General features: G+C 66.0%; 63 protein-coding genes and 2 pseudogenes (1 of these 65 only partly in view). 34 read left to right on the top strand and 31 right to left on the bottom strand.

Annotated elements, in window-relative coordinates; translation table 11 throughout:
* Positions 1-163 (top strand): annotated as a pseudogene (locus ACFDS3_RS05975) (ATP-binding protein); its annotated part reaches 393 nt to the left of the window's first position; the annotation flags it as partial.
* 268 nt (positions 164-431) lie between these two features.
* Here the strand turns inward: ACFDS3_RS05975 and ACFDS3_RS05970 are convergent.
* From ACFDS3_RS05970 to ACFDS3_RS05950, 5 genes are all read right to left on the bottom strand, one after another.
* Entirely contained in the window at positions 432-989 is a 558-nt protein-coding gene (locus ACFDS3_RS05970; protein ID WP_375261431.1) for a F0F1 ATP synthase subunit B, read from the bottom strand.
* Positions 989-1534: a F0F1 ATP synthase subunit B' gene (locus ACFDS3_RS05965; protein ID WP_375261430.1), complete on the bottom strand. Its 546-nt coding sequence runs from the start codon at positions 1532-1534 to the stop codon at positions 989-991. Before ACFDS3_RS05965 ends, ACFDS3_RS05970 begins: the two co-directional genes overlap by 1 nt.
* A gap of 74 nt (positions 1535-1608) precedes the next feature.
* The gene (locus tag ACFDS3_RS05960) at positions 1609-1845 is read right to left on the bottom strand and encodes a F0F1 ATP synthase subunit C (RefSeq protein WP_085853053.1); all 237 of its coding nucleotides are present in this window, start codon (positions 1843-1845) and stop codon (positions 1609-1611) included.
* Positions 1846-1908: 63 nt separating this feature from the next.
* Entirely contained in the window at positions 1909-2619 is a 711-nt protein-coding gene (locus ACFDS3_RS05955) for a F0F1 ATP synthase subunit A (protein ID WP_375261434.1), read from the bottom strand.
* Positions 2620-2707: 88 nt separating this feature from the next.
* Positions 2708-3064: an AtpZ/AtpI family protein gene (locus ACFDS3_RS05950; protein WP_375261429.1), complete on the bottom strand. Its 357-nt coding sequence runs from the start codon at positions 3062-3064 to the stop codon at positions 2708-2710.
* Between the two features lie 184 nt (positions 3065-3248).
* Between ACFDS3_RS05950 and ACFDS3_RS05945 the strand changes: the two genes are divergently transcribed.
* Positions 3249-3596 carry an ArsR/SmtB family transcription factor gene (locus ACFDS3_RS05945; protein ID WP_375261428.1) on the top strand — a complete coding sequence of 116 codons (348 nt, stop codon included), beginning with the start codon at positions 3249-3251 and terminating at the stop codon, positions 3594-3596.
* Here ACFDS3_RS05945 and ACFDS3_RS05940 read toward each other — a convergent pair.
* Positions 3593-4471: a LysR family transcriptional regulator gene (locus ACFDS3_RS05940; protein WP_375261433.1), complete on the bottom strand. Its 879-nt coding sequence runs from the start codon at positions 4469-4471 to the stop codon at positions 3593-3595. The genes ACFDS3_RS05945 and ACFDS3_RS05940 overlap by 4 nt on opposite strands.
* 115 nt (positions 4472-4586) lie before the next feature.
* Here ACFDS3_RS05940 and ACFDS3_RS05935 point away from each other — a divergent pair, with 115 nt between their 5' ends.
* From ACFDS3_RS05935 to ACFDS3_RS05875, 13 genes are all read left to right on the top strand, one after another.
* The gene (locus tag ACFDS3_RS05935) at positions 4587-4811 is read left to right on the top strand and encodes a hypothetical protein (protein WP_375261427.1); all 225 of its coding nucleotides are present in this window, start codon (positions 4587-4589) and stop codon (positions 4809-4811) included.
* A 65-nt stretch (positions 4812-4876) separates the two neighbouring features.
* A complete protein-coding gene (locus ACFDS3_RS05930; protein ID WP_375261426.1) occupies positions 4877-5443 on the top strand; it encodes a hypothetical protein in 567 nt (188 codons plus the stop codon).
* A complete protein-coding gene (locus ACFDS3_RS05925; protein ID WP_375261425.1) occupies positions 5436-5768 on the top strand; it encodes a hypothetical protein in 333 nt (110 codons plus the stop codon). Before ACFDS3_RS05930 ends, ACFDS3_RS05925 begins: the two co-directional genes overlap by 8 nt.
* A gap of 144 nt (positions 5769-5912) precedes the next feature.
* Positions 5913-7403: a signal recognition particle protein gene (gene ffh, locus ACFDS3_RS05920; RefSeq protein WP_375261424.1), complete on the top strand. Its 1491-nt coding sequence runs from the start codon at positions 5913-5915 to the stop codon at positions 7401-7403.
* Positions 7400-7939: a GNAT family N-acetyltransferase gene (locus ACFDS3_RS05915; protein ID WP_375261423.1), complete on the top strand. Its 540-nt coding sequence runs from the start codon at positions 7400-7402 to the stop codon at positions 7937-7939. The genes ffh and ACFDS3_RS05915 overlap by 4 nt, the downstream gene beginning before the upstream one ends.
* Positions 7936-8220, top strand: coding sequence for a chorismate mutase (locus ACFDS3_RS05910; RefSeq protein ID WP_375261422.1), 285 nt, complete (start codon positions 7936-7938; stop codon positions 8218-8220). The genes ACFDS3_RS05915 and ACFDS3_RS05910 overlap by 4 nt, the downstream gene beginning before the upstream one ends.
* A gap of 1 nt (position 8221) precedes the next feature.
* Positions 8222-8596 (top strand): 30S ribosomal protein S16, encoded by a 375-nt coding sequence (gene rpsP, locus ACFDS3_RS05905; RefSeq protein WP_375261421.1) that lies wholly within the window; start codon positions 8222-8224, stop codon positions 8594-8596.
* A 97-nt stretch (positions 8597-8693) separates the two neighbouring features.
* The gene (gene rimM, locus ACFDS3_RS05900) at positions 8694-9197 is read left to right on the top strand and encodes a ribosome maturation factor RimM (protein ID WP_375261420.1); all 504 of its coding nucleotides are present in this window, start codon (positions 8694-8696) and stop codon (positions 9195-9197) included.
* A gap of 77 nt (positions 9198-9274) precedes the next feature.
* Entirely contained in the window at positions 9275-9436 is a 162-nt protein-coding gene (locus ACFDS3_RS05895) for a DUF1328 family protein (RefSeq protein WP_375261419.1), read from the top strand.
* Positions 9437-9505: 69 nt separating this feature from the next.
* Entirely contained in the window at positions 9506-10339 is an 834-nt protein-coding gene (gene trmD / locus ACFDS3_RS05890) for a tRNA (guanosine(37)-N1)-methyltransferase TrmD (RefSeq protein WP_375261418.1), read from the top strand.
* 53 nt (positions 10340-10392) lie between these two features.
* Positions 10393-10800 (top strand): 50S ribosomal protein L19, encoded by a 408-nt coding sequence (rplS, locus tag ACFDS3_RS05885; protein WP_375261417.1) that lies wholly within the window; start codon positions 10393-10395, stop codon positions 10798-10800.
* Between the two features lie 11 nt (positions 10801-10811).
* Positions 10812-11033: a 50S ribosomal protein L31 gene (gene rpmE, locus ACFDS3_RS05880; protein ID WP_375261416.1), complete on the top strand. Its 222-nt coding sequence runs from the start codon at positions 10812-10814 to the stop codon at positions 11031-11033.
* Between the two features lie 341 nt (positions 11034-11374).
* The gene (locus ACFDS3_RS05875; RefSeq protein ID WP_375261415.1) at positions 11375-12184 is read left to right on the top strand and encodes a division plane positioning ATPase MipZ; all 810 of its coding nucleotides are present in this window, start codon (positions 11375-11377) and stop codon (positions 12182-12184) included.
* Between the two features lie 3 nt (positions 12185-12187).
* Here the strand turns inward: ACFDS3_RS05875 and ACFDS3_RS05870 are convergent, their stop codons facing one another.
* The 7 genes from ACFDS3_RS05870 to ACFDS3_RS05840 form a co-directional block, all read right to left on the bottom strand.
* Positions 12188-12532, bottom strand: coding sequence for an H-type lectin domain-containing protein (locus ACFDS3_RS05870; protein ID WP_375261414.1), 345 nt, complete (start codon positions 12530-12532; stop codon positions 12188-12190).
* A gap of 39 nt (positions 12533-12571) precedes the next feature.
* Positions 12572-13009: a F0F1 ATP synthase subunit epsilon gene (locus ACFDS3_RS05865; protein ID WP_375261413.1), complete on the bottom strand. Its 438-nt coding sequence runs from the start codon at positions 13007-13009 to the stop codon at positions 12572-12574.
* Between the two features lie 52 nt (positions 13010-13061).
* Complete coding sequence (atpD, locus tag ACFDS3_RS05860; protein ID WP_375261412.1) at positions 13062-14483, bottom strand: F0F1 ATP synthase subunit beta; 1422 nt, start codon at positions 14481-14483, stop codon at positions 13062-13064.
* 19 nt (positions 14484-14502) lie between these two features.
* Complete coding sequence (locus tag ACFDS3_RS05855; protein WP_375261411.1) at positions 14503-15384, bottom strand: F0F1 ATP synthase subunit gamma; 882 nt, start codon at positions 15382-15384, stop codon at positions 14503-14505.
* Between the two features lie 31 nt (positions 15385-15415).
* Entirely contained in the window at positions 15416-16951 is a 1536-nt protein-coding gene (atpA, locus tag ACFDS3_RS05850; RefSeq protein WP_375261410.1) for a F0F1 ATP synthase subunit alpha, read from the bottom strand.
* Entirely contained in the window at positions 16952-17518 is a 567-nt protein-coding gene (locus ACFDS3_RS05845; RefSeq protein ID WP_375261409.1) for a F0F1 ATP synthase subunit delta, read from the bottom strand.
* A gap of 159 nt (positions 17519-17677) precedes the next feature.
* The gene (locus tag ACFDS3_RS05840; protein WP_375261408.1) at positions 17678-18454 is read right to left on the bottom strand and encodes a methyltransferase domain-containing protein; all 777 of its coding nucleotides are present in this window, start codon (positions 18452-18454) and stop codon (positions 17678-17680) included.
* 65 nt (positions 18455-18519) lie between these two features.
* Here ACFDS3_RS05840 and gloB point away from each other — a divergent pair, with 65 nt between their 5' ends.
* Together gloB and clpA are read left to right on the top strand one after the other, a co-directional pair.
* The gene (gloB, locus tag ACFDS3_RS05835; protein ID WP_375261407.1) at positions 18520-19284 is read left to right on the top strand and encodes a hydroxyacylglutathione hydrolase; all 765 of its coding nucleotides are present in this window, start codon (positions 18520-18522) and stop codon (positions 19282-19284) included.
* 189 nt (positions 19285-19473) lie between these two features.
* Positions 19474-21798 (top strand): ATP-dependent Clp protease ATP-binding subunit ClpA, encoded by a 2325-nt coding sequence (clpA, locus tag ACFDS3_RS05830; RefSeq protein WP_375261406.1) that lies wholly within the window; start codon positions 19474-19476, stop codon positions 21796-21798.
* Between the two features lie 69 nt (positions 21799-21867).
* Here the strand turns inward: clpA and ACFDS3_RS05825 are convergent, their stop codons facing one another.
* From ACFDS3_RS05825 to ACFDS3_RS05815, 3 genes are all read right to left on the bottom strand, one after another.
* Positions 21868-24024 carry a peptidoglycan -binding protein gene (locus ACFDS3_RS05825; RefSeq protein ID WP_375261405.1) on the bottom strand — a complete coding sequence of 719 codons (2157 nt, stop codon included), beginning with the start codon at positions 24022-24024 and terminating at the stop codon, positions 21868-21870.
* Positions 24025-24027: 3 nt separating this feature from the next.
* On the bottom strand, positions 24028-25182 hold the full coding sequence (locus tag ACFDS3_RS05820) for a biopolymer transporter ExbB (protein WP_375261404.1): 1155 nt from the start codon (positions 25180-25182) through the stop codon (positions 24028-24030).
* Between the two features lie 64 nt (positions 25183-25246).
* Positions 25247-25807 carry a gamma-glutamylcyclotransferase gene (locus tag ACFDS3_RS05815; RefSeq protein ID WP_375261403.1) on the bottom strand — a complete coding sequence of 187 codons (561 nt, stop codon included), beginning with the start codon at positions 25805-25807 and terminating at the stop codon, positions 25247-25249.
* A 44-nt stretch (positions 25808-25851) separates the two neighbouring features.
* Here ACFDS3_RS05815 and ACFDS3_RS05810 point away from each other — a divergent pair, with 44 nt between their 5' ends.
* Complete coding sequence (locus ACFDS3_RS05810; RefSeq protein ID WP_375261402.1) at positions 25852-26829, top strand: DUF2125 domain-containing protein; 978 nt, start codon at positions 25852-25854, stop codon at positions 26827-26829.
* Here ACFDS3_RS05810 and ACFDS3_RS05805 read toward each other — a convergent pair.
* Positions 26826-27587, bottom strand: coding sequence for an NAD kinase (locus tag ACFDS3_RS05805; protein WP_375261401.1), 762 nt, complete (start codon positions 27585-27587; stop codon positions 26826-26828). The genes ACFDS3_RS05810 and ACFDS3_RS05805 overlap by 4 nt on opposite strands.
* Positions 27588-27721: 134 nt before the next feature.
* Between ACFDS3_RS05805 and glyA the strand changes: the two genes are divergently transcribed.
* The 4 genes from glyA (at position 27722) to ACFDS3_RS05785 (ending at position 30387) form a co-directional block, all read left to right on the top strand.
* Positions 27722-29017: a serine hydroxymethyltransferase gene (gene glyA, locus ACFDS3_RS05800; RefSeq protein ID WP_375261400.1), complete on the top strand. Its 1296-nt coding sequence runs from the start codon at positions 27722-27724 to the stop codon at positions 29015-29017.
* Positions 29018-29048: 31 nt separating this feature from the next.
* A complete protein-coding gene (locus ACFDS3_RS05795) occupies positions 29049-29801 on the top strand; it encodes an alpha/beta fold hydrolase (RefSeq protein ID WP_375261399.1) in 753 nt (250 codons plus the stop codon).
* A 60-nt stretch (positions 29802-29861) separates the two neighbouring features.
* Positions 29862-29999 (top strand): entericidin EcnAB, encoded by a 138-nt coding sequence (locus ACFDS3_RS05790; RefSeq protein ID WP_375261398.1) that lies wholly within the window; start codon positions 29862-29864, stop codon positions 29997-29999.
* A gap of 145 nt (positions 30000-30144) precedes the next feature.
* A complete protein-coding gene (locus ACFDS3_RS05785) occupies positions 30145-30387 on the top strand; it encodes a hypothetical protein (protein WP_375261397.1) in 243 nt (80 codons plus the stop codon).
* Positions 30388-30443: 56 nt separating this feature from the next.
* On the opposite strand, the gene ACFDS3_RS05780 is transcribed toward ACFDS3_RS05785, so the two are convergent.
* From ACFDS3_RS05780 to ACFDS3_RS05765, 4 genes are all read right to left on the bottom strand, one after another.
* Entirely contained in the window at positions 30444-31673 is a 1230-nt protein-coding gene (locus ACFDS3_RS05780) for a hypothetical protein (protein WP_375261396.1), read from the bottom strand.
* Between the two features lie 2 nt (positions 31674-31675).
* Positions 31676-33478 (bottom strand): translation elongation factor 4, encoded by a 1803-nt coding sequence (gene lepA, locus ACFDS3_RS05775; RefSeq protein ID WP_375261395.1) that lies wholly within the window; start codon positions 33476-33478, stop codon positions 31676-31678.
* A 107-nt stretch (positions 33479-33585) separates the two neighbouring features.
* On the bottom strand, positions 33586-34683 hold the full coding sequence (ychF, locus tag ACFDS3_RS05770) for a redox-regulated ATPase YchF (RefSeq protein WP_375261394.1): 1098 nt from the start codon (positions 34681-34683) through the stop codon (positions 33586-33588).
* 67 nt (positions 34684-34750) lie between these two features.
* Positions 34751-34942, bottom strand: coding sequence for a hypothetical protein (locus tag ACFDS3_RS05765; RefSeq protein ID WP_375261393.1), 192 nt, complete (start codon positions 34940-34942; stop codon positions 34751-34753).
* Between the two features lie 131 nt (positions 34943-35073).
* Here ACFDS3_RS05765 and trpA point away from each other — a divergent pair, with 131 nt between their 5' ends.
* From trpA to ACFDS3_RS05750, 3 genes are all read left to right on the top strand, one after another.
* On the top strand, positions 35074-35868 hold the full coding sequence (gene trpA, locus ACFDS3_RS05760) for a tryptophan synthase subunit alpha (RefSeq protein WP_375261392.1): 795 nt from the start codon (positions 35074-35076) through the stop codon (positions 35866-35868).
* Positions 35869-35889: 21 nt separating this feature from the next.
* Positions 35890-36927, top strand: coding sequence for an AI-2E family transporter (locus ACFDS3_RS05755; RefSeq protein ID WP_375261391.1), 1038 nt, complete (start codon positions 35890-35892; stop codon positions 36925-36927).
* A gap of 64 nt (positions 36928-36991) precedes the next feature.
* Positions 36992-38302, top strand: coding sequence for an NAD(P)/FAD-dependent oxidoreductase (locus ACFDS3_RS05750; protein WP_375261390.1), 1311 nt, complete (start codon positions 36992-36994; stop codon positions 38300-38302).
* Positions 38303-38305: 3 nt separating this feature from the next.
* On the opposite strand, the pseudogene ACFDS3_RS05745 reads toward ACFDS3_RS05750, so the two are convergent.
* Positions 38306-39075 (bottom strand): annotated as a pseudogene (locus ACFDS3_RS05745) (ZIP family metal transporter).
* Between the two features lie 141 nt (positions 39076-39216).
* On the opposite strand from ACFDS3_RS05745, the gene ACFDS3_RS05740 reads away from it, so the two are divergent.
* From ACFDS3_RS05740 to ACFDS3_RS05715, 6 genes are all read left to right on the top strand, one after another.
* A complete protein-coding gene (locus ACFDS3_RS05740; RefSeq protein WP_375261389.1) occupies positions 39217-41115 on the top strand; it encodes an alpha-amylase family protein in 1899 nt (632 codons plus the stop codon).
* A complete protein-coding gene (locus ACFDS3_RS05735; RefSeq protein ID WP_375261388.1) occupies positions 41115-41972 on the top strand; it encodes a dihydrodipicolinate synthase family protein in 858 nt (285 codons plus the stop codon). The genes ACFDS3_RS05740 and ACFDS3_RS05735 overlap by 1 nt, the downstream gene beginning before the upstream one ends.
* A 123-nt stretch (positions 41973-42095) precedes the next feature.
* The gene (locus ACFDS3_RS05730; RefSeq protein ID WP_375261387.1) at positions 42096-42755 is read left to right on the top strand and encodes a 50S ribosomal protein L25/general stress protein Ctc; all 660 of its coding nucleotides are present in this window, start codon (positions 42096-42098) and stop codon (positions 42753-42755) included.
* A gap of 159 nt (positions 42756-42914) precedes the next feature.
* Positions 42915-43604 carry an aminoacyl-tRNA hydrolase gene (gene pth / locus ACFDS3_RS05725; RefSeq protein ID WP_375261386.1) on the top strand — a complete coding sequence of 230 codons (690 nt, stop codon included), beginning with the start codon at positions 42915-42917 and terminating at the stop codon, positions 43602-43604.
* Positions 43601-44623: a DUF2332 domain-containing protein gene (locus ACFDS3_RS05720; RefSeq protein WP_375261385.1), complete on the top strand. Its 1023-nt coding sequence runs from the start codon at positions 43601-43603 to the stop codon at positions 44621-44623. Before pth ends, ACFDS3_RS05720 begins: the two co-directional genes overlap by 4 nt.
* A gap of 40 nt (positions 44624-44663) precedes the next feature.
* Positions 44664-45035, top strand: a complete 372-nt coding sequence (locus ACFDS3_RS05715; protein WP_375261384.1) for a DUF2237 family protein — start codon at positions 44664-44666, stop codon at positions 45033-45035.
* A gap of 6 nt (positions 45036-45041) precedes the next feature.
* On the opposite strand, the gene ACFDS3_RS05710 is transcribed toward ACFDS3_RS05715, so the two are convergent.
* The 7 genes from ACFDS3_RS05710 to rpsA form a co-directional block, all read right to left on the bottom strand.
* Entirely contained in the window at positions 45042-45308 is a 267-nt protein-coding gene (locus ACFDS3_RS05710) for a hypothetical protein (protein WP_375261383.1), read from the bottom strand.
* Between the two features lie 14 nt (positions 45309-45322).
* Positions 45323-46546 (bottom strand): tryptophan synthase subunit beta, encoded by a 1224-nt coding sequence (trpB, locus tag ACFDS3_RS05705; RefSeq protein ID WP_375261382.1) that lies wholly within the window; start codon positions 46544-46546, stop codon positions 45323-45325.
* An 85-nt stretch (positions 46547-46631) separates the two neighbouring features.
* Complete coding sequence (locus ACFDS3_RS05700; protein ID WP_375261381.1) at positions 46632-46952, bottom strand: hypothetical protein; 321 nt, start codon at positions 46950-46952, stop codon at positions 46632-46634.
* A 63-nt stretch (positions 46953-47015) separates the two neighbouring features.
* On the bottom strand, positions 47016-47660 hold the full coding sequence (locus tag ACFDS3_RS05695) for a phosphoribosylanthranilate isomerase (RefSeq protein ID WP_375261380.1): 645 nt from the start codon (positions 47658-47660) through the stop codon (positions 47016-47018).
* The gene (locus ACFDS3_RS05690) at positions 47657-48058 is read right to left on the bottom strand and encodes a lipopolysaccharide assembly LapA domain-containing protein (RefSeq protein ID WP_375261379.1); all 402 of its coding nucleotides are present in this window, start codon (positions 48056-48058) and stop codon (positions 47657-47659) included. The genes ACFDS3_RS05695 and ACFDS3_RS05690 overlap by 4 nt, the downstream gene beginning before the upstream one ends.
* 3 nt (positions 48059-48061) lie before the next feature.
* A complete protein-coding gene (gene ihfB / locus ACFDS3_RS05685; protein ID WP_375261378.1) occupies positions 48062-48343 on the bottom strand; it encodes an integration host factor subunit beta in 282 nt (93 codons plus the stop codon).
* 170 nt (positions 48344-48513) lie between these two features.
* The gene (gene rpsA, locus ACFDS3_RS05680) at positions 48514-50268 is read right to left on the bottom strand and encodes a 30S ribosomal protein S1 (protein ID WP_375261377.1); all 1755 of its coding nucleotides are present in this window, start codon (positions 50266-50268) and stop codon (positions 48514-48516) included.
* Positions 50269-50634: 366 nt separating this feature from the next.
* On the opposite strand from rpsA, the gene hemP reads away from it, so the two are divergent.
* Both hemP and ACFDS3_RS05670 read left to right on the top strand, forming a co-directional pair.
* Positions 50635-50808: a hemin uptake protein HemP gene (hemP, locus tag ACFDS3_RS05675; RefSeq protein ID WP_375261376.1), complete on the top strand. Its 174-nt coding sequence runs from the start codon at positions 50635-50637 to the stop codon at positions 50806-50808.
* A 21-nt stretch (positions 50809-50829) separates the two neighbouring features.
* A complete protein-coding gene (locus tag ACFDS3_RS05670) occupies positions 50830-51105 on the top strand; it encodes a DUF1289 domain-containing protein (protein WP_375261375.1) in 276 nt (91 codons plus the stop codon).
* 4 nt (positions 51106-51109) lie between these two features.
* Here the strand turns inward: ACFDS3_RS05670 and ACFDS3_RS05665 are convergent, their stop codons facing one another.
* Both ACFDS3_RS05665 and ACFDS3_RS05660 read right to left on the bottom strand, forming a co-directional pair.
* Positions 51110-51580, bottom strand: coding sequence for a Dps family protein (locus ACFDS3_RS05665; protein ID WP_375261374.1), 471 nt, complete (start codon positions 51578-51580; stop codon positions 51110-51112).
* 72 nt (positions 51581-51652) lie between these two features.
* Complete coding sequence (locus ACFDS3_RS05660; RefSeq protein ID WP_375261373.1) at positions 51653-52060, bottom strand: hypothetical protein; 408 nt, start codon at positions 52058-52060, stop codon at positions 51653-51655.
* Positions 52061-52191: 131 nt separating this feature from the next.
* On the opposite strand from ACFDS3_RS05660, the gene ACFDS3_RS05655 reads away from it, so the two are divergent.
* Positions 52192-53592, top strand: coding sequence for a hypothetical protein (locus ACFDS3_RS05655; RefSeq protein ID WP_375261372.1), 1401 nt, complete (start codon positions 52192-52194; stop codon positions 53590-53592).
* Positions 53593-53628 lie beyond the last annotated feature (36 nt).

Here is a 53628-nt window from a genome sequence, read left to right as displayed (position 1 = left end):
CACCATCTTCGGCGACGCCAGGATGACCACCGCTCTGCTCGACCGCCTGACACATCGCTGCCACATCCTCGAGACCGGAAACGACAGCTTTCGCTTCAAGGCCAGTTCGACCGCGGCTGCGCGGAAAACGAAGGAGGATACTCATGCCTTGACCGAAGCCTGACCCCCGAAAGACAACCTGAAGGTGGCTCAGTTCTCGATGGAAAACCCAGTTCACTTCTGGGTGGAAATCAACAATGGGAGTGGAAGACGCCGCTTCCCGCCTATCGAAGATCTTTGCGAGCCAGACTGCACCTGCCATTCTTGGCTCGGTGAAGCCAGCCCCAGGGGGAAGGTTGGCTACTCTTTGGCCAATCCAAGGATTTCCTACAAAAGAAATCGCTAGGGGCCCCGGCTCACGCCGACGCCCCTTACATCATGTCCGGCGAAATTCAGTGGAGCTTGCGACCCACGGTATCGATCGACTGGTCGATCAGCGTGGCCGACCGCGCGGTGTCCATCTGCTCGCTCAGCACCTTGCGCGCGGCGGCAACGGCAACCTCGACGGCCTCGTTGCGGACGCTGCGCTTGGCGTCGTCCTCGGCCTGCGCGATCTGATCCTTCGCGGCGGCCAGACGACGCTCGACCGAGCGGTCGAGATCGCGCTTTGCCTGCTCGCCCTGGGCCCGCGCCTCTTCCCGCGCAGAGGCGACGATGCGGTCGGCCTGGTCCTGAACCTCTTTCTGCTTGCGCTCGTAGGAGGCCAGCAGCGTCTGCGCCTCTTCACGCAGCTCGCGCGCCTCGGCAAGGTCGGACCGGATCCCCTCGGCACGGTTGTCGAGCATCTTCACCAGCGTCGACGGCACGCGGTAGTAAAGCAGAATGCCGACGAAGACGAGGAAGCCCAGCCAGACAACGAAGTTCGTGTTGTTGAGCGAGAAGAACGGGCCGGTCGCGGCAAGGGCGGGGGCCGGTACGGCAAGCGCTGCGGCGGTCAGGATACGGCGCATCAGGCGGTGCCTCCCATCTTTTCGGTCACGGCGCGGCCGACCTGCTGGCTGTCCGCCTCTCCGCCAAGGGCGGCAACGAGGGCTTCGGCCGTTTCGCGGGCAATCTGCTCGACGTTGGCCGTGGCACTCTGCCGGATCTCGGCGATGCGCGTCTCGCTCTCGGCCTGCTGCTCGGCGATCTGGGCGTCGGCGCGTTGCATCGCCCGGTCCAGCTCGGCCTGCAATTCGGCACGGTTCTCTTCCGAGATGCGATGCGCCTCGGCGCGCGCAGTCGCGAGCGACTTCTCGTAGGCTTTCTCGGCCTCGGACGCCTTGAGCTTCAGCTCTTCGGCGGCGGCGATGTCGTTCGTGATCGTCCCTTGCCGCTCGGCCAGGACGGCCCCGATCCGCGGCAGTGCGATGCGGGACAGAATGAAATAGATCGCGACAAGCGCGACGATGAGCCAGAAGATCTGGTTCGGATAGGACGAGGGATCGAGCTGCGGCATACCGGAGGCAACGGCGTCGCCTTCGCCCAGCACGGACTCTCTCGGATCGGTAGCCATCGGCGTCTCCCTGGAAACAGTCGTCCGGAGGCCCGTCTGTGCAGGCCCCCGGTATCGGAGAGGTCAGACGTCGATCAGACGGCGAACATCAGCAGCAGAGCGACGAGGAACGAGAAGATCCCGAGCGCTTCCGCGAACGCGATGCCGATGAACAGCGTGGCGGTCTGCGACGCGGCAGCCGACGGATTGCGCAGGGCGCCGTTCAGGAAGTTAGCGGCCACGTTGCCGACGCCGAGCGCCGCAATGCCGGAACCCAGGCCCGCGAGGCCCGCACCGATGAACTGACCGAGGGTCGAAATATCGCCTTCCATTGAACTCTCTCCTTGGATTGGAAGTGGCGTGAGACACGCGGGATCAGCCCCGCGCGCCGCATCTCAGTGATGGGGGTGAAGCGCGTCCTTGAGGTAGACGCAGGTGAGGATGGTGAACACGTAGGCCTGGATGAACGCCACCAGCACTTCGAGCGCAAAGATCGCGGTGATCGCCAGGATCGGAACGACCGCGAAGATGCCAAGCGCGCCGGCAAAGCCCGCGAACACCTTGAGCACCGCGTGGCCGGCCATGATGTTGCCGGCAAGACGGATGGAGTGGCTGACCGGGCGCACGAAGTAGGACACGAGTTCGATGATCGCGAGGATCGGGCGCAGCGCCAGCGGCGCCGACGACACCCAGAACAGGCGCAGGAAGCTCGCGCCGTTCAGGACGAAGCCCAGGATCGTCACGCCGAGGAACACGATCAGCGCCAGCACCGCCGTCACGGCGATGTGGGCGGTCGGCGAGAAGCTCATCGGGATCAGCGCGAGGAAGTTCGCGAGCACGATGAACATGAACAGCGTCATCACATAGGGGAAGTACTTGACCGCATCGCGGCCCGTCACGTCCTCGACCATCTTGTAGATGAAACCGTAGGCAAGTTCGGCCACCGACTGGACACGGCCCGGGATCACCGCGCGGCCACGTGTGCCCAGGACCAGCAGCAGCGCCGTGCAGAGCACCGCGAGCAGCATCCACAGGGCGGCGTTGGTCAGGGTGAACATGCCGACCGCACCGTCCGAGAACAGCGGCTGGACGATGAACTGCTCCATCGGGTGGATGTTGAAGCCCGAGCCGCCCGCCGCGGCGGCATCCACCTCGTGCAGAACGACAACATCGCCCCCGAGGTTCGCGCCGTTTTCAACTATCGTCGCCGCTTCGTGCTGCGCCATCGTCGTCCCTCGTCTCATCGGGCGACGTCTCGCCCAGCTTCACATCTTTCGCGGTTCTTAGCATCACGTTGATGCCGGCCGCGAAGCCCACGAATACGAACAGCACCAGGAAGATCGGCATTGTGCCGAACAGGCTGTCCAGCCCGTACCCGATGCCGAAACCCATGACCAGGCCGGTCACAAGCTCGATGACCATCCGGTATGCCACTTCGGCCCCCGAATAGCCCTGCCCCGTCGTGCTGGGGGGAGGCGCGTCGCGGCGCCTGCGCTCGGCCAACCGCTTTTCGAGCGCCGTCATCCGGGCGCGCGTCTCCTCGTCCACCATTCGGGGGAACCCCTCGACAGTTGCGGCGGACCCTATGGCGGGGGGATCATCCCGTCAAGATAGGTAAAAGCGTTGCGAAACAGAGGCATACCAGCCGGGGAGCCGTCGCTTCATATTCAACGATCCGGTTGAATATGAAGCGAAACCGCTTGTCAGCGCGCCGCAGCCCGGCGATGACGGGTGCATGCCCGACCCGCTCGACCTTGCCTTCGCCGCGCTGGCCGATCCCACGCGGCGCCGCATCCTCGCGATTCTGCTCGAGGACGACATGGCCGTGACCGACGTGGCCGCACCCTTCCCGGTGTCGCTGGCCGCGATCTCCAAGCACCTCGCGATCCTCACCCGCGCGGGCCTCGTCAGTCAGGAACGGCGTGGGCGCGTCGTGTGGTGCAAGCTTGAACCGGATGCGCTGCGCGCCGCCTCGGTCTGGATGCAGGGCTTCGGCCAGTTCGATGCGGTCGAGCTCGACCAGTTCGAACGCTTTCTCGCCGCAGAACGCCTGCTGCCGCCCGAGAAGGACGAGGCGCCCTAGCGCGTCACGCCTTCCCAGGTCACGGCCGCCGCCTTCAGGTGGCGCAGGAAGCTCTGGACCTTGGCGCTGCGATGCAGGTCCACATGCGTCACGAGCCAGAGCGGCACGCACCACTCGTCCCGCGGCGGCATCACCTGGACCAGCCCGTGCGCATTCGATGACGTTGCGAAACCCAGTCCCGCCCCCGCCCGGACTGCGTCCAGCATCACCCGCGCGTCGGGCGTGCGCAGGACGATCCGCGCCTCGGGGACCGCGTCGGCCAGCCAGCGGAAGAATGCCGCGCGCGAGGCGAGATCCTCGGGGCCGACGAAGTCGTGGTTCGCCAGGTCCGCGTCGCTCTCGGGCCGGCCGCGCGCTTGCAGGTAGCTCTCGTGCGCATAAAGCGCGAAATCGAGCCGTCCCAGCGACTGCACCACGTTGTCGGGATCGTCCGGCGCGTTGCCGGCCCGGATCGCCACATGCGCCTCGCCGTATTCCAGCCGAAACACCCGCTCGCCGTGCAGCGCATGGACCGTCACGTCCGGATGCGCCTGCTGGAACCCGACCAGAACCGGGGTGAGCAGGGCGGACAGCGTCTCGAGCGACGTGATCACCAGGTCCCCGCCGACCCCCTCGCCCTTGCCCTTCAGCCGCCCGGCGAGCTGCGCGAACTGGTCATCCGTGGCCTGCGCCACGCGCAGCAGGTCGTGCCCGGCCTCGGTGGGGGTGTAGCCGCGGGCATGACGCTGGAACAACTTGACGCCCAACTGCCCCTCGAGCGCGTCAATATGACGAATGACCGTGGCGTGGTGCACCCCCAGGGCCTGCGCCGCGCCGCTGACCGTGCCCACACGCGCCACCTGATAGGCGGTGCGCACTTCGTCCCATGTGGAAATTGCCATCGCTTCGTCTGTGCTTTTGTGAACAGATGCCGGCTAAATACGATCCTTCTCTATGAATGTCCAGCAGCATAGGTCCTTCGTCATCAGCGAACACGAAAGGACATTCGCCATGAAACGCACCATTGCCGCGACCACGATCGCCCTCGCCGCCCTGACCGCGCCGGTCTTTGCGCAGACCGCACAGCAGGACGTCCAGTCGCCTGCTCCGCAGCAGGTAAGCCGCGACGTCAACGGCTTCCGCATCGCCGACGATGCGCAGGACGCCCACAGCCCCCGCGTCCAGCAGATCTTCGACGAACTGCGTGCCGAAAAGGGCACTGGCACCACCAACTGACGGGCCAGACGGAACTCATTGCGGAGCGACCGGTTTTCCCGCCAATCACTGACAGGAGCCGTGCCATGAATTCGACCGCCCGCAATGTTGCCCTCGCCACAGCGGCCACCGTTCTTCCGGCCGCTGCGGCAGCTCTGACCTATCCCGACCGGACGCGCCGGCTGGGGCACGTCATCGGCGACCGCATGACCGGTCTGCTCGAAGACACGCCCACGCATGGCCGGCGCGTCCAGCACGCGCTCACCGATCGCGCGCAAGAGATCTACGGCGCCGGCGCCGCCGAGTTCGAGGATCGCACCCGTCGCATCATGCACACGCTCGAAGAGCTGACGCACCGCCTCGATCGCAGGGTCCGCGGCGAGCCCGAAATCGAGCATCACACCCCAGTGGCCCTGATCTGCGGCGGGATTGCCGCGGCGCTGATCATCCCCACGGTCCTGACGGCAGTCTTCGCCCCGCAAAAGCTGCGGGACGCCCGCGATGCCGTGACCGGCTACTTCTCGGACGAGGAAGAGATCGGCAAGGAGCTGACCCGCATGTCCGAACGGCTCGAGTCGCTCTCGGCCGATATCGCGAGGCAGCGCGACAGCAACTTTGACGACGTGGTGAGCCAAGCCAAGAAGGATGGCTGACCACCGGGTGCGCCCGGTGCTGCGCGCCGGACTTGCCCTCGCCTTCCTCTACCTCGGCCTGACCAGGCTCTTCGGCCTTCCTGCAGGCCCCGATGCCGACCTCGGCTTCGGGGCCTGGCCGCGTTACCTGACAGGCACGATCGAGACGCTTGGCGCGCTTGCCCTCTGGACCCCTGCCGCACCGCTGGCCGCGCTGGCGCTGATGGTGACACTGGTGATTGACTTCGCGGCGCGGGTGCTTTTCGTCGGCCCGCCGGTCCTGCACCTTCTCGCGCTCTTCCTTGCGACCACGGCTCTGCTGGTGCTCGACCTGCGCCGCGGTTGACAGGGGCGCGCCCTTCCCATATCTCCACCGGCGATTCCGGAAGTGTATTGCTTCCGGTCCCGGCACGCCGCCGGGATCGCCCCCCGCCAGCGAGTTTCGCCCGCGGGGGCGTTCGTCGTATGCAACAACGGGGGCACCCGCGCCATGTTCGAGAACCTGTCCGAGCGCCTCTCCGGCGTCTTCGACCGCCTCACCAAGCAGGGCGCCCTGTCCGCAGAAGACGTCAAGACCGCCCTCCGCGAGGTCCGCGTCGCCCTTCTCGAGGCCGACGTCTCCCTTCCCGTGGCGCGCGACTTCGTCAAGCGGGTGCAGGACAAAGCCACCGGCCAGGCGGTCACGAAGTCGATCACTCCCGGCCAGCAGGTCGTCAAGATCGTCCATGACGAGCTGGTCCACACCCTCGCCGGCGACACCGAAGACCCCGGCAAGCTGCGCATCGACAGCCCCCCTGCCCCGATCCTGATGGTCGGCCTTCAGGGCTCGGGCAAGACGACAACCACTGCCAAGCTCGCCAAGCGCCTCAAGGATCGCGACGGCAAGCGGGTGCTGATGGCGTCGCTCGACACCAACCGCCCCGCCGCAATGGAGCAGTTGCAGATCCTCGGCGTCCAGATCGGCGTCGACACCCTGCCCATCGTCAAGGGCGAGACGCCCGTCCAGATCGCCCGCCGCGCCAAGACGCAGGCGTCCCTGGGCGGCTACGACGTCTACATGCTCGACACCGCCGGGCGCCTCCATATCGACCAGGAGCTGATCCAGCAGGCCGCCGAGGTGCGCGACGTCGCCAACCCGCGTGAGACCCTCCTTGTCGTGGACGGCCTGACTGGACAGGACGCCGTGAATGTCGCGACCGAGTTCGACGACAAGATCGGCGTCTCGGGCGTCGTGCTGACCCGGATGGACGGCGACGGCCGCGGCGGTGCTGCGCTGTCGATGCGCGCCGTCACCGGCAAGCCGATCCGCTTCGTGGGCTTGGGCGAAAAGATGGACGCCCTCGAAACCTTCGAGCCCGAGCGTATCGCCGGCCGCATCCTCGGCATGGGCGACATCGTGGCGCTGGTGGAAAAGGCGCAGCAGACGCTCGAGGCCGAACAGGCCGAGCGCATGATGCGGCGCTTCCAGAAGGGTCAGTTCAACATGAACGACCTGCGCCAGCAGCTTGAGCAGATGATCAAGATGGGCGGCATGGAAGGGCTGATGGGCATGATGCCCGGCATGGGCAAGATGCAGAAGCAGGTCGCCGAGGCCGGCATGGACGACAAGGTCCTGACCCGCCAGATCGCCCTGATCCAGTCCATGACCAAGAAGGAACGGGCCAACCCGCAGATCCTCCAGGCTTCCCGCAAGAAGCGGATCGCCCAGGGTGCGGGCATGGAAGTGTCGGACCTGAACAAGCTTCTCAAGATGCACCGGCAGATGGCGGACATGATGAAGAAGATGGGCAAGGGCGGCATGATGAAGAAGATGATGTCGCAAATGATGGGCAAGGGCGCCCCGTCCGAGGCCGACATGGCCGCGGCGCAGGCCCAGATGCAGAAGGGCATGGGTGGAATGGGCGGCATGGGCGGCCAAAACCCGTTCGGCGGCGCCGGTGGCCTGCCCTCCGGCCTTTCGGGCTTCGGAAAGAAGAAGTGAGCACGCCCCGTCCCTTCCCGCGCATCGGCCGTCCCGGCGCTGCGCCCACCGTCTCGACCGAGCGTCTGACGCTGCGGCCCATGACGCTGGACGACTGGCCGGCCTATCGCGACACGATGGGCAGCGACCGCAGCGTGCATATGGGCGGCCCCTTTGCGCTGAACGCGGCCTGGGCTATGTTCACCTCGGACATCGCCGGCTGGCACCTGACCGGCGCCGGCGCGCTGGCCATCGACGCCGGCCGCACCACGGTCGGCCAAGCTGTCCTGAACGACATCCCGGCCTTCCCCGACCTCGAACTGGGCTGGATGCTCTACGACGGCCACGAGGGGCAGGGCTACGCCACCGAAGCCGCCGCCGCCCTGCTGGACTGGGCGCGGGTCGAGCTGACGCCGCCGAGCCTCGTGTCCTACGTCGCGCCCGGCAATCAGCGCTCGGCCGAGGTGGCGCGCCGCATCGGCGGCATCGAGGACGCGGCCGCCCCGCGCCCCGAGCCCGAGACCCTCGTCTTCCGACATTTGGGAGAGGCCGCATGAGCGAGCCGACCCTCGACGAACTCCGCGACCGGATCGACCGCCTCGACGCGATCCTGATCCACACCCTCGCGGAACGCTTTCGCCAGACCGCCAAGGTCGGCGACCTCAAGGCCCGAGGCGGGATGCCCGCCCTCGACCCCGACCGCGAGGCGCGCCAGCGCGCCCGCATCGATGCGCTCGCGTCCGAAACGGGGCTCGACCCCGAGATCGCGCGCCAGATACACGGCCTGATCGTTGATCGGGTCAAGGAAAACCACCGGAAAATCTCAGGAGAACAATGACATGGCTATGAAAATCCGGCTCGCCCGTGGCGGCTCCAAGAAGCGCCCCCACTACTCGATCGTGGCCGCCGACAGCCGCTATGCCCGTGACGGTCGCTTTGCCGAAAAGCTGGGCACCTACAACCCGCTCCTCGCCAAGGACGACGAGCGCCGCGTCATCATGGACATGGAGCGCGTGCAGTACTGGCTGTCCCACGGCGCCCAGCCGACCGACCGCGTCTCGCGCTTCCTCGAAGCCGCCGGCGTGATCGAGAAGAAAGAGCGCGCCAACCTCGAGAAGGCGAAGCCCGGCAAGAAGGCGCAGGAGCGTGCGCAGCAAAAGGCCGACAAGGCCGCTGCCGCCGCCGAAGCCCCTGCCGAAGAAACCGCGGAGTAATCCGCGCCTTGGCCACCTATCGGCCACACGCGACCGGCCAGATCCGGGCGGACATCCGCCCGGGCCTGCCCGGTGCGCCAGCACCTGGAGACGAGGCATGAGCCGCACCTGCGTCGGCGCGATCACCGGCTCCTACGGCATCCGCGGAGAGGTCCGGCTCAAGAGCTTCTGCGGCCAGCCCGAGGCCATCGCCGCCTACTCCCCCGTCGAGACCGAGGACGGGCGCAAGTTCGACATCCGCCTCGGCGCGACCCTCAAGGCCGGCTTTGCCGCCCGCCTCAGCGGCATCACCACGCCCGAAGAGGCCGATGCGCTCAAGGGCGTGCGGCTCTACGTGCCCCGGGATCGCCTGCCCGAGACGGACGAGGACGAATTCTACCACATGGACCTCGTGGGGATGGAGGTCGTCGATACTGGCGGTGCGTCGCTCGGCCGGGTGCAGGGCGTGTTCGAACAGGGCGGCAACGACCTGCTCGAAATCGTCTCTCCCGGACGGTCCGACACGCTGCTGGTCCCCTTCACGAGGGCCATCGTGCCGACGGTGGACCTTGCCGCGAAGCGAATCGTGGTGGACCCGCCCGAAGGTCTGCTCGAAGACTGAGGAACCGCACGTGCCGGGCGGCGGTTGGCGTGGTGAACGGCGGTGTGACCGCTCCTAACCAAGCAAGGCTTTCGTCTATGCTCGAACTTATCCTCATCCTTCTGGCGGTGGCTGCCATCGCCGCACTTTTCGGCTTCGGCCGCGTTTCGGGTATCGCTCTGACCGGGGCAAAGGTCCTGATCTTCATCGCGTTGATCGCGTTCCTCCTGATCCTGTTCGGAATCATCGCGATCGCCTGAGGTCGGGGGGCGCTGCCCCCCGCCTTCCCGATCTTGACAAAACACCGCCCCGGGGCCACCCGAGCGGCCATGTCCGACACCCCTTCGCGGTCCCACGGCCGCCTCAGCATCTCAGCGTCCAACGCGCCGCGCGACCTCATGGACGGCCCCCCGCCCCTGCGCGGCGCGTGGGAAGCACGCGTCATCACCCTCTTCCCCGAGGCGTTTCCGGGCACGCTCGGCCTCAGCCTGACCGGTCGGGCGTTGCAGGAAGGGTTGTGGCGGCTGACGCCGATTGACCTGCGCCCCTTTGGCGAGGGCAAGCACCGCAACGTCGACGACACGCCCACCGGTGGCGGCGCCGGCATGGTCCTGCGCCCCGACGTGGTGGACCGCGCCCTGCGGATGGCCGCCAGCGGCACCCCCGCCGACCGCGCCGCTTGGCCGGTGATCTACCTGTCGCCGCGGGGCAAGCCGTTCGACCAGCGCACCGCCGAGCGCCTCAGCCGTGCCCAGGGAATGACCCTGCTCTGCGGGCGGTTCGAAGGGGTCGACCAGCGCGTGCTCGATTCGCATGAGATCGAAGAGGTCAGTCTTGGCGACTTCGTGATGACCGGCGGAGAGATCGCCGCGCAGGCCTTGATCGACGCGGCCGTGCGCCTTATACCGCGCGTGCTCGGGAATCAAGCCAGCACGGAGGAGGAGTCTTTCTCCGACAACCTGCTTGAGCACCCCCAGTACACGAAACCCAGCCTCTGGTCCGGCTTTGAGACACCCGAAGTTCTTCTTTCGGGCCATCACGGCAAGATCGCGGAATGGCGGCGGGTCCAGGCCGAAAGGCTGACGAAGGAACGGCGACCTGATCTCTGGCGGGCTTACTGTGCGGCGCATGGTAGGGACCCGGGCGAAGACCAAGAGCTCTGAGGCGCAAAGACACCTCCGGGGGCAAACCCTGGGCAGAGATAGGAGTGACAGGCATGGACCTGATTGCACAACTCGAAGCCGAGCAGATTCAAGAGCTCGGCAAGGAGATCCCGGACTTCAAGGCCGGCGACACGATCCGCGTGGGCTACAAGGTGACCGAGGGCACCCGCACCCGCGTTCAGAACTACGAAGGCGTCTGCATCAGCCGCAAGAACGGCCAGGGCATCGCCGGCTCGTTCACCGTGCGCAAGATCAGCTTCGGCGAGGGCGTGGAGCGCGTGTTCCCCCTCTACTCGACCAACATCGACTCGATCACGGTCGTCCGTCGCGGCAAGGTGCGCCGCTCGAAGCTGTATTACCTGCGGTCGCGCCGCGGCAAGTCGGCCCGTATCGCCGAGCAGACGAACTACCGCGCCCCCAAGGCGGGCTCGGGCGCCACTTCCTCGCAGACCGACAAGTAAGGACGCCGACGATGAAAAAGGACATTCACCCCGACTACCACGTGGTCGACATCAAGCTGGTCAGCGGCGACGTCGTCCAGATGCGCACCACCTGGGGCAAGGAAGGCGACCAGATGGCGCTCGACATCGACCCGTCGGTGCACCCCGCCTGGACCGGCGGCTCGACCCGCCTGATGGACACCGGCGGCCGCGTGTCGAAGTTCAAGAACAAGTACGCCGGCCTCGGCTTCTGATCGACGCCACGCTCTGGATATCGCCCGCGCCGCCATCGTGGCGCGGGCACGGCCGCGGGTCCGAAAACTCCGTGCGCCGGCTGACGGCGACACAACCTTCCCAAGAACCGAAGACACTCTCCCTCGACGTGGGACCCTGTGCGGCTCGATAGCGGCACAATTCTCTCACGCGAATCCTACAGAGGTCTCACGGTTCTCCCACGCGCTTCGCACCTCTTCCGCGGCCATCCGTGTGCGATGAATCGCGATTTGACCACACCTCTGCAGAGGCGCCCCCGAGCGCTTCCATTGGCGGTATTTCGCCCATATAGAGGGGCCGAAGGTAACGAATAGCGAGCGGCATGGCGCATATTATCGTCGTCGGCAACGAAAAGGGCGGGTCGGGGAAGTCCACGACCTCGATGCATGTGGCGACGGCGCTCGCCCGGATGGGGCACAAGGTGGGGGCGCTTGACCTCGACTTGCGCCAGCAGAGCTTCGGCCGTTACATCGAGAATCGCATGGCCTTCATGGAGTCCTCCGGCCTCGACCTTCCGACCCCAGAATGGCGCCTCCTGCCCGACCCCGACCCCGAAGCCGTCGCCCCCGGCGAGAACGTCCAGGATCACCGCCTGTCGAGCGCGGTGGCCGGGCTGGAAAGCACTGTCGACTTCATCCTGATCGACTGTCCCGGTTCGCACACGCGCCTCAGCCAGGTCGCCCACAGCCTTGCGGACACGCTCGTGACGCCTCTGAACGACAGCTTCGTGGACTTCGACCTTCTCGCGCGCGTGGACGGCCACACGAACAAGATCCTCGGGCCGTCGGTCTATTCCGAGATGGTCTGGAACGCGCGCCAGCTGCGCGCACGTGCGGGCCTGCCGCCGATCGACTGGATCGTGGTGCGCAACCGCCTTGGCTCGCAGCAGATGCGCAACAAGAAGCGGATGGGCGAAGCGGTCGATAATCTGGCCAAGCGCATCGGCTTCCGCGTTTGCCCCGGCTTTTCCGAGCGTGTCATCTTCCGTGAGCTCTTTCCGCGCGGACTGACTCTGCTCGACCTCAAGGATCTGGGTGTCGGCGGGCTGAACCTGTCGAACGTCGCAGCGAGGCAAGAGCTGCGCGATCTGCTGCGCACGCTGAATCTGCCCGGCGTGGACGTGGATTTCTAAGACCTAGCTCAGCCGCCACAGGTCGGGGTCCACCGCCCCTCCGATCGCCAGCCAGTCCGCCCGTAGCCGCGCTATCCGCGTGTCGTCCCAAGTACGGGCGACGATGTCGAATCCCTGCTCCGAGACCGCAGTGGCGAAGACATCCAGCCGAATGTTCGACGAGGTTTCCACGTCCCACAGGCTCGCCGAAAGGTGCACGTTGGGCACCGTCGCGAACGGAATGTCGAAAACCACCCGCTTCCGCTCTTCGCGCGGACCGTTTCCCGTCCACATGGGGCCGCCGGTATCGTAGTGGGAAAAGATCATCTCGGTTCCCTGTTCGACCGAGATATGCGTGAGCACCGTCATCGCACGGGATCAGGGGCCGGATGTCCGGCCCCCGTCATGTCACAGGTTGGGCTGCTTCGGCGACAGGCCGATGTGGCTCCCCATCGCCATCATGTCCGAAAGCAGCTTCGCTGCATCGTCGGTCGGGCCGGGCTGGTTGTGCGACGCTTCGATCGACTGACGCTGCTTCTCGGCCGCCTCGTCGATCATGCGGTCCAGAATCTCCTGGCTCATCTCGTCGCGGTGATAGCTTTCTTCCGCCAGCACCGACACGCCTTCCGGCGTGATCTGCGCGAAACCGCCGGTGACCACATATTCATCCGTGCCCTGCTCGCCCTCGACATGCAGCACACCAGGCCGCAGCGTCGTGATGAGCGGCACGTGGTTCGCCATTGCGGTGAGGTCGCCTTCAACGCCCGGGATCTTGACCGCGCTCGCCCGGTACGAGGCGACGCGGCGCTCGGGGCTGACGAGGTCGAACTGCATCATGTCGGCCATTCAGGTTCTCCTTCGGGACGGGTGCGCAGGTCGGCCCGCGCACCCTCTTGGATCAGGCGTTCTCGCTCATGCGCTCGGCCTTGGCCTTCACGTCTTCGATGCCGCCGACCATGTAGAACGCACCTTCGGGAAGGTGGTCGTACTCACCCGCGACAACAGCTTTGAAGGACGAGATCGTGTCCTCGATCGGAACCTGCACGCCGTCCGAACCGGTGAAGACCTTGGCCACGTCGAAGGGCTGCGACAGGAAACGCTGGATCTTCCGGGCCCGCGACACGGTCGCCTTGTCGTCTTCCGACAGTTCGTCCATGCCGAGGATCGCGATGATGTCCTGCAGCTCCTTGTAGCGCTGCAGGATGCCCTGCACGTCACGCGCAACCTGGTAGTGCTCTTCACCCAGGATGGACGGGTCCATCAGGCGCGAGGTCGAGTCGAGCGGGTCCACGGCCGGGTAGATGCCCTGCTCGGAGATCGAACGCGACAGAACCGTTGTGGCGTCGAGGTGGGCGAAGGTCGTGGCCGGCGCCGGGTCGGTGAGGTCGTCCGCGGGAACGTACACGGCTTGGATCGAGGTGATCGAGCCCGACTTGGTCGAGGTGATCCGCTCCTGCATCTGGCCCATGTCTGTGGCTAGCGTCGGCTGGTAGCCCACGGCCGAGGGGATGCGGCCCAGAAGCGCCGACACCTCGGAACCCGCCTGCGTAAAGCGGAAAATGTTGTCGACGAAGAACAGCACGTCCGAACCCGACTGATCGCGGAAGTGCTCGGCCAGCGTCAGGCCCGACAGGGCGACGCGCATCCGGGCTCCCGGAGGCTCGTTCATCTGGCCGTAGACCAGTGCCACCTGGGACTCCCGAAGGTTGTCCGGCTTGATGACGTTCGACTCGACCATCTCGTGGTAGAGGTCATTGCCCTCACGGGTCCGCTCACCCACGCCGGCGAACACGGAATAGCCCGAGTGCACCTTCGCGATGTTGTTGATGAGCTCCATGATGAGGACGGTCTTGCCCACGCCGGCACCGCCGAAGAGGCCGATCTTGCCGCCCTTGGAGTACGGGGCGAGCAGGTCAATCACCTTGATGCCGGTCACGAGGATCTCGGACGAGGTCGACTGCTGGGCGAATTCCGGCGCCTTCTGGTGAATCTCGCGGTACTCGGTGGTCTCGATCGGAGCGCCTTCGTCAACGGGCTGACCGATGACGTTCATGATCCGGCCGAGCGTCGCGTCGCCGACCGGCATCTTGATTGCGCCGCCGGTGTCATGGACTTCCTGACCGCGGACAAGGCCCTCGGTCGCGTCCATCGCGATGGTGCGAACGGTGTTCTCGCCGAGGTGCTGGGCGACCTCGAGCACGAGGCGGTTGCCGTGGTTGTCGGTTTCGAGCGCGTTGAGGATCTCGGGCAGGTGGTCGTCGAACTGAACGTCGACGACGGCGCCGATGACCTGGGTCACTCTGCCTTTAGCGTCAGCCATGGTGTTTCTCCGGTTCGTCTTAGAGCGCCTCGGCGCCCGAAATAATTTCGATCAGCTCGTTCGTGATGACGGCCTGGCGGGTCCGGTTGTATTCACGGTTCAGGTTCTCGACCATGTCATCCGCATTCCGCGTCGCGCTGTCCATCGCGGACATCCGCGCACCCTGCTCCGACGCGCCGTTCTCTAGAAGCGCCGCGAAGATCTGCGTCGCCACGCCGCGGGGCAGCAGGTCGGCCAGGATCGCTTCCTCGGACGGTTCGTAGTCGAACAGCGTGCTGCCTCCTGAGGCGTCGCCCTCGGGCTTGTCGAACGAGGCGGGGATGATCTGCTGCTCGGTCGGGACCTGCGTCATCACGTTCTCGAATGCGCCGTAGTAGATGTAGGCGACGTCGAATTCGCCCCTATCGAACCGGTCGAGCACGTTCTTCGCAATGCTCTGCGCGTCACCGTAGCCCACGCGCTTCACATCCGTCATGTCCACGTGGTCGATCAGCATGTCGCCGTAGTTGCGGCGAAGGACCGCGCGTCCCTTCTTGCCGACGGTGATGATCTTGACCGTCTTGCCCTCGGACACGAGCTGGCGGATCCGTGTCTGCGCCCGCTTCACGATGTTCGTGTTGAAGCCGCCGCAGAGCCCCTTCTCGGCCGTCATGACGACGAGAAGATGGGTCTCTTGCTGCCCAGTACCGCGCAGCAGAAGCGGCGCGGTCGGGCTGTCGCCGACGGATGCGGCGAGCTGGCCCATGACTTCATCGAACTGCTGCGCATAGGGGCGCGCATTTTCGGCGGCCTCCTGGGCACGGCGGAGCTTGGCCGCCGCGACCATCTGCATGGCCTTCGTGATCTTCCTCGTGTTCTTGACCGAGGAGATCCGGTTCTTGAGGTCCTTCAGGTTGGCCATTCAGCCCTCCTCTTTCGCCGTTCCGGCCGTGTCAGGAAAAGTCCGCGGCGTAGGCGTCGAGGACCTTCTTCAGCCGGTCGGCCGCGTCACCCTTGATCTTGGGATCTTCGTTCGTCAGCCAGTCCAGAACGTCACGATGCTGGTTGCGCAGGAAGGACAGAAGGCCTTCCTCGTAGCGACGGATGTCGCTGACCGCCACGTCATCGAGGTAGCCCTGCGTGCCGGCGAAGATCACGCAGACGATCTCGGCATTGGTCAGCGGCGCGTATTGCGGCTGCTTCATCAGCTCGGTCAGGCGCCGGCCGCGGTTCAGCTGCTTCTGCGTCGCTGCGTCCAGGTCGGAACCGAACTGCGCGAAGGCTGCCATCTCCCGGTACTGCGCGAGCTCCAGCTTCACGGGGCCGGCGACCGACTTCATCGCGTTGGTCTGGGCCGACGAGCCGACGCGCGACACCGACAGACCGGTGTTCACGGCCGGGCGGATGCCCTGGTAGAACAGGTCGGTTTCCAGGAAGATCTGGCCGTCGGTGATCGAGATCACGTTGGTCGGAATGAAGGCCGACACGTCGCCGCCCTGGGTCTCGATGAGCGGCAGAGCCGTCAGCGAGCCGTTGCCGTATTCGTCGCCCATTTTGGCCGACCGCTCGAGCAGGCGCGAATGGAGGTAGAACACGTCGCCCGGATAGGCTTCGCGGCCGGGCGGACGACGGAGCAGCAGCGACATCTGACGGTAAGCCACGGCCTGCTTCGACAGGTCATCGTAGATGATGAGCGCGTGGCGTCCGTTGTCACGGTAGTACTCGGCCATCGCCGTCGCGGTGTAGGGTGCGAGATACTGCATCGGCGCAGGTTCGGAGGCGGTGGCCGATACGACGGTCGTGTATTCGATCGCCCCGGTCTCTTCGAGCTTCTTCACCAGCTGCGCCACGGTCGAACGCTTCTGACCGATCGCGACATAGATGCAGTATAGCTTGTCGCCCTCGTTCGTGGCGGCGTCGTTGTAGCTCTTTTGGTTCAGGATCGCGTCCATCGCCACGGCGGTCTTGCCGGTCTGGCGGTCGCCGATGATCAGCTCGCGCTGGCCGCGGCCGATCGGGATCATCGCGTCGATGGCCTTGAGGCCGGTCGCCATAGGCTCGTGCACGGACTTCCGCGGCATGATGCCGGGCGCCTTCACGTCCGCCACGCGGCGCTCGGCGTAGGCGATCTCGCCCTTTCCGTCGATGGGCTGGCCAAGGCCGTCCACCACGCGGCCGAGCATCGCGTCACCCACACCCACGTCCACGATGGAATTGGTGCGCTTGACGGTGTCGCCTTCCTTGATGTCGCGGTCGGTGCCGAAGATCACGACGCCGACATTGTCGCTTTCCAGGTTCAGGGCCATGCCCTGGATACCGTTCGGGAACTCGACCATCTCGCCGGCCTGAACGCTGTCGAGGCCGTAGACGCGGGCGATCCCGTCGCCGACGGACAGCACGCGACCGACCTCCGCGACCTCGGCTTCTTGCCCGAAGTTCTTGATCTGATCCTTGAGGATCGAGGAAATCTCGGAAGCTTGGATGCCCATTTATCCGACCTCTTTCATGGTGTTCTGGAGGGTGTCGAGCTTCGAGCGGATCGACGTGTCGATCATCTTCGAGCCGACCTTGACGACGAGCCCGCCGATGAGGCGCTCGTCGACGGAAAGACTGATGTTCACGTCCCGGCCAACGGCCTGCTTCAGCGCCGCGGCAAGACGTGTGCGCTGGTCATCGGACAGCTCTTGCGCGGCCGTCACTTCGGCGGTGACCTCGCCCCGCTCGAGCGCGATCATCTGGCGCAGCTGCCGCGCCAGTTCACGCAGCACGAAGAGGCGCCGCTTCTGGGCCATCAGCTGCAGGGTATTCGACGTGATCCGGTGCAGACCCATCTTGTCGGCAAGCGCGACGATCGCCTTGCGCTGATCCTCGCGCGAGTAGATCGGCGAATGGATCAGGTCGCGAAACGCTTCGCTTTCGGCCAGGGCCGAGGCGAGCGTATCGGCGTCGTTCGCAACCTGGTCGATGGAACTTGATTCCTTCGCCAGCTCGAAAATGGCCGTGGCATAGCGCTTGGCAATGCCGGATGAGATCGAAGTCGGTTCGGACACGTCCACCCTTTCGATGTTTCTCGCACACCAAACCCGCGTCCGAAGGGCGCGAGGCTCGATGTGCCGGGTCTTTGGGCCGCTGGCCCGTCGTCGAAAATCGCGCTTGATCTAGCAGAGGGTGCGCGGGGCCGCAACCGCGCAAAGAGGGGCGCCGACGGTCCTCCGTCACCTGTTAGCGCACCATCCGTCATCTTTTTGCAACGCTCGCCCCGGCACCGGTCGCGACGCCCCTTCGAGGATGCGCAGGGGCGTCCGCGCAGCCGCGCCCGCGCCCCCTGCCCGGGCCGGCACGCGCTTGGTCGCCTCGACGATCAGGACGCCGCCGGCGAAGCGCCCGGTGATTGACCGGCCCCACCTTTCCATCAGCCCGGCCGAGCGCAGCCAGAATCGCTTTTCCGAAACCGGCTGATACAGCGCGGCCGCGTGGCCCTGCGGCTTGAAATCATAGCTGCGCAACAGCCCCTCGAGCTGCGACAGGCTGTACGGCCGGCCGTAGCCGAACGGAGTGCGGTCGTTTCGGGCCCACAGCCCGGCGCGGTTCGGCACGATGAACAGCGCCCGCCCGCCGGGCCCCAGGACCCGGTAACACTCCTGCAAGAGCCGCCCGGGCGTGTCCGACGTCTCGAGCCCGTGAAGCAGGATCAGCTTGTCGAGGAACCCGGTCTGCAGGGGCATCAGGGTCTCTTCGCAGAGGACCGAGATGTTGTCCTGCCCCGGCGGCCAGGGCATCACCCCCTGCCCCCCCGGCATCAGCGCGATGGTTCGCCGCGCTTCGACCATCAGCGGCCGCAGCAGCGGAATCGCAAAACCGTAGCCTGCCAGGGAATCGCCGTGCGCGTTCGGCCAGAAGGCGCGGACCTGCTCGCGGATCGCCTTCTGCGCCGCACGACCAAGCTTCGTGCGGTAGTAGAAGTTTCGCAGATCCTGCACATCCAGATGCATTGCCGCGCTGTCCCTCCGGCTTACCGTTCCCCGTCTAGATCATACTATTCGGGGGAGGCATTCCAATGAGCATCGAAATCGTCACCGTAGCGTGTCGTACGGACAACTACGCCTTCCTCATACACGAGAACGGACGCACGGCGCTCGTCGATGCCCCCGAGGCGCAGCCGATCCTCGACGCGCTGGCCGAACGGGGCTGGTCGCTCGACGAGGTCTGGTTCACCCACCACCATGCCGATCACGTCGACGGGCTGCCCCAGCTGAAAGAGGCGTATCCCGGCATCCAGGTTACTGGCGGGCGCGAGGACGCGCACCGCCTGCCCAAGCTCGACCGCACGGTCGGCGACGGCGATGCCTTCCAGTTCCAGGGGCTCGAGGTGCGCGTGATGGACGTCTCGGGCCACACGGTCGGCCACATCGCCTACCATATGCCGGGCGCCAACGCCGCCTTCACGGCCGACAGCCTGATGGCCCTCGGCTGCGGGCGTGTCTTCGAGGGAACGCCTGAGATGATGTGGAGAAGCTTGAGCAAGCTCGCCGCCCTGCCCGGGGACACCGTGATCTGCTCGGGCCACGAATACACCCTGGCCAACGGGCGCTTTGCCCTGACGATCGAACCCGACAACGAGGCGCTGAAGAAAAGGGTCGCCGAAGTCGAGGCGGCCCGTGACCGGGGGCAGTTCACTGTGCCCTCGACCTTGGCCGAGGAAAAGGCGACGAATCCGTTTCTGAGGGCCTCCTTGCAGGAGGTCAAAGAACTCATATCTATGCCCCAGGCGGACGACGCGGCCGCGTTCGCCGAAATCCGAGCCAGGAAGGATGCGTTCTGAACCCGGTCCGCGGGCGGCACATCCTTTCGCCATGCCGCGTCGTTGTTTCGCAACTCACGAATAATGTGACGACGCGCGATCAGAAATTGCTTGAAGCCGCGCCCGCAACAACCAAGCTTTAAGCTTACGGGGCCACGGTAGGGAGAAGACCCGCCGCGTCGCCCCGCCCGAACGATAAGGAGCACCCCAGTGCCGTCATTCTCCACCACGCTCGAGCAAGCCATCCACCAGGCTCTCGCCCTCGCGAACACGCGTCGGCACGAGCTCGCGACGCTGGAGCACCTCCTGCTCGCCCTCACGGACGAGCCGGACGCGGCCAAGGTCATGCGCGCCTGTTCCGTCGATCTCGAGGACCTCAAGCAGACGCTGGTGGACTTCATCGACGACGACCTTTCGACCCTCGTGACCGAGGTCGAGGGCAACGAGGCCGTCCCGACCGCCGCCTTCCAGCGCGTGATCCAGCGCGCGGCAATTCACGTCCAGTCCTCCGGCCGGTCCGAGGTCACTGGCGCCAACGTGCTCGTCGCCATCTTCGCCGAACGCGAGTCGAACGCCGCCTTCTTTCTGCAGGAGCAGGAGATGACCCGCTACGACGCGGTCAACTTCATCGCTCATGGCGTCGCCAAGGACCCGTCGCAGTCCGAAACGCGCTCCGTCTCGGGTGCGCCCGAAGAGGACGCCGAGGAGGACACCCATGTCGAGGACGTGGACAACAAGGACTCCGCGCTTGCCAAGTACTGCGTCGACCTCAACGCCAAGAGCCAGAAGGGCGACATCGATCCCCTGATCGGCCGCGAGCACGAAGTCGAGCGCTGCGTGCAGGTCCTCTGCCGTAGGCGCAAGAACAATCCGCTACTGGTGGGCGATCCCGGGGTCGGCAAGACCGCGATCGCCGAGGGCCTGGCGAAGAAGATCGTCGAGGGGCAGACCCCCGAGGTCCTCTCGAAGACGACGATATACTCGCTCGACATGGGCGCGCTGCTCGCCGGCACCCGCTACCGCGGGGACTTCGAAGAGCGCCTGAAGGCCGTCATGACAGAAATGGAAGAGCACGACGACGCCGTTCTCTTCATCGACGAGATCCACACCGTGATCGGCGCCGGCGCGACGTCCGGCGGCGCGATGGACGCGTCCAACCTGCTGAAGCCCGCGCTTCAGGGCGGCAAGCTGCGCTGCATGGGTTCCACCACCTACAAGGAGTTCCGCCAGCACTTCGAGAAGGACCGCGCCCTGTCTCGCCGGTTCCAGAAGATCGACGTGAACGAGCCGACCGTGGATGACAGCGTGAAGATCCTCGAGGGCCTGAAGCCCTACTTCGAGGACCACCACGACATCCGCTACACCCACGACGCGATCAAGAGCGCCGTGGAACTGTCTGCCCGCTACATCAACGACCGCAAGTTGCCGGACAAGGCAATAGACGTCATCGACGAGGCCGGCGCGGCACAGCACCTCGTGGCGCAGTCCAAGCGTCGCAAGACCATCGGCACGAAGGAGATCGAGGCCGTCGTCGCCAAGATCGCCCGCATTCCGCCCAAGAACGTCTCGAAGGACGATGCGGCGGTGCTGAAGGATCTCGAGGCCACACTCAAGCGCGTCGTGTTCGGTCAGGACAAGGCGATCGAGGCGCTGTCCGCCGCGATCAAGCTGGCCCGCGCCGGCCTGCGCGAGCCCGAGAAGCCCATCGGCAACTACCTCTTCGCCGGCCCCACAGGCGTCGGCAAGACCGAGGTGGCCAAGCAGCTGTCGGACACGCTAGGCGTCGAACTGCTGCGCTTCGACATGTCGGAATACATGGAGAAGCACGCGGTCTCGCGTCTGATCGGTGCGCCTCCGGGCTATGTCGGCTTCGAACAGGGCGGCATGCTGACCGACGGCGTGGACCAGCACCCGCACTGCGTGCTGCTGCTCGACGAGATCGAGAAGGCACACCCGGACGTGTTCAATATCCTCCTGCAGGTGATGGACCACGGCAAACTGACCGACCACAACGGCCGTTCGGTGGACTTCCGGAACGTGATCCTGATCATGACCTCGAATGCCGGCGCCTCGGACATGGCCAAGGAGGCCATCGGGTTCGGCCGCGACAAGCGCGAAGGCGAGGATACCGCCGCGATCGAGCGGACCTTCACGCCCGAGTTCCGCAACCGTCTGGACGCGGTGATCTCGTTCGGCGCGCTGCCGAAGGAGGTGATCATGCGGGTGGTCGAGAAGTTCGTGCTCCAGCTCGAAGCGCAGCTGATGGACCGTAACGTCTCGATCGAGCTGACGCAGGAAGCGGCCGAATGGCTGGCCGACAAGGGCTACGATGACAAGATGGGTGCACGCCCGCTGGGCCGCGTGATCCAGGAATACATCAAAAAGCCCTTGGCCGAAGAGCTGCTGTTCGGCGAGCTGGCGAAGGGCGGCGTGGTGCAGGTCGGCGTCAAGGACGGCGAGATCGACCTGAGGATCAACCCGCCCGAGACGAAGCGACTGTCGTCCAAACGACCTCCGCTTCTGACGGCCGAGTGAAACAGAATAACGCCCCGGTCTTAGGACCGGGGCGTTATTCGTTGGACGAGAAATCTGTTCAAGTCGGCTTCAGCGCTCGGTTAGCTTGAGCTCGATCCGGCGGTTGGCCGCGCGCGCAGCCGGGGTCTTCCGGGGATCCACGGGGCGATACTCGCCGAACCCCGTGGGCGCGAGCCGCCATTCCGGGAAGCCGAGCTCGTCCGCCATGAAGCGCACGACCGACAAGGCGCGAGCCTGGCTGAGTTCCCAGTTGTCGTCGAAATTCGCGTCGTCGGACAACGGCACGTCATCGGTGTGCCCGTCGACCCGGATGACCCAGTCGATGTTGTCAGGGATCTCGTCGGCAACCTCATTGAGCAGGTTCGCCACTCGCCGGACCTGCTCGCGGCCCGCACTCGACAGATCCGCCGAACCGGACGGGAACAGCACCTCGGAGGAGAAGACGAAGCGGTCGCCGACGATCTGCACCCCCTCCCGATCGCCAAGAACCTCGCGCAGCCGTCCGAAGAACTCGGACTGGTAGTTCTCCAGCCGCTCGCGTTCGGCAGCCTCAAGCTCGGCGCGCCGCCGTTGCTCCATCGCCTCGCGGGCAAGGGCGGCATTCAGTTCGGCGCCAAGGGACTCGATCTGCGCCGCGCTTTCGGCATCGGCTTCCTCGGCGGCATTCAGAAGGGCCTGTAAGGTGCCGAGTTGATCACGCAGCTCGGCCACCTGGGCGTTGAGCGCCGCAACCTCACGCTGCCGCTCGTCGCTGACCTGCTGTTCTTCGGCCAGACGCTCCCGCGCCGTGGCCAGAAGCGCATCCTGCCGTTCCGCCTCGCTCAACTGCTCCTGGGCGCGGTTCTCGGCCTCGAGTTTCAGCGCCAGGGCGTCTTCGAGCTGCGCCCGCAGATCCACCTGCGTCTCTCGCGCCGCGTCCAAGGCCTGCGCCTCGCTTTGTGCGGCCGCAAGCGCCGCAGCGAGGCGGTCTCGCTCGTCGGCTTCGCGGCCAACTTCGGCGCGCAGCCGGGCCGCTTCCGCTTCGGCGGCCTCCAACTCGGCTCGGGCGCTCTCCAGGTCGCCCTGGAACGCCTGTCGCGCCGCCCTTGCCGCGTCGAGCGCATCCGAGATGGAGGCAAGCTCCCGCGCTTGCGCGTCCTGCTGCGCCAGCGCCTCCTGCAACAGCGCCGCCGACCGCTCGGCCCGTTGGCGCGCCTCGGTCGCGGCCGTTCGAGCCTCTGAAAGTTCTTCCTCGGCCCCGGCCAGTTCGGCGGCCCGCTCTTCGGTCGCCTCTGCCAGCTCGGCGTTGCGGGCCTGCACGTCGGATAGCGAAGCCTCCAGGCTATCGCGCTCTTCGGCTGCCTCGTCGCGCGCAAGAAGCGCGGCAATCAGCTGGTCGTTCAAGTCTACTTGCGCCGCCTCGGCAGCGGCCAGCAGGGTCAGCGTCTCTTCGGCCTCGCGGCGCTGCTCTTCGAGCGCAAGGGACATGGCGGTCAGTTCGGCATCACTCTCCCGGAGCCGCTCGCGCAGGGCTTCTGCGGCGGCGGCCTCGGCAAGGCGCGCGGCCTCCTCATCGGACAGCTCGGATTCGAGCGATGCCACCTGCGCGTCCGACCCGGCGACGGTATCCTCAAGCGCGGCAATCCGCTGGTCGTCCTGCTCTGCCTCGGTTTCGAGCTGCGCGATCAGCGCCTGAAGCGCCTCGCGGCGAGCGGCGGCAAGGCGGACCTCTTCAGCGGCTGCATCAACTTCGTCCCGCGCCTGCGCAAGCGCGAGGTTCAGCGCCTCCTGCTCGGACATCAGCTCGGCCTCGCGGGCCTCAAGGCTCTCGCGCTCGTCCTGCAGCTCGGCAATCTGTGCGCGGTCTTCCTCCCGCGTGGTCAGAAGCGACGCGACCTGCTCTTCGAAGCTGGCGATCTGCGCGGACTGTTCGCTGAGGCGGCCGCGCAGCGTGGTAATGACGCCGCCCTGACGCTCGGCCTCGGCGCTCAGGGCGTCGCGTTCCGCGCTCAGGCGTTCGGCGCGGTCGGTTGCGGCGCCAAGCGCGCGGGCGAGGTTCGTCAGCTCGATGTTCAACTCGTCGAGCTGGCTCTCCTGCCCCGAGATCTCTTCGCGCAGAACGTATTGCACGACGATAAAGATCGTCAGCACGAAGGTCATGACCATCAGGAGCGACGTCACCGCATCGACGAAGCCGGGCCAAATATTCGCCGTGACCCGCTGTGTGGAGCGGCGCGACAGTCCCATACCTTACCCCGCTACGCGCCCCAGCGCCCGTGTGATCTGACGGAGCTCCTGGCGCAGCTCGGCCGTCGTTTCGTGCCGTCCGGCGGCCATCTCCTCGAGCAGCCGCAGCATCTGCACGTCGATCGACCGCAGGCGCATCTTGCTTTCCGCGTCGAGCGTCCCCGCCGAGGCATCCGTGAGCGCGTCGCCCAGCTTGTCCTGCCCCTCGGCCACCCGCGCGAGGGCGGCCGACAGATCGCCCTCGCCCTCCAGCCGGTCGTGCAGGAGCGCCAGCCCCTCGGCAAGCTGGCCCAGCCGGCGATCGGTATTGGCGCGCGCCGCCTCGCCCTGTGCGAACAGGTCCTGCAACCGATCGATCTGGCCCACCATGTGCTCGAGGATCTCGCTCGTGCCGACCTCTCCCGCGCCGTCAGCGTCCGAGCCCGCGAAGCCCAGCTTGGTGATCGTCGAGAGCCATTCCTCGAGTTCGCGGTAGAACCGATTCTGGCCGTGGCTCGCGAAGAGTTCGAGAAGTCCGACGACGAGCGATCCCGCGAGGCCCAGAAGAGACGAGCCGAACGCCACGCCCATGCCGCCCAGCTGCGCTTCGAGACCGTCCATCAGGCGGCCGAACAGCGCCATGCCATCCTCGCCCTCGGTCGGGGCGAGCGCGCGGATCGTATCCACGATCGCCGGAATGGTCGTGGCAAGGCCGTAAAAGGTTCCCAGAAGGCCGAGGAAGATCAGCAGGTTAACGAGGTAGCGCGTAATATCGCGCGCCTCGTCGATCCGGGTCGCCACGGAATCGAGGATTGAGCGTGACGAGGTCGCGGAAATCTGCATCTCGCGCCCGCGGGACCGCAAGAGCGATGCAAGCGGCGCCAGGAGGCGTGGCGCGGCCGAGAAGGTCAGATCCGGATCGTCGCGCACGAACCCTTCGAGCCAGCTGACCGACTGCATGAGCTGGAACACCTGCCAAAAGCACGCCAGCACGCCCACGAGAAAGACGAAGGCGATGAACCCGTTCAGATACGGGTTGTTCAGGAACACCGGCAGGACGTTTGGCAGGGCGACGAAGATGCCGATGCCCACGAGGACGAGAACCACAACCATCGAGACGATCTGCCGGATCGGCTGGGTGAAGATCGGGCGCTGGCCGCGCTCGGTGCCGCGCTGCATCGGCTTGTCCTGCTCTACTTTGTTCGCGCGACCTTAAATCAAGGGCTTCCGGGGGCCAAGGGCGTCATTCCTGCTGTTGGCGCAACTTCCGGACACGTGTGCTCAACCAGTCGAGATCGGGGTCAGCGATGCCCAGATGGGTCAGGTGTGCCGTCGTGTTGTGCAGGTACTCGTCATTCGGCCCCCGGCCGCCCGTGGCGGCGGCGATGATCCGCGCCTGCGCCTCAAGGTCCAGTTCCTGCATGTACTGCTCGTGCGCCTGGTCGATCACGTAGGCGACCGCCTCGATCCGCCGGCCATCGGCCAGGTCCAGCGGGAGCCGCCGTTCGAGGTAGGCCGACGACACCAACTCGCGCTCGCGCAGCATGGCGAGCGTGGGGTCTTCGTGCCCGGGCTCGACCCGCAGAGCGAGGCCGGTGCAGGTCGCACCGTCCCGTTCGTCCAGCGCCAGCACGAGGCCCGGCATCTCGGGCGTGCCCCGATGGTGGATGGACGACATGCAGAATGACCGCGCATACGCATCCAGCCGCGCGACGATCCGCTCGGCCACGGGAAACTCGGGATTCCACACGAGCGAGCCGTAGCCGAAGACCCACATCGCGCCGTCATGTTCTTGTTGCGCCATGCCGGGGCGTATATCGCTTGCGCACCTGACGTGAAAGGCCAGCGATGCGACTGCTCATTCTTGCGATCCTGCTCGCCGCGGGCGGTTGGTCGGCCTACTGGTTCGTCGGCGCGCGCGCACTGGAAGGTGCGCTGCGGGACGCGATCGAACGGGCGCGCGGAAACGGCGTCGAGGTAGAGGTGGCATCGCTCGACGTGACGGGTTTTCCCAACCGCTTCGACACGATCATCGAAGAGCCGCGTGTCCGCCTGGATTCGGGCATCGGGTGGAGCGCACCGTTCCTGCAGGTCTTTGCGCTGAGCTATCGCCCGAACCAGCTGATCGCCGCCTTCCCGCACGAGCAAAGCCTGTCGGGCCCGCTCGGCAGCGCCGAAATCACGACCGACGACGCGCGCGCGTCGATGACGCTGACACCGTCGGCGAACCTAGCCCTGGACCACGCGAACCTCGTCATCGAGGACCTGAGAATCGCGTCCGAAGGGCTGTCCCTGACGGCGGCGCGCGTGCTGGCGGCAAGCCGCATCCCGGAGGGCGCTGAGGACGGACGAGTGCAGAACATCGGCGTGACGCTTGACGACGTCACTCTGCCTCCGACACTGGCTGGACAGCTGGGCCTCGAAGGAATGGCGACGCTGGACGGCGCGACGCTCGACGCGACGGTGACGCTGGCCGAGCCGATCGACCGCGACACGATCGAGGGGGAGCCGGTCGACATCCGCCAGATCGACATCTCGCGCCTCGACATCGACTGGGGCGATTTCGGCCTCAACGCCGCCGGCAGCGTGGTCGTCGGGGCCGACGGCGCATTGACCGGCGAGGTCGAGGCAACCTTGACGAATTGGCAGCACGCTGTGGACATTGCCGTCGCGGCCGGCCTGATCCCGCGGAACCGGACTGAGCAGGTCCGGCAGGCGCTTCAGTTCGTGGCCGGCGACGCGGATCGTCTGGAACTCCCGCTGAACTTCCGCGACGGCCGGGTCTACCTCGGGCCGATCCCGCTGGGCGAGGCGCCGCGGCTCTAGACAAACTGCTCCTGGATGAGCCGCTCCTGCAGGCCGTGTCCGGGATCGAACAGGATCGAGTGGGTCACCCGCGGCTCGCTCATCACCTCGACCGACACGACGTCCCGCACCGAATGGCCGTCCGCGTCCGCCATCACCGGCCGCTTCTCGGCCTCGCGGACATCAAAGCGGACCCTCACGGTCTTGGGCAGCAGCGCGCCGCGCCAGCGGCGGGGCCGGAAGGCGGCTACGGCCGTAAGGGCCAGCACGTCGGCGCCGATGGGCAGGATCGGTCCATGGGCCGAATAATTGTAGGCAGTAGATCCCGCCGGCGTGGCAACCAGCGCGCCGTCGCAGACCAGTTCTTCGAGCCGCAGTCGACCGTCCACCTGGATCGACAGCTTTGCCGCCTGCGGACCTTGCCGCAAAAGCGATACCTCGTTGATCGCGAGATGCGTCTCGATTGTCCCGTCGGCACGGGTGGCCTGCATCGACAAGGGGTTGATGTCCTCCTGCTCGGCGGCGTCGAGCCTCTCCAGCAGGTCATCCTCACGATACGCGTTCATCAGGAAGCCGATGGTGCCGCAGTTCATGCCATAAACGGGCGCGCGCAGCTTCTGCGTCTTGTGCAGTGTATGCAGCATGTGTCCATCACCGCCCAAGGCGACGACCACGTCGGCCTCGTCGGGCGCCGCGTGCCCGTACCTGCGGCTGAGCATGGACAGGGCCTTCTGCGCGACCTCGCTGCGGCTGGCTATGAAGGCGATCTTTCGGCTCATCCAATTCCCCCTCGGTGCGCGAACCGTTGCCCGCGAGGTCGCGAAACGCAAGCGGTGCGTCGCGCGATCCCCTTTCCCAGAGGGAATGATCAGTTTAATGGAGCGGCGAACCGTCAGAGGAAAGGACCGGCCCGATGAACGCGCCCCACCGCGACGAAGGCTTCTTCACCAAGAGCCTCAGCGAAATCGACTCCGAACTGAGCGAAGCCATGGGCCAGGAACTCGGCCGGCAGCGCGACGAGATCGAACTGATCGCGTCCGAGAACATCGTCAGCCGCGCCGTGATGGAGGCGCAGGGTTCCGTCCTGACGAACAAGTATGCCGAAGGCTACCCGGGCAAGCGCTATTACGGCGGCTGCCAGTACGTCGACGTGGTCGAGACCCTCGCGATCGAGCGCGCCAAGCAGCTGTTCGGCTGCAAGTATGCGAACGTGCAGCCGAATTCGGGCAGCCAGGCGAACCAGGGCGTCTTCACCGCGCTGATCCAGCCCGGCGACACGATCCTGGGGATGAGCCTCGACGCCGGCGGGCACCTCACCCACGGCGCCAAGCCGAACCAGTCGGGCAAGTGGTTCAACGCGATCCAGTACGGCGTAAAGCGGCAGGACATGCTGCCAGACTACGACCAGGTCGCCGCCCTCGCGAAAGAGCATGAGCCGAAGCTCATCATCGCCGGCGGCTCGGCCATCCCGCGGGTCATCGACTTCGCGAAGATGCGCGAGATCGCAGATTCAGTCGGCGCTTACCTTCTGGTGGACATGGCCCATTTCGCGGGCCTCGTGGCCGCGGGCGAATACCCCTCACCCTTCCCGCACGCCCATGTCGTGACCACGACGACCCATAAGACGCTGCGCGGCCCGCGTGGCGGCATGATCCTGACGAATGACGAGACCATCGCCAAGAAGGTCAACTCGGCGATCTTCCCCGGCATCCAGGGCGGTCCGCTGATGCATGTGATCGCCGGCAAGGCCGTCGCCTTCAAGGAGGCGCTCGAACCCGGCTTCAAGACCTATCAGCGGCAGGTGATCGAGAACGCGCAGGCACTGGCGGATCAACTGATGAAGGGCGGCCTCGACATCGTGACGAACGGAACCGACAGCCATCTTCTGCTGGTCGACCTGCGCCCCAAGGGCGTGAAGGGCAACGCGACTGAGACCGCGCTTGGCCGGGCGCACATCACCTGCAACAAGAATGGCATTCCGTTCGACGACGAGAAGCCCACGATCACCAGCGGCGTCCGCCTCGGCACCCCCGCCGGCACCACCCGCGGCTTCGGCGAGCCGGAGTTCCGCCAGATCGGCGACTGGATCGTGCGGGTCGTGGACGGCCTCGCGGCCAACGGTGCTGACGGCAATTCCGAGGTCGAGACAGCCGTGCGCGGCGAAGTCGCCGAGCTTTGCGCGCGCTTCCCGATCTACCCGCAGCTGTGACCGGCGCGGCGCAGCTTTCGGCGAGGCAGGCATGAAGCTCGAGACGACGATTTCGGGACCCGAGGACGCGCCTGCCCTTCTGATCGTGCCCGGCCTCTTCGGCTCGGCGCGCAACTGGGGCGTAATCCAGAAGCGGCTGTCGGACCGCTTCCGGGTCACGGCCGTGGACATGCGAAACCACGGCGCGTCCGGATGGTCCGACGACCACTCCTATAAGGCGCTCGCCGGGGATCTGGCGGATACGCTCGAGGGGCCAAGCCACGTACTGGGCCACTCGATGGGCGGGAAGGCGTCGATGGTCCTCGCGCTCACCCGGCCCGAGCTTGTCGACCGCCTGATCGTCGCCGACATCGCCCCCGTGGCCTACGACCACACGCAGGCCCACCTGGTCGAGGCAATGAAGTCCTTCGACCTGGACAAGATCTCGACCCGTAGCGAAGCCGACGCCCTGCTTGCGGAGAAGATCGACACGAAGGGCGTGCGCGCGTTCCTGCTGCAAAGCCTCGACGTGCAGAACAAGTGCTGGAACCTCAACCTCGACGTGCTGGCCCGAGAGATGCCGAAGATCGTGGGCTGGCCGGACATCTCGGGCAGTTTTCCCAAGCCGGCCCTGTTCCTCAGCGGTGCCGACAGCGACTACGTCACCCCCGGAAGCCGCCCGCAGATCCGGGCCCTGTTTTCCAAGGCGCGTTTCGCCTCGATCCCCGATGCCGGGCACTGGCTGCACGCCGAGAAGCCGCGCGAGGTCGAGGCGACGATCCGCGCATTTCTCGTCCGCGCCTAGCCGAGGGAACGCGACGCGCTCTCGCGACTTGACTCCCTGAACACAATCGGGAGAGCAAACATGCGCATCTATTTGACCGCCTTCGTGGCCCTTCTTGGCCTCGCCGCCTGCGAAACCGTCGGAGGCCTCGGCCAGGACGTCGAGAATACGGGCGAGTTCGTCCAGGGCTCGGCTCAGGAAGTTCAGAACGACCTCTGATTCCTTGCCATTCCAGTGCCTCGGGCCGTGTCGATGGACGCGGCCCGCTTTCGTTCACGCCCCTGCAAAAAGTGGGGTCTCACGCGGAACAGACGGCGCGCTGCGGCGCTAGAACCAGTAAAGACGCCCAATACGGAGACGACCCATGTTCCGCTTGCTGACCTCAAAACCCGTGCTGATCCTTGGCGGCGTCCTGATCGCCCGCTGGCTGACCAAAACCGACGGTAACCGCGTCGCCTATGCGCGCGGCGAAGGCGGCCCAGAGGGCTCTCCCGCCCAGGTCCGGGATGCCGGCCCCAACGCGATGCGCGACCGCCAGGACAAGTGGGACCGCGTGGATGAGGCTATGGACGAGAGCTTCCCGGCAAGCGATCCTCCGGCGTATTAAGGGGGGACAGCGACCTTCGTTACCACCAACCGAATAAAGCTTCGTCTCGAATGAGATTAGCTAGGTTCATTTTCATCAACCCTTTCCGGCAATGACGGAAGGGCAGGAAACTTTTCACGCAATTTCTCGTACTGATCTCTAATGGTTCCTGGAGCAGCACCCTCAGTGACTGCCACAATAAGAGAGAGAGCTCCCATAATCTCGACTACGCCCGGCACAGATACCGACGCTAAGAGGGCACCAAAGAACACGAATCTCCCCACATAAACGCCGCCATTCTTGAATGCCTCCAACCTCCTCCGCCGAAAAATATTTGCTCGGCGGTCATCGCTAGTAAGAACAATTGCTTCGTTAAGATCGCGAATTTCCGTCGCTATGTCCCGAAGGAGCGTTGGAATAGAGGGATCCACAAACCGTGCATCACTCGCTGTAGTAGCGCCTTCCATAATACGTGCAATATCACGAAACTCTGCGTCTCCGACCTCCGCGTCATTCAGAACTTCCGATCCATCAATCTCTTGAGCCCTAGAAAGAGCCTCCTTGAAGTAAAGGCGCATAAGCTCTAGATGATCGCGCGTGAACCCATCAATGGATTCTAGGTCTATATCGTTAACTATACCTCTAAAATCATCGGAATTAGCAACACGGGATATTGTTGAACCGAATCTATTAAGTAACCGAGGGTTAGGCGCCTCTGCCTTCACCTCTCCAGCGTACTGCTCAAGTAGCCGGACAAGCCTTCGCTCGCTAAGATTGGAATCTTCGGTCAGACTTTCCTTAATAAATTCTGCTTGTCGTGCCAAGGATTCCAAGAGGTTTGTACGATCCTCAGCAATTTCCGCAGCGAGATCATCGTCGAAGTCGCCTTGGAACGGAACTGGGATGATACGCTGGTTAATTGAATCGTAGTCGAAATCCGTTAAAGCTGCGCGGAGTATGCTATGATCTAGATCTCGTGACGTCGCCACTGGATCTATTCTATGGCCGAGTTCATATTGAGGGTCGGAATACGCGCTTGCCAAGCGTGCCTCCATCTCCTCACAGGCGCGCACTATATGTCTACGATAGTAGCGATTGGGGACCGTATAACCACGCTCCCAGTTGCCAACGGTAGTTTGTGAGACACCAATTATCTGACCCCAATCAGCCTGCGTCCCAGTCAAACGCCTCAGGCGGCGGAACAGCAGGCGATTGAATCGCTTTGGAAGGACATCTTTGAACTGATCAAAATCAGCCAAAACTTCGCGCAGCTCATCAAAGCCTCGGGAGTCAGGAATAGTCGACATAGCTATCCATCCATCTTCAGCGCATTGATGAACGCCTCCTGCGGGATCTCGACCTTGCCGAACTGACGCATCTTCTTCTTGCCGGCCTTCTGCTTGTCCAGAAGCTTGCGCTTCCGGGTGGCGTCTCCGCCGTAGCATTTGGCCGTCACGTCTTTGCGCATCGCCGAGAGCGTCTCGCGCGCGATCACGCGGCCGCCGATCGCGGCCTGGATCGGGATCTTGAACATGTGGCGGGGGATCAGCTCTTTCAGCTTTTCGCACATGGCGCGGCCGCGCATCTCGGCCCGATCGCGGTGGACCATCATCGACAGCGCGTCCACAGGCTCGTCATTCACGAGAACCTGCATCTTCACGAGGTTGTCCTCGCGGTAGCCGATCATCTGGTAGTCGAAGCTGGCATAGCCTTTCGTCACCGATTTCAGGCGGTCGTAGAAGTCGAACACGACCTCGTTCAGCGGCAGGTCATAGACCACCATTGCCCGCGCGCCCGCATAGGTCAGGTCCAGCTGGATGCCCCGTCGGTCCTGGCAAAGCTTCAGCACGTCGCCCAGATACTCGTCGGGGACGAGGATGGTGGCCTTGATGCGCGGCTCTTCCACGTGATCCACGTAGGTCATGTCGGGCATGTCGGCCGGGTTGTGCAGGTCGAGCTGCGTACCGTCGCGCATGTGGACGTGGTAGATCACCGAAGGCGCGGTGGTGATCAGGTCGATGTTCCACTCGCGCTCGAGCCGGTCGCGGATCACCTCGAGGTGCAAGAGGCCCAGGAACCCGCAGCGGAAGCCGAAGCCGAGCGCGGCCGACGTCTCCATCTCGTAGGTGAAGGAGGCGTCGTTCAGGGCGAGCTTTTCGATGGCGTCGCGCATGTCGTCGAAATCGTTGGTGTCCACGGGGAACAGACCGCAGAACACCACCGGGACCGACGGCTTGAAGCCCGGAAGCGCCTGCGCACATTGCCGTTTCTCATGGGTGATCGTGTCACCGACGCGGGTGTCGCGGACCTGCTTGATCGACGCATTGAGATAGCCGATCTCGCCCGGTCCCAGCTCGTCCACCGGGGTCATGGCGGGACGGTAGATGCCGACGTCGTCCACGTCATATGTGCCGCCGGTCTTCATCATGCGGATGCGGTCGCCCTTCTTGAGGACGCCGTCGATGATGCGCACGATGACGATGACGCCCAGATACTGGTCGTACTTGCTGTCCACCAGCATCGCCTTGAGCGGCGCGTCGCGGTCGCCTGCGGTCGGGGCGGGCAAACGCTGCACAATGGCTTCGAGCACGTCGGGGATGCCCACACCCGTCTTGGCCGAGATCTGCACCGCGTCATGCGCCTCAATGCCGATGACGTCCTCGATCTGGGTCTTGACCCGATCCACGTCGGCGGCAGGCAGATCGACCTTGTTCAGGACAGGGACGATCTCGTGATCGGCCTCCATCGCGGTATAGACGTTGGCGAGCGTCTGCGCCTCGACCCCCTGGGAGGCGTCGACGACCAAAAGCGACCCCTCGACCGCCTGCATAGACCGGCTGACCTCGTAGGCGAAGTCCACGTGGCCCGGCGTGTCGATCAGGTTGAGCACATACGTATGGCCGTCCTTGGCCGGATACTCGATCCGGACCGTGTTGGCCTTGATGGTGATGCCGCGCTCGCGCTCGATGTCCATGCTGTCGAGCAGCTGGTCCTGCATGTCGCGCTCGGCCACCGTGCCGGTCAACTGGATCAGCCGGTCGGCCAGAGTGGATTTCCCGTGGTCGATATGCGCGACGATGGAGAAATTGCGGATGTACTTGAGCTCGGTCATGTCTGGGATATGCGGCGCTTTGGGGCACTTGTCGAGGGGACGACAAGCTGCAGGGGATCATCCGCGGCGTGATGAGCGGCTGACGGTGAGTGCAGTCAGGTGGCTGGTCAGGCGTTGAAGAGGAAGTGCATGACGTCCCCGTCCTTCACCTCATAGGATTTACCCTCAACGCGCATCTTGCCGGCCTCCTTGGCGCCGGCCTCGCCGCCCAATGCGACATAGTCGTCATAGGCGGTCGTCTCGGCACGGATGAAGCCGCGTTCGAAGTCGCCGTGGATGACGCCGGCGGCCTGCGGGGCAAGAGTGCCCTGCTTGATCGTCCAGGCGCGGGCCTCCTTCGGCCCGACCGTAAAGTAGGTCATCAGCCCCAGAAGCTCGTAGCCGGCCTTGATGAGCCGGTCGAGGCCGGCCTCTTCCAGCCCAAGCTCAGCCAGGAACTCGGCCGATTCTTCCGCATCCAGCTGCGCGATCTCTTCCTCGATCTGGGCCGAGATCACGACGACACCGGCATTCTGCTCGGCCGCCATCTCGCGGACGCGCTCGGACTGGGCGTTGCCGGTTGCGGCCTCGTCCTCAGCGACATTGCAGACATAGAGGATCGGCTTCGTCGTCAGAAGCTGCAGCATCCGCCACGCCTTCTGGTCGTCCTCTGCCACGTCCACCACGCGGGCCGGAAGCCCCTGCTCGAGCGCGGCCTGAGCGTCCTTCAGCAGGCGTTCCTGCTGGACCGCCTCCTTGTCGCCGCCGCGGACCTTGCGGACGATGTTCTGCAAGCGCCGCTCGACCGACTCAAGGTCCGACAGCATCAGCTCGGTCTCGATGGTCTGGGCGTCGGCGACGGGATCGACGCGGCCGTCGACGTGGGTCACGTCGTCATCCTCGAAGCAGCGCAGCACGTGGGCGATGGCGTCACATTCGCGAATGTTGGCAAGGAACTGGTTGCCCAGCCCTTCGCCTTTCGACGCGCCCTTCACAAGGCCGGCGATGTCCACAAAGGTCATGCGCGTGGGCACGACCTGCTTCGACTTGGCGATGCCGGCAAGGGTGTCGAGCCGGCGGTCCGGCACGGCAACCTCGCCCACGTTCGGCTCGATCGTGCAGAAGGGGAAGTTGGCCGCCTGCGCCGCGGCAGTCTTGGTCAGCGCGTTGAAGAGCGTGGACTTGCCCACGTTCGGCATGCCCACGATGCCCATCTTGAAGCCCATGTGATCGTCTCCGGTCTGCGCTGTCGGTCGGGCGCGCTCATACGGCGCAAGGGGCGCCGAAGCAAGCTCAGCCGCCGCGGCGGTCGGCGTGGCTCTGGTAGATCAGGACCCAGGCGAGCGCGATGAACATCGGGTGGCTCAGCCCGCCCGAGAAGATGATCGCGGGCACCCAGATCAGGAAGACGAGGATCGACAGGAACAGCCGTCCGGTCAGCAGGATGGACAGCGGCGGAAGGAAAAGCGCGAGGACATAGTTCATGCGAGGAATGTGGGCGCGCTCAGGGCATTGCGCAAGCGGCCGGGCTTCGTCAGACAGGACCGCGGGGTTCTGCCCCGCCACGGCATTCGCCGGGCGCCCGAACTCGGGGAAAGAAGAAAGGGGAGCAGGCCATGGGACGCATATCTGATCGGTTCGAGGCGCTGAGCGCAGAGGGGCACCGCGCCTTCGTCGCCTACATCATGGGAGGCGATCCCGATTACGACCGCTCGCTCGCGCTGATGAAGGGGTTGCCCTCGGCCGGGGTGGACGTGGTCGAGCTGGGGATGCCATTCACCGACCCGATGGCGGACGGGCCGACGATCCAGCTGGCCGGTCAGCGCGCGCTCGAAAGCGGGCAGACGCTCGACAAGACGCTGCAGATGGTGCGCGCCTTTCGCGAGGACGACGACACGACGCCGGTCGTGATGATGGGCTACTACAATCCGATCTATTCGCGCGGGGTCGACCGGTTCCTGAAGGACGCGGTCGAGGCGGGCATCGACGGGCTGATCATCGTCGATCTGCCCCCCGAAGAGGATGACGAGCTCTGCCTGCCCGCGCAGGCTGCCGGCATCGACTTCATCCGCCTCGCCACCCCCACGACCGATGACGCACGCCTTCCGGCGGTGCTGAAGAACACCAGCGGCTTCGTCTATTACGTCAGCGTCACCGGCATCACCGGCGGCGCGGCGGCCCAGGCGGCCGAGGTCGCCCCGGAGGTCGCCCGCATCCGCGAAAAGGGCGGCCTGCCGGTCGTGGTCGGCTTCGGCATCCGCACGCCCGAAACCGCCGAAGAAATCGCGAGCGTGGCCGATGGTTGCGTGGTCGGGTCGGCCATCGTGGCCGAAAACGCCGCCGGCAAGCCCGTCGAAGAGGTGCTCGACTTCGTCCGGTCGCTGGCCGACGGGGCGCACCGGGCGGGCTGATCCGGATCGAGGGCTACGGGCGTGAAGCTGAGCAAACTCACCTACGGTCTTGCGCTGACCTTGATGATCGGCTGGATCCTGTGGGTCGGCCAGTCCGTGCTGATCCCGATCATCGCGGCGCTCATCGCGGTCTACGTATTGTCCTCGGGCGCCGAGGCGATGGGGCGGATTCCGCCCTTCGGGCGCGTTCCGGTGGTCTGGCGCCGCGCGCTGGTGGTGCTTGGCTTTGCGCTGGCGGTGGTAGGACTCTTCACGCTGGTCTCGCGCAACCTCACCTCGGTCGTCTCGGCGCTGCCCCGCTACGAGCATAACCTCGACGCGCTCGTGGACCGTGCGGCGGAGCTTCTGGGCCTCGAGGACGAGCCCTCCTGGGCGAGCCTGCGGCAAGTGACGTTCGACCAGATCAACACGCGGGCACTCATCGGACCGGCGTTGCTGTCGCTGCAGGGCATCGGTTCGACGCTGTTCCTCGTCGTGCTCTACGCCTCGTTCTTCATGGCCGAACGCGGCGCCTTCACGGCCAAGCTCATTACGGCCGCGGGCAGCGCCGATGACGGTGCCAGGGCGATGTCGCTGGTGCACAGGATCAACGACCGGATCGGCGGCTATCTCTTTGTCAAGACGGTGCTGAACGTCATCCTGGGCGCTTTGTCCTACGTCATCATGCTGCTGATCGGGATCGAGTTCGCGCTGTTCTGGGCCGTGCTGATCGGCTTCTTCAACTACATCCCCTATATCGGCTCGGCTGCCGGGGTCGCGTTTCCGGTCCTGCTCAGCCTCGCGCAGTTCGGATCGTTTCTGGGCGCCGGGGCGGTGATGGTCGCACTTTCGGCCGCGCAGGTGCTCGTGGGCGGCTATCTCGAGCCGCGGATGATGGGCCAGACCTTCAACCTTTCGCCGTTCGTGGTGGTCGTCGCCCTGTCGGTCTGGAGCGCGCTGTGGGGCCTGCCCGGGGCAATCCTGGCCGTGCCGATGACCGCGAGCCTGGTGCTGGTCCTGGCCGAGATCGGCCAGACCCGGCCCCTTGCCGTCATGCTGTCGGCCAACGGCCGGATCTGAAGTGCGTGACAGGCCAGCCCGCGTCGCCTAGCTCTGTCTCAGCGGCAGCAGCAGGAGGCGAGACATGGCCGGGCGCAAGACGCAGATCGTCGTTGTCGGGGGTGGCGCCGCCGGGCTGGGGCTGGTGCGCAAGCTGGCGGCGACCTACGGGCGCGACACCCACGACATCATCCTGATCGAAAAGAACCGTACTCACGTCTGGAAGCCCCTGCTGCACGAAGTCGCCGCCGGATCGATGGACGCCAACGCGGACGAGGTGGGCTATGGCGGACATGCCGCCCGCTGGGGCTACCGGTTTTTCAACGCCGCGCTCGAGCGGATCGACCGCGACCGCCGCATGGTCGTCACCGCCCCTCTGCGCGACGAGGAGGGCGCGATCGTCATCGACCGGCACGAGATCCGCTATGACTGGCTGGTATTGGCCGTGGGGGGCGTCTCGAACGATTTCGGCATTCCCGGCGTGCGCGAACACGCAATGTTCCTGGAAAGCCGGCAGAATGCCGACCATTTCCGGCGCAAGCTGCTGAACGCCTGCCTGCGCGTCAACGACACGCGTGCGCATGGCGAGGATGCCCAGGTGCGCGTCTGCATCGTCGGGGGCGGGGCCACGGGGGTCGAGCTGTCGGCCGAGCTGGTGAATGCGGCGAAGGCGCTGCGGTCCTACGGGCTCGAGGTGTTCGACGAAAGCGCGCTGAAGATCACCCTGCTCGAGGCGGGGCCGCGCCTGTTGCCGGCGCTGGACGAGGAAATCTCGGAAAAGGTCGAAGAACGGCTGCGCGAGCTCGGGGTAGACGTCCGCACCGGCGCGATGGTGACCGAAGTTGCGCCGAGGCGGGTCTCGGTCAGGGACGGCGACGATATATCGGCCGACATGATCCTCTGGGCCTCAGGCGTCAGGGGCGACCATGCGCTGTCCAGCATCACCGATCTGGAGCTGTCGAACCAGGGCCGCATCGTGGTCGAACCGGCGCTGCGCACCCCCGCGGACGAGCGCATCTTCGCGATCGGCGATTGCTGCCACTGCGTCCTGCCCGGAGAGGAGCGCCCGGTCCCGCCCCGCGCGCAGACGGCGCAGCAGATGGCCGACCATATGGTGGGCCAGATCGCCCGGGCGCAGAAGGACGAGCGGCTGAAGAACTTCGTCTACCGCGACCGCGGTGCGTTGGTGTCGCTGTCGCGCTTTGCGACGCATGGCTCGCTGATGGGCAACCTCGTCGGCGGCCGGATGGAGATCGAGGGCCGGATCGCCCGGTTGGCCTACATGTCGCTCTACCGGATGCACCTCATGGCCGTTCACGGGCCGTGGCGCGGCCCGCTGCAGATCCTCGTCCACGAGTTCAACCGCGTCACCCGACCCAAGCTGAAACTGCACTGAGACCTAGCCGAAGATCACGTCCAGCAGCATCATCAGGACGAGGCCCCCGAGGAACCCGGTCGTCGCCACGTTCTGGTTTCCGCGGACGTGCGTCTCGGGGATGATCTCATGGCTGATGATGTAAAGCATCGCACCGGCCGCGAAGGTCAGGCCCCAGGGCAGCAGCGCTTCTGAGATCGAAACGGCGAGCACGCCCAAGGCGCCGCCCACCGGCTCGACCAGGCCGGTGGCCGAGGCGGTCAGAACCGACATCTTGCGCGAATAGCCGTTCGCCAGCAGCGCGATCGCCACAGCCAGCCCCTCGGGCGCGTTCTGCAGCCAATCCCGATGGCCAAGGGCAAGCCGTTCTCGACATTCCCGCCGCCGAAGCCAACGCCCGCGGCCAGCCCCTCGGGGAAGTTGTGGATGGTGACGGCGATCACGAAGAGCCAGATCTTGGTCAGCTTTTCGGCCCCCACGCCCTCGCGACCGCCCTTGAAGTGCTCGTGCGGCATGCTGTGGTTCAGCAGCGCGACGAAGGCCGCCCCAAGCGTCACGCCACCGGCAGCGACGAAGGCCGCGCCCGTGTCGCCATATTGCGGCGTCGCCGCCGCGAGCCCCGGCAGGATCAGCGAGAAGAAGCTTGCCGACAGCATGACCCCGGCGGCGAAGCCCAAGGCCGCGTCGGCCGCGCGTTCGGAGACCTTGCGCCCCAAGGCGACGGGAAGCGCACCCACGGCGGCCATGGACCCGGCGGCGAGACTGGCGAAAACGCCGAGAAGGATGGTATTCATGTCGCCCGAGAGATAAGGCCGCCGCGAGAAAACGGAACACGCAGTTCGCGGACGATGCGCCGCCGCGCGCGCTTCGGAACCGGCTTGCCCCGGCGGACGGGCAGGTTAGGGTCCGTCCGCTGACCCCCGAGGGAGAGTGACATGGCCAAAGACGGTGCCGCCGCGACCGTATCCGACGACGCGCTGTTCACGATGCGCTGGACGCGGGCCGAGCGTGACCTGATGACCCCGCTGACCCGGCTTTACGGCAAGGCCATGAAACCTGCGACGATCCAGAAGCGGGTCCGTGCCCTGCTGGCCGAGAAGTGGGCCGAGCGGCCGAAGGACCTGCGCGCGCTCGACCTCGCCCGCGACGTCTCGCCCGACTGGTACCTGAGGCAGGACATGGCGGGCTATGTCTTCTACGTGGACCGCTTCGCCGGCGACATGAAGGCGGTCGCGGACCGCATCCCCTACCTGCAAAGCCTGGGCATCCGCTACGCGCACTTCATGCCCTGCCTCAAGCCGCGCCCCGGCGATTCCGACGGCGGCTATGCTGTGATGGATTACGGCAAGATCGACCCGCGGCTGGGCTCGATGGCCGACTTCAAGCGTGTGGCGAAGAAGATGCGCAAGGCCGGGATCAGCCCCTGCATCGACATGGTGCTGAACCACACCGCGCGCGAGCACGACTGGGCCGTCCGCGCCCGCAAGGGCGACGCGTTCCGTCAACAGTTCTACCGGCTTTACGACGACGAGACGATCCCCCTGCAATACGAGGAAACCCTTCTCGAAGTCTTCCCCGACCAGGCGCCGGGCAACTTCACCTGGGACGACGACCTCGGGAAATGGGTCTGGACGACCTTCAACAGCTTTCAGTGGGACCTGAACTGGGAAAACCCCGAGGTGTTCCTCGCGATCCTCGGCATCATCCTCGACCTCGCCAACGCAGGCGCCGAGGTGCTGCGCCTCGACGCGGTGGCCTTCATGTGGAAGCGCCTCGGCACGGTCTGCCAGAACGAGCCCGAGGTTCACGACATCCTGCAGGCGATCAACCAGGCGGCGTCGGTTGCGGCACCGGCCGTGATCTTCAAGGCCGAGGCGATCGTGGGGCCGCACCAGCTGGTGCCTTACCTCGGCGCGGGGCGGCACACGGGCAAGGTCTCGAACCTCGCCTACCACAACTCGCTGATGGTGCAGTACTGGTCCGCGCTCGCCACCGGCCGGGCCGACCTGATGACCCACGTCCTGCGCACCCACTTCCCCGAACGGTTCACCAACGCCCAGTGGGCCACCTATATCCGCTGCCACGACGATATCGGCTGGGCCATCACCGAAGACGACGCCGAGGCTGTCGGCGTCACCGGCCCCGGTCACCGCAAGTTCCTGTCGGACTTCTACGCCGGCCGCTTCCCCGGTAGCTTTGCCCGCGGCGCGGATTTCCAGGTGAACGAGCGGACGGGCGACGCCCGCACCAACGGCACGACGGCCGCGCTGACGGGGCTTCAGGCTGCGGAAACACCGGAAGATATCGACCTCGCCGTGCGCCGCATCCTCCTTGGCCACGCGCTGATCGCGGGCTTCGGTGGGATGCCGCTCATCTACATGGGTGACGAGATCGGCCTGCCGAACGACGAGAGCTTCCGCGACGATCCCGACCGCGCCGGCGATGGCCGCTGGATGCAGCGCCCGACGATGGACTGGCAGACGGCCGAAGCCGCGCCCGAGGCCGACACGCCCGCAGGACGCATCTGGCGCGGCACCCGGCACATCCTGCGCGTCCGGGCCGAGATCGACGCCCTGCGCGGCGACGTGCCCGCCTCTGTGCTCGGCACCGGCCACGACAAGCTGCTGGTCGTTCGCCGCCCGGGGACCGAGGGCACGCTGACCGGCCTCTATAATTTCACGCCCCAGGACCAGCAGATCGAGGCACAGCGCGTCTGCATAGACCACGCAGCCATGCCGATGGACATGCTGACCGGCGCCCTGCCCGCGCGCGAGGCCGACCGCATCGTCGTCCCGCCCTACGGCGCGGTCTGGCTTCACGAGGAACTGCGTTGATGCTCAGGGGCCTCTCCGCCTTTCCGATCACGCCCGTCGCGGACGGAACGCTCGACGAAGACCTCTTCGCCCGGATGCTCGACCGGATCGTCACCGAGGGCTGCGATTCCGTCGGCGCGCTCGGCTCGACCGGGGCCGGGCCATACCTGCCGCCGCAGATCCGCCGGCGGGCGGGAGAAGTCGCGGCCGAAACGATCGCCGGCCGCATCCCCCTCTGGGTCGGTATCGGCGCGCTCGCGACCGAGGACGTGTGCCGCAACGCGCGCGAAGCCAAAGCAGCCGGCGCGGACGGGTTGCTGCTGCAGCCGGTGTCATACCAGCGCCTGACGGAGGACGAGGTCTTCCACCTCTTCGCCGATGCCGCAGCGGCGACATCCCTGCCGCTCTGCATCTACGACAACCCGGGCACGACCGGCTTTCGGTTCTCCAACGCGCTGATTGCGCGCATCGCAGGCCTTCCCACCGTCACCGCGGCCAAGCGCCCCTTGCCCGAGGGCGACGTGGCCGAGGACATCGCCGCCTTGCGCGCCTCGACGGACATCACCCTCGGCTACTCGGCCGACTGGGGCCTGATCGACGCCCTCGCCGGCGGCGCGGACGTCTTCTTCAGCGTCCTTGCCGGCATCCGCCCCGAGTCCGTCCAGCCCGCCGCCCGCGCCGCGATCGAGGGCGACGCCGACCGCGCCCGCGTCCTCGCCGCACCGCTCGAAAAGGTCTGGGCCCTGTTCCGCCAGTTCGGCAGCTACAGGGTCGCCCACGCGATCGCGTCGCGGGACTATGGCAAGCCGATCCACCCGCCGCGCCCGGTTCTGCCCCTGCCCGACGCCGCGCAACAGGATCTCGACGCAGCGCTCTGAAGGCTCTTCCCCCGCGGCAACGCCGGGCCTTTACACGCGCCCCGGCCCTGTCCTATACGCCCGCATCCCCGTGCTGACACCCTTGGAGGCGGCGGGGATCCATCTAATTTCAGGAGATACGATATGGCTGGCGAAACGCCCGACATCATCGCCTACGAACGGACGGGGACAGGCAAGGGGGCCGCTCGTCAAGCTCGGCGCGACAACCTTGTGCCCGGCATCGTGTATGGCGGCGAAAAAGACCCTCTGCCCATCAACCTGCCCTACAACGCGCTCATTAAGAAGCTGAAGGCCGGTCGCTTCCTCGCGACGCTCTTCAACCTCAAGGTCGAGGGCCAGGAAGACGTGCGGGTCATCTGCCGCAGCGTCCAGCGCGACGTGGTCAAGGACCTGCCGACGCACGTCGACTTCATGCGCCTGCGCCGGAACAGCCGAGTATCGCTCTACATCCCCGTAGAGGTGGTGGACGAGGACAAGGCCCCCGGTCTCAAGGCTGGCGGCGTGCTGACCATGGTACGGTCCGAAGTCGAACTGCGCTGCACCGCGGGCGACATCCCCGAGAAGATCGTGATGTCGGTTGCCGGCAAGGAGATCGGTGACACGATCCACATCTCCGAGGCCGAACTGCCCGAGGGCACGCGACCGACCATCGACCGCGACTTCGTGCTCGCCAACATCTCGGCTCCGTCCGGCCTCGCCTCGCAGAGCGCGGACGACGAAGAGGAAGTGGCCGCCGACGAAGTGCCCGCGACCGAAGTCGACGAGGACGGCGCCGAGTCCTGATCCCCGGATCAGCCTCGCGACATACGCGGCGCGGAGAGCTTTCTCCGCGCCGTTTTCTTTTGTCCGCGATCCGCTATCCTCGGTCCTGAAAACTGCGCGCGAAACGGCCGTACCGGCAGGTTTGCCGCGCACGGATGAAATCAACGCAAAGGGGAACGCATGCGTCTGTTCGTGGGTCTGGGGAATCCCGGGCCGAAATACGCGGGACACCGGCACAATATCGGTTTCATGGCGGTCCAGCGCATCGCCGAGGAACACGGCTTTCCCGCCTTCCGCTCAAAATTCCAGGGCCAGCTGGCCGAGGGTCGCCTGGGCAACGAGCGCGTGGCCCTGTTGATGCCGACGACCTTCATGAACAATTCCGGCCAATCGGTCGGCGAGGCGCTGCGGTTCTACAAGATCGACCCTGCGGACGTGATCGTCTTTCATGACGAGATCGACCTCGCGCCGGGCAAGCTCAAGTGCAAGACCGGCGGCGGCCATGCCGGGCATAACGGCCTGCGCTCGATACACCAGCATATCGGGCCCGATTATGCCCGCGTGCGCATGGGGGTCGGCCATCCCGGGCACAAGGACCGCGTGCCGGGCTACGTGCTCCACGATTTCGCCAAGGCCGACGAGGCGTGGCTGGACGACATGCTGAGGGGCTGCGCCGACGGCGCCCCGGCACTGGCCGAGGCCGACACGGGCCGCTTCATGAATGCCGTCGCGCTCCGGCTGAACCCGCCCCGGCCCTCGACCGGGACCAAGGGACCGACGCCACAGCCCGGACCCGAACCCCCCGAGCCGGAGCCCGAAGAGGACGAGGCGCGCAGCCCCCTCCAGAAGCTCGTGGACCGCTTCAAGTGACCCTGCAGGACGCCCACCGCGACCAGGCCGAAAGCTGCCGCAGGCTCGGGTCGCCCTTCACCGCACGACTTCTGACGCTCGCGGCCGAGCGCGTGACGGATGCGACGCCCGTGGGCGCTCACCTGCTGGCGTGGCAGGGCGACGTCTCATGCCGCGGGCAGTCCGTGCCGCTGCGGATCGCGGGGGCGCTGCACCGGCTGGTGCTGTCGGGCGACGCCGAGCTCGCCGATCACTGGCCCCCCGCGGCCACGCAAGACGACGACGGGCTCTGGCAGGCGGTCGAGGCGGCGTTCCTGCGACGCGAGGGCGATATCCTTGCCGCGCTGGAAACCGCGCCCCAGACGAACGAGGTGCGCCGCGCGGCCGCGCTGATCCCGGTGCTCCACATGCTTGCTGCCCATACCGAGCAGCCGCTCGCCCTGTTCGAGCTTGGCGCGAGCGCTGGCCTGAACCTCCATCTCGACCGCTTCGCGATCGAGACCGGCACCACCCGCTACGGTCTGCCGGACCCGGTGCTGACCCTCACGCCCGACTGGACCGGCCCCACCCCTGCCCCTGCGGCACCCAGAATCGTTGCACGGCGCGGGGTGGACCTGGCGCCGGTTGACCCGCGCGATCCGTCCGACCGGCTGCGCCTTCTGTCCTTCCTCTGGCCCGACCAGCCAGAGCGGCGAGACCGGACGATTGCTGCGATCTCGGTCGCTGACACACGCGTGGAGGCCGCCGATGCCGGCGCGTGGCTCGCCCCCGCCCTCGCCGCGGCCCCCGAAGCGGCGCTTCCGGTCGTCTATCACACGATTGCCTGGCAGTATTTCTCCGACGGCACCAAGGCCGCCGCGATGGAAGCGATGGAAGACGCCGGCCGACCCGTCGCCCGCATCGCGATGGAGGCTGACCCGAACGGCGACGCGGCGGCGGCCGAACTGACCTTGTGGCCGGGCGGCACGATCCACCGCCTCGCCCGCGTCGACTTCCACGGCCGCTGGGTGGACTGGACCGGCCCGACCACCCTTTCTTGAGCCGCCGTGTGCGCTAGCTCCGCCGGGAAGGAGGCCGCTCATGCAGATCGACGACCCGGTGAATGTCCTCGGACAGCCCTTGGTTCCATGCTCGACCAACCCGGTGACGGGCTACTTTCGGGACGGGCACTGCAATACTTGCGAAGCGGATCAGGGCAGCCACACGGTCTGCGCCGTGATGACGGACGAGTTCCTCGCCCTGTCGAAGTACCTCGGCAACGACCTGTCCACGCCACGTCCCGAGTTCGGTTTCCAGGGGCTCAAGGCCGGCGACCGCTGGTGTCTCTGCGCGGGCCGTTTCCTGCAGGCGGTCGATGAGGGCGCGGGCCCGCGGGTGCACCTCGAGGCCACTCACGCCCGCGCGCTGGAGATCGTGCCGCTGCACATCCTGCGCGAGCACGCGACGGGCTGACGCCGTTCAGCTTTCGTCGGGCGTGCGCTCGTCCGACAGCATCGTCATCTCCTGCGACAGGATCTCCCCCGTCGCGGCGTTGTACCGAACCTCAATCCGCTTGCCCTTGCCGGTCGCGATGGCCGTCAGCATCCCGCTGTCACGGCTCATCTCGATGGTCTCGAACCCGTGGCCCGTCAGGTAGTCGCGGGCCTCGGTCTCGACGTCGTCGGCCAACGCCGGGGCCGCCGAGATTGCGAAGAATGCAAGAAGTGCAGTGCGCAGGGGCATCATGGTCAAACCTCTTGTCATGAGATGTCGATTCCCAGGGCGCGCGCGACGGTGAAGATATCCTTGTCGCCACGGCCGCACAGGTTCATGCAGATCAGGTGATCCTTGGGAAGCTCGGGCGCGATCTTTGCCACGTGGGCCAGCGCGTGGGACGGTTCGAGCGCCGGGATGATGCCCTCGGTCTCGCAACACAGCTGGAACGCGTCGAGCGCCTCGCGGTCCGTGATCGAGACGTATTCGGCCCGGCCGATATCGTGCAGCCAGGCATGCTCCGGCCCGATGCCGGGATAGTCGAGCCCCGCCGAGATCGAGAACCCTTCGAGGATCTGACCGTCATCGTCCTGCAAGAGGTACGTTCGGTTGCCATGCAGCACCCCCGGCCGGCCTCCGGTCAGCGAAGCGCAGTGCTGCATCTCGTCCGAGACACCCTTGCCGCCGGCCTCGACCCCGATGACGCGCACGGTCGGATCGTCGAGAAAGGGATAGAACAGACCCATCGCATTCGACCCGCCACCGATCGCAGCGACGAGCGTGTCGGGCAAACGGCCCTCGGCCTCCTGCATCTGGGCCTTGGCCTCGGTGCCGATGATCGCCTGAAAATCGCGCACCATCGCCGGATAGGGGTGCGGCCCCGCCACCGTGCCGATGCAGTAGAACGTGTCGCGCACGTTGGTCACCCAGTCGCGCAGCGCGTCGTTCATCGCATCCTTCAGCGTGCCGCGGCCGCTCGTTACCGGGACGACCTCGGCCCCCAGAAGGCGCATGCGGAAGACGTTGGGCTGCTGACGCTCGACGTCGTGGGCGCCCATGTAGACCACGCATTTCAGGCCGAACTTGGCACAGACCGTTGCGGTCGCGACGCCGTGCTGGCCGGCGCCCGTCTCGGCGATGATGCGGGTCTTGCCCATGCGGCGGGCCAGGATGATCTGGCCCAGCACGTTGTTGATCTTGTGGGCGCCGGTGTGGTTCAACTCGTCGCGCTTGAGATAGATCTTGGCGCCGCCCAGACGCTCGGTCAGGCGTTCCGCGAAATAAAGAGGCGAAGGCCGTCCGACATAATGGGTCCAGAGATGGTTCATCTCGGCCCAGAAGCTGTCGTCGGTCTTGGCGTGCTCGTACTGCCGCTCGAGCTCGAGGATCAGCGGCATCAGCGTCTCGGACACGAACCGGCCGCCGAAATCGCCGAACCGGCCTTTTTCGTCCGGGCCCGTGCGGTAGGAGTTCTTCAGATCGTCCGGCATCTCGCACCTCCGCTGTCCCACGCGTAGCGATAGACCGGAGAGGCAGGCGGCACAAGCAGCCCGCCCGGACGGTGCGACGTTCCGCCTACCTGAAGCGCCGCCGCAGGCGCCGGGCACGGATGCGGGCGCGGATCGCCACGGTCGTCACGAAAGGCCGGAGGACCGGCAGGTCAACGGCCAGCAGCAGCAATCCCAGCGGCAGCATCCAGAAGCCCAGGATCGGCAGGAACGACAGAAAGCCGCCAAGGATGAAGAGAATCGCTATGGGCAGACGGATCAACGCGGCGCCGCGCGCCCGCAAAGGAGAGATCACGCGTCTGCTGAAAGGGATCGCACGCGAAATCGCGTCGAACTGCCGGTCGAGGCGGCGGCGCAGGCGTTCGGTGCGGCTGGAGGACTGTGTCACGCTGCTCAGATGGATGCGGCACGGTCGCCGGTCAAGTCGCGGACGCGCACCTTTACGTGCCCGTCACCCGCCAGAGATCGCCTTGCCGAACGCGGCGATCTTGTCGGCGTCCTTCACGCCGGGTCTGGCCTCGACCCCGGACGACACGTCGACCTGCGGCGCACCCGTCACGCGCACGGCTTCGGCCACGTTTTCCGGCGTCAGCCCCCCTGCCAGCATCCACGGCTTGGACCAGCTCCGCCCGGTGATGAGCCTCCAGTCAAAGGCCAGCCCGTTGCCACCCGGCAGTTCCGCATCCCGCGGCGGCTTGGCGTCGATGAGAAGCTGGTCGGCCACCTCGGCATAGGTATCGATTCGCGGCAGATCCTCGAGTCCGGCAACGCCGACGGCCTTCATCACCGGCAGGCCGGTGCGCGCCTTGATGTCGCGCACCCGCTCGGGCGACTCGGCCCCGTGAAGCTGCAGCATGTCGAGCGGCACCGTTCCCGTCAGCAGGTCGAGCGCCTCGTCGCTGGGATCGACGACGAGGGCGACCTTCATGATGCCGGGCGGCACCGACCCAGCCATCGCGGTGGCGGATGGCAGGTCGAGGTTCCGCGGCGACTTCGGGAAGAACACGAAGCCCAGGTAGGACGCACCGGCCAGCAGCGCGGCCGGCACGTCGGCGGGATCGCTGATTCCGCAGATCTTGAAACGGGCAGAGGTCAAGATGCCCGCTTGGCCGGCACCGACCGATCCTCGACCAGAGCGATGATCTCGTCGCCCTTCGCGTTCGAGTTGGCGCTCTTGGTCGCGCTGGTATCGCGGGACCGGCGAATGTCGGCGACTTCGCGCTGCAGCGCCTCGCGCTCGCGCCGTTCATGCCGGGCGGCGGCGCGGTGCTTATGCTCGCGCGCGAACTCGGCGATGAAGCCGATCATCAAGCCCAGCACCACGGCACCCAGGATCACCACGAACATCGGCAAGGTGACTGTCCAGGACAGGCCCATGAACCCGGCCATCGCCTCCGGCAGAAGGCGCAGCGTCACCGCCTGCGCATTGGCGAGCGCGACCATGATAAGAATCACCGCCACGATGGCGAGAATGACGAATTTGACGACACGCATGGTTCAGCCCCCGTTCAACCTGTCCCTGAGCAGCTTGCCCGCCTTGAAGAAGGGGACATGCTTTTCATCGACCGGAACCGCCTCGCCCGTGCGGGGGTTCCGGCCCAACCGCGCATCACGCTTCTTGACCGAGAAGGCGCCAAAGCCACGCAACTCGACCCGATTGCCCTCGCACATGGCGTCGATGATCTCCTCGAAGATCGTGCTCACGATCCGCTCGACGTCCCGCTGGGTCAGGTGCGGGTTATCCTCGGCGACCTTCTGGATCAGCTCGGAGCGGATCATCGCGAATTCCTCCTCAATCGGACCTGCGATATAGGGCGGCGCGCCCTCGCGAACATGGCGAAATTGAACGGATGACGATCGTTACCTTGCAATGCCTATCTTCCAACGCGGCATAGAAAAAGCCCCCGCGACGGATCGCGGGGGCTGATTTTCGATCTGGTCCGGACGGATCAGTCTTCGTCGCGGTTCAGGGCTGCGCCCAGGATGTCGCCCAGCGACGCACCCGAATCGGACGAACCGTACTGCTGGACCGCCTCTTTCTCTTCGGCGATCTCACGGGCCTTGATGGACAGGCCCAGGCGGCGCGACTTCTGGTCGACGTTGGTGACGCGGACGTCCACCTTGTTGCCGACCTGGAAGCGCTCGGGGCGCTGCTCCGACCGATCGCGCGACAGGTCCGAACGACGGATGAAGGACTTCATGCCCTCGTACTCGACCTCGATGCCGCCATCCTCGATCGCCGTGACTTCCACGGTGATGATCGAGCCGCGCGACACGCCGCCGACCACATCGGTGAAGCTGTCGTCCAGCGCCTTCATCGAGAGCGAGATACGCTCTTTCTCGACGTCGGTCTCGATGACCACGGCCTGCACCACGTCACCCTTGTGGAAGCGCTGGATGGCTTCTTCGCCACGCTCGTCCCACGAGATGTCCGAAAGGTGGACCATGCCGTCGATGTCGTTCTCGAGCCCCACGAACAGACCGAACTCGGTGATGTTCTTGATCTCGCCCTCGACCTGCGTGCCCTCGGGATGCGTCTCGGCAAAGACTTCCCACGGGTTGCGCTGGGTCTGCTTGAGGCCAAGCGACACGCGACGCTTCTGGCTGTCGATCTCGAGCACCATGACCTCGACCTCTTGCGAGGTGGAGACGATCTTGCCCGGATGGACGTTCTTCTTGGTCCACGACATCTCGCTGACGTGCACCAGACCTTCGACGCCCGGCTCCAGCTCGACGAAGGCACCGTAGTCGGTGATGTTCGTCACGCGGCCCTGGTGGACCGAACCCAGCGGGAACTTGGCTTCGACGGTATCCCACGGATCGTCCTGGAGCTGCTTCATGCCCAGCGAGATACGGTGGGTCTCCTTGTTGATCTTGATCACCTGGACCTTGATGGTCTCGCCGATGGTCACGATCTCGGAGGGGTGGTTCACGCGGCGCCACGCCATGTCGGTGACGTGCAGCAGGCCGTCGACACCGCCGAGGTCCACGAAGGCACCGTATTCGGTGATGTTCTTCACCACGCCGTCGACAGCCTGACCTTCTTCGAGGTTGGCGATCACTTCGGCGCGCTGCTCGGCACGCGATTCTTCAAGGATGGCGCGGCGCGAGACCACGATGTTGCCGCGGCGGCGGTCCATCTTGAGGATCTGGAACGGCTGCTTGAGACCCATGAGCGGACCGGCGTCACGCACGGGGCGCACATCGACCTGGCTGCCGGGCAGGAACGCCACGGCGCCGCCGAGGTCGACGGTGAAGCCACCCTTGACGCGGCCGAAGATCGCGCCGTCGACGCGGTTCTCGTCGGCATAGGCTTTCTCGAGACGGTCCCAGGCGGCTTCGCGACGGGCCATCTCGTGGCTGATCACGGCCTCGCCACGGGCGTTCTCGACCTGGCGCAGGTAGACTTCGACCTCGTCGCCCACGTTGATCTCGGGGGCCTGGCCGGGTTCGGCGAATTCTTTCAGATCGACGCGGCCTTCCATCTTGTAGCCGACGTCGATGATGGCCTGGCCTGCCTCGATGGCGAGCACGCGGCCTCTGACGACGGAACCCTCGTCAGGGGTGTCGATGTCGAAGCTTTCGTTAAGGAGCGCTTCGAACTCCTCCATGGATGTATTTTGAGCCATAAGGTCTCGGGTTTCCTTTTTACATCTATTCTGGCCACGCGGTTGTCTCCGCGGGTCTCTGGTGGATTTGGTCACTGCTGGCGGGGGTCCGGTATGCGAAAAAGGGCCGGTAAGACCGACCCTGCCCGCGCCCGGGATCTACCGCCCCTTCGACGCGCAACGTGTTACAGCCATCGCGGCCGCATCGCAAGCCCCAAGGCCCGCACCACGGCGCTTGACCTTTCCCGACACTTATTGTCAGATTTGTCTGAAGGCAGCCATCGGATGTTCCATGACCAACTCGCTCCAGCACCGGGAAACGGACGGCCGCGCTCCTCGCCGGGTGCCCCCGGCATCACTGCGGTGGTCGGACATGCTTGCCGCTGCAATGGAAACCGACGCACAGGGAAGCGAGCCCGAGCCGATTCTCGACCTGCTGCGTCCAAGAAAGGAGCGCCGGACATGATCGATCACGCCGCCCCCCTGCCCGAGCGCCAGAAAGAGGCGCCTCGCCCGACGCCCCGGCACGAGGCCTCCGACATCCTGTGCGGGTCGAACACGGCCGAAATCAGGCTTGAGGATCGCGTCTACACGTTGCGCCTGACGCGGGCCGGCAAGCTCATCCTCACCAAGTGACCCCAGCAAAAGGGAACCCCCATGGCCAAGGTCCAAAGCGCCTGCATCGGCGTCTGCAAGTTCAAGCGTCCCGGCCCGGCCGGCGACCACTGCATCGGCTGTTCGATGACGAAGCCGCAGAAGAAGATCTCGAAGAAGCAGAAGAAGCCGGAGGCGGCCGAGGCGATGCTGGCGCTCGTCGTCGCGCAGCAGCAGCAGATGGGCCGCTACGATCACTGGCGCACGGCCTATCTGACACGGTGTCTGAAAAAGGGGCGGCCTGTGCCGCCCCTCATTCGGGATCGCGACGTCGGATAGGCCCTCAGCGCAGGTGGGCGCGGAGCATCCAGGCGAACTTGTCGTGGATGCGGCCCCGCTCGATGGCCAGATCCTCGGTGCGGATGTCGCCGTGGCGGGCCGACACCTCGGACAGGCCGGCAAGCGTGGCGCCGATGGTTTCCTGGGCTTCGGCAAGGTGGCGGATCATCTCGCGATCCTGCGCCTCGGCGTCGCCCTCGTTCACCTTCGAGCGCTCGAGATGCGCGGCCAGGGTGCCGACGGCCTTCTGGCCGATGGCGCGGACCCGCTCGGCCAGATCGTCCTGACCCTCGAAGTGGTCCTCGTAGATTTCCTGGAACAGCGCGTGCAGCGGGCCGAAGGCCATGCCCTCGACGTTCCAGTGGTAGTTCTGTGCGAGCATCGTGGTGACGACGGTTTCGGCCAGCGCCTGGTGCAGCGCGTCGGCGATCTCGGCGCTCGCGTCGGGCGAAAGGTCTGAAGCTGTTTCGGCCATGGTTAATCCTGTCCTGCTATGTCGAAGGCTGGCTTGCGACGGCTGGCTACGCCTTGCCTTCAGCATAGGCGTTCAGGCCGCGCTGTCCAGCCGCTCGCAAAGGCCCCGCAGGACCAGCAGGAGGTAGGGCGCGGCCTCCGGGCGGACCCGGCTGCGCGTCAGGAACCTCAGGCTCGCCCCGTCGCGCCGCCGCAGCGCGTCCTGCAAGGACAACAGCCAGTCCTCATCGAACGACCGCCCCGTGGCGCCGGGGCGCCAGATCACGGGACGACGCATCGTCATTTCGGGCAGCGTCCGGGCCAGGGCCATCGCGTAGTCCTCGGCGCCCGCATCAGGGTCCAGCAGCGCGCAGGCCCGCAATGAGCCGCGCGGCGCTGCGCGGCACGCCAGCGCCGACAACCGCAGAAACGCGATGAGCGGCGGCTGAGTCGACGTGACGACGTCGTCTTCCACGACGACGGTGCGGACGGTCTGCGTCATGTGCGGATCCCCCGGGATTATTCCCGAGCACATTACTCGGTGAACGCCGCTGTGCAAGCCCCCCTTCTGTCATCGAAGTGTTACCGGGCGCCGGTACCTGCGCCCCAGATCACGAAAGAAGGAGACTCCCCGTGCGCTCGACGCTTTCCCTGTCGCTCGTCGCCCTGCTGGCGGCCGGCGCCCTCGAGGCCCAGACCCCGATCACGGTGACCAACGCGGACGACTCTGGCGACGGGAGCTTTCGCAGCGCGCTCGAACAGGCCGCCCAGTCCGGCAAGCCCAGCCGAATCGTCATCCTTACGGGCGGGGACATCGCGCTCGACACCGGGCTCGTCTACGACGGGCAGGCCGCGGTCGAGATCATCGGCAAGGGCCAGACGATCATCCTTGGCGCAGACGAGACGCTGCTGACCGCCTCTCAGGGGGCAAACCTGTCGATCACCGACCTGACCTTCGAAGGCCCCGGCGGCTTCTCGATCGAGAACCGCTCCGACTCGGGCGGGGGCAAGGGCATCTTTATCGACGTGCGCGACGACCAGGAGGGCGAGGTGCGCCTGACGCTCGACACCGTGACCGTGCGCGGCGTGTCGGGCCACGGCATCCATGTCTCGGACTGCTCGCTGGCCGACGATTGCGGCGCGGGTGCCGGTGGCGCGGGTGAGGGCTCGGCCGCCGCGCTGGTCGCCGACCTGACCGACGTCACGGTCGAGAACGTGGGCACCGGCGCCTTCGACCGCGATGGCCTGCGCCTCGACGAGCGGGGCGCGGGCGACATCCATGCCACGCTCCGCCGCTCGTCCTTCACCAGGGTCGGCGCCGACGGGGTCGAGCTTGACGAGGGCGGCCCCGGCAATGTGAGCGTCACGGCGCTGAACTCGACCTTCTCGGATAACGGGTTCTACTGCGATCCCGACCTCATGGGCCAATACCTGCCCGACGAACCCGAGGGCGAATTCGCGCAGGGCGACATGCAAGAGGCCGACATCCCCGGCCCCGTCAAAGGCACCCCCGACGATGCCTGCATCGAACGCTCGGTCTACACCTACGACGACGGTTCGGTCGAGGAATACGAGTTTGCGCTCGACCTCGATGACGGGTTCGACATCGACGAGGCCGACGAAGGCACGCTCGACATCCTCGTGATCGGCGGCGAGGTGAACGGCAACCTCGACGAAGGCATGGACATGGACGAATCCGGCGACGGAGACCTCGTCGCCGCCTATGTCGGCACGTCGGCCAGCGGGAACACCGACGACGGCTACAAGCACTCCGAATCGGATGGCGGCGCGGTCCTCGGCCTGCTGTCGGACGCCTCGGCCACGGGCAATGGCGGCGCGGGCTTCGCCTACGAAGAGGAGGACGCGGGCGACCTAACCTTCGAGGCGACCGACGTCACCACCTCGGGCAATGACGACGGCGAGACGGCCTTCGACCTCGTGCAAGAGGATGACGGCCGCGGCACCGCGACGATCACGGGCGGCGAAATCACGGAAGAAATCGAGGCCGAAGGCGTGAACGTCTCGCGAAACTGACCTCGCCGCGTCGCCACGCCCCAAGCGCCCGCCCCC

This window comes from Palleronia sp., assembly GCF_042089775.1.
Lineage (GTDB): Bacteria > Pseudomonadota > Alphaproteobacteria > Rhodobacterales > Rhodobacteraceae > Palleronia.
This window is presented reverse-complemented; position numbering and strand designations above follow the sequence as displayed.

Excerpts from the sequence above, each read along its gene's own strand:
- ACFDS3_RS05970 (WP_375261431.1), bottom strand. The coding sequence starts at position 989 with ATGCGCCGTATCCTGACCGCCGCAGCGCTTGCCGTACCGGCCCCCGCC.
- ACFDS3_RS05965 (WP_375261430.1), bottom strand. The coding sequence starts at position 1,534 with ATGGCTACCGATCCGAGAGAGTCCGTGCTGGGCGAAGGCGACGCCGTT.
- ACFDS3_RS05960 (WP_085853053.1), bottom strand. The coding sequence starts at position 1,845 with ATGGAAGGCGATATTTCGACCCTCGGTCAGTTCATCGGTGCGGGCCTC.
- ACFDS3_RS05955 (WP_375261434.1), bottom strand. The coding sequence starts at position 2,619 with ATGGAGCAGTTCATCGTCCAGCCGCTGTTCTCGGACGGTGCGGTCGGC.
- ACFDS3_RS05950 (WP_375261429.1), bottom strand. The coding sequence starts at position 3,064 with ATGGTGGACGAGGAGACGCGCGCCCGGATGACGGCGCTCGAAAAGCGG.
- ACFDS3_RS05945 (WP_375261428.1), top strand. The coding sequence starts at position 3,249 with ATGCCCGACCCGCTCGACCTTGCCTTCGCCGCGCTGGCCGATCCCACG.
- ACFDS3_RS05935 (WP_375261427.1), top strand. The coding sequence starts at position 4,587 with ATGAAACGCACCATTGCCGCGACCACGATCGCCCTCGCCGCCCTGACC.
- ACFDS3_RS05930 (WP_375261426.1), top strand. The coding sequence starts at position 4,877 with ATGAATTCGACCGCCCGCAATGTTGCCCTCGCCACAGCGGCCACCGTT.
- ACFDS3_RS05925 (WP_375261425.1), top strand. The coding sequence starts at position 5,436 with ATGGCTGACCACCGGGTGCGCCCGGTGCTGCGCGCCGGACTTGCCCTC.
- ffh (WP_375261424.1), top strand. The coding sequence starts at position 5,913 with ATGTTCGAGAACCTGTCCGAGCGCCTCTCCGGCGTCTTCGACCGCCTC.
- ACFDS3_RS05910 (WP_375261422.1), top strand. The coding sequence starts at position 7,936 with ATGAGCGAGCCGACCCTCGACGAACTCCGCGACCGGATCGACCGCCTC.
- rpsP (WP_375261421.1), top strand. The coding sequence starts at position 8,222 with ATGGCTATGAAAATCCGGCTCGCCCGTGGCGGCTCCAAGAAGCGCCCC.
- rimM (WP_375261420.1), top strand. The coding sequence starts at position 8,694 with ATGAGCCGCACCTGCGTCGGCGCGATCACCGGCTCCTACGGCATCCGC.
- ACFDS3_RS05895 (WP_375261419.1), top strand. The coding sequence starts at position 9,275 with ATGCTCGAACTTATCCTCATCCTTCTGGCGGTGGCTGCCATCGCCGCA.
- trmD (WP_375261418.1), top strand. The coding sequence starts at position 9,506 with ATGTCCGACACCCCTTCGCGGTCCCACGGCCGCCTCAGCATCTCAGCG.
- rplS (WP_375261417.1), top strand. The coding sequence starts at position 10,393 with ATGGACCTGATTGCACAACTCGAAGCCGAGCAGATTCAAGAGCTCGGC.
- rpmE (WP_375261416.1), top strand. The coding sequence starts at position 10,812 with ATGAAAAAGGACATTCACCCCGACTACCACGTGGTCGACATCAAGCTG.
- ACFDS3_RS05875 (WP_375261415.1), top strand. The coding sequence starts at position 11,375 with ATGGCGCATATTATCGTCGTCGGCAACGAAAAGGGCGGGTCGGGGAAG.
- ACFDS3_RS05870 (WP_375261414.1), bottom strand. The coding sequence starts at position 12,532 with ATGACGGTGCTCACGCATATCTCGGTCGAACAGGGAACCGAGATGATC.
- ACFDS3_RS05865 (WP_375261413.1), bottom strand. The coding sequence starts at position 13,009 with ATGGCCGACATGATGCAGTTCGACCTCGTCAGCCCCGAGCGCCGCGTC.
- atpD (WP_375261412.1), bottom strand. The coding sequence starts at position 14,483 with ATGGCTGACGCTAAAGGCAGAGTGACCCAGGTCATCGGCGCCGTCGTC.
- ACFDS3_RS05855 (WP_375261411.1), bottom strand. The coding sequence starts at position 15,384 with ATGGCCAACCTGAAGGACCTCAAGAACCGGATCTCCTCGGTCAAGAAC.
- atpA (WP_375261410.1), bottom strand. The coding sequence starts at position 16,951 with ATGGGCATCCAAGCTTCCGAGATTTCCTCGATCCTCAAGGATCAGATC.
- ACFDS3_RS05840 (WP_375261408.1), bottom strand. The coding sequence starts at position 18,454 with ATGCATCTGGATGTGCAGGATCTGCGAAACTTCTACTACCGCACGAAG.
- gloB (WP_375261407.1), top strand. The coding sequence starts at position 18,520 with ATGAGCATCGAAATCGTCACCGTAGCGTGTCGTACGGACAACTACGCC.
- ACFDS3_RS05825 (WP_375261405.1), bottom strand. The coding sequence starts at position 24,024 with ATGGGACTGTCGCGCCGCTCCACACAGCGGGTCACGGCGAATATTTGG.
- ACFDS3_RS05820 (WP_375261404.1), bottom strand. The coding sequence starts at position 25,182 with ATGCAGCGCGGCACCGAGCGCGGCCAGCGCCCGATCTTCACCCAGCCG.
- ACFDS3_RS05815 (WP_375261403.1), bottom strand. The coding sequence starts at position 25,807 with ATGGCGCAACAAGAACATGACGGCGCGATGTGGGTCTTCGGCTACGGC.
- ACFDS3_RS05810 (WP_375261402.1), top strand. The coding sequence starts at position 25,852 with ATGCGACTGCTCATTCTTGCGATCCTGCTCGCCGCGGGCGGTTGGTCG.
- ACFDS3_RS05805 (WP_375261401.1), bottom strand. The coding sequence starts at position 27,587 with ATGAGCCGAAAGATCGCCTTCATAGCCAGCCGCAGCGAGGTCGCGCAG.
- glyA (WP_375261400.1), top strand. The coding sequence starts at position 27,722 with ATGAACGCGCCCCACCGCGACGAAGGCTTCTTCACCAAGAGCCTCAGC.
- ACFDS3_RS05795 (WP_375261399.1), top strand. The coding sequence starts at position 29,049 with ATGAAGCTCGAGACGACGATTTCGGGACCCGAGGACGCGCCTGCCCTT.
- ACFDS3_RS05790 (WP_375261398.1), top strand. The coding sequence starts at position 29,862 with ATGCGCATCTATTTGACCGCCTTCGTGGCCCTTCTTGGCCTCGCCGCC.
- ACFDS3_RS05785 (WP_375261397.1), top strand. The coding sequence starts at position 30,145 with ATGTTCCGCTTGCTGACCTCAAAACCCGTGCTGATCCTTGGCGGCGTC.
- ACFDS3_RS05780 (WP_375261396.1), bottom strand. The coding sequence starts at position 31,673 with ATGTCGACTATTCCTGACTCCCGAGGCTTTGATGAGCTGCGCGAAGTT.
- lepA (WP_375261395.1), bottom strand. The coding sequence starts at position 33,478 with ATGACCGAGCTCAAGTACATCCGCAATTTCTCCATCGTCGCGCATATC.
- ychF (WP_375261394.1), bottom strand. The coding sequence starts at position 34,683 with ATGGGCTTCAAGATGGGCATCGTGGGCATGCCGAACGTGGGCAAGTCC.
- ACFDS3_RS05765 (WP_375261393.1), bottom strand. The coding sequence starts at position 34,942 with ATGAACTATGTCCTCGCGCTTTTCCTTCCGCCGCTGTCCATCCTGCTG.
- trpA (WP_375261392.1), top strand. The coding sequence starts at position 35,074 with ATGGGACGCATATCTGATCGGTTCGAGGCGCTGAGCGCAGAGGGGCAC.
- ACFDS3_RS05750 (WP_375261390.1), top strand. The coding sequence starts at position 36,992 with ATGGCCGGGCGCAAGACGCAGATCGTCGTTGTCGGGGGTGGCGCCGCC.
- ACFDS3_RS05740 (WP_375261389.1), top strand. The coding sequence starts at position 39,217 with ATGGCCAAAGACGGTGCCGCCGCGACCGTATCCGACGACGCGCTGTTC.
- ACFDS3_RS05735 (WP_375261388.1), top strand. The coding sequence starts at position 41,115 with ATGCTCAGGGGCCTCTCCGCCTTTCCGATCACGCCCGTCGCGGACGGA.
- ACFDS3_RS05730 (WP_375261387.1), top strand. The coding sequence starts at position 42,096 with ATGGCTGGCGAAACGCCCGACATCATCGCCTACGAACGGACGGGGACA.
- pth (WP_375261386.1), top strand. The coding sequence starts at position 42,915 with ATGCGTCTGTTCGTGGGTCTGGGGAATCCCGGGCCGAAATACGCGGGA.
- ACFDS3_RS05715 (WP_375261384.1), top strand. The coding sequence starts at position 44,664 with ATGCAGATCGACGACCCGGTGAATGTCCTCGGACAGCCCTTGGTTCCA.
- ACFDS3_RS05710 (WP_375261383.1), bottom strand. The coding sequence starts at position 45,308 with ATGATGCCCCTGCGCACTGCACTTCTTGCATTCTTCGCAATCTCGGCG.
- trpB (WP_375261382.1), bottom strand. The coding sequence starts at position 46,546 with ATGCCGGACGATCTGAAGAACTCCTACCGCACGGGCCCGGACGAAAAA.
- ACFDS3_RS05690 (WP_375261379.1), bottom strand. The coding sequence starts at position 48,058 with ATGCGTGTCGTCAAATTCGTCATTCTCGCCATCGTGGCGGTGATTCTT.
- ihfB (WP_375261378.1), bottom strand. The coding sequence starts at position 48,343 with ATGATCCGCTCCGAGCTGATCCAGAAGGTCGCCGAGGATAACCCGCAC.
- hemP (WP_375261376.1), top strand. The coding sequence starts at position 50,635 with ATGATCGATCACGCCGCCCCCCTGCCCGAGCGCCAGAAAGAGGCGCCT.
- ACFDS3_RS05670 (WP_375261375.1), top strand. The coding sequence starts at position 50,830 with ATGGCCAAGGTCCAAAGCGCCTGCATCGGCGTCTGCAAGTTCAAGCGT.
- ACFDS3_RS05665 (WP_375261374.1), bottom strand. The coding sequence starts at position 51,580 with ATGGCCGAAACAGCTTCAGACCTTTCGCCCGACGCGAGCGCCGAGATC.
- ACFDS3_RS05660 (WP_375261373.1), bottom strand. The coding sequence starts at position 52,060 with ATGACGCAGACCGTCCGCACCGTCGTCGTGGAAGACGACGTCGTCACG.